This is a genomic window from Chryseobacterium sp. Leaf394, assembly GCF_001424105.1.
GTDB lineage: Bacteria > Bacteroidota > Bacteroidia > Flavobacteriales > Weeksellaceae > Chryseobacterium.
On sequence record NZ_LMQH01000011.1, the window covers coordinates 1554248 to 1611918 of the forward strand.

The following is a 57671-nucleotide window of genomic DNA, read 5'->3' on the forward strand; positions in this document are numbered from 1 at the left end:
GGAAACATGGTTGTTTTTGAATGAGCTTAGAAAACTGCAGAACAGTAAAGTATTCATCAACAATTACACTCTGATGTACGAGGTTACGTCTGTTGAAGCGGGTAACAAAGATAATTTTACAATACGGCTGAATTGCTATTTTGAGGACAAGGAAATAAAAAATTCTGTAGCAAAAATTGAAATCATACTACAGGAAATTAACAGTAAATATCTTGTATCGTCAACAATTAAAAACAATCTGACCCACTGGAAATTAAAAACCATTGAAAACTACAGTTTTTATTCTGAAAAGGAGATTGATGAAAAAAATCTGAGAGATTTTATTGCAAAAAACAATAAACTGAGTTGTAATTTAAAAGAACAGAAAATTCCCACTAAAGTGTATTGTATTGATGATATTTTCAATGCTTACGGGCTCTTGGGAATTGATTATAAGAGAGATGATTCCCCAAATATTTTTTTTCTGGGAGTAGAATTGGCAAGAGATAATAATCAAAGTACCATGATTGTTGCTACAGAGAAGGGAATGCTGGAGGACTTTTCTTTTGGCACCTTATGGAAAGCGAGGATTACTGAGAAATATCCAATAAAGAATCTGTACATGCCTGTTTTAGAAGGCTATTCATATATCAACGATGGAGATCCTTTTTATAAATGGGAACAGATATGGCTTCAGTTTAAAAGCACTTATCTAGTCTCTCAAAAAACAGATTGGCTGTCGCTGTATGGTACAAAAGAAAATTTCAGCCTTCCTTCAACCCCAAAATATACTGAAAATCTTATCAATGCACTGATCATTAAAAAAATTGAAAAAGAAAAAGGCTTCAGTGGTGTTTTGGAACTTTTAAACTGTGGAAAATTCGACGGTGAAAATCAGGACAATTACTTTAAAACACTGGAAAAAGTTTCGGGAATTACAAAAGCGAATTTCAATGAAAATATTGACAAACTGATTACCAGTGAAAATTTAAACAGATAGGATTTTTTTAGCGTAACATTTGCATACGCATTACGTAATTATTCACCTAAAAAAAATTATATGAAACATTTACTTATTTCGTCCATTCTTCTACTCACTTCGTCAACGGTTTTCAGTCAGAATCTTAAAAAAGTTACCTATCAGGACGGTTCACAAAAACTCAACGGTCTGGTCACTTCAAATGCAGGAAAAAAACTACCGGGAGTTCTTATTCTTCCGGCCTGGAAAGGTATTGATGACGAAGCAAAAACCGCCGCTGCAGATTTAGAAAAACAAGGTTATGTAGCATTTATAGCTGACATTTATGGGGAAGGAAATGTGCCGACCGACAATGAATCAGCGGCAAAAACAGCTGGGTTTTATAAAAAAGATTTTGCTGCTTATCAGAAAAGAATTTCCCTGGCTCTGGAACAGTTAAAGAAAAACGGAGCCATTCCTGAAAAAATAGCCGTAATCGGCTACTGTTTCGGAGGTACCGGTGCTTTGGAATCTGCGAGGGGAAAACTGCCGGTGGTAGGAGTTGTTTCCATTCATGGCAGTCTTGGAAAAGATCAGTCGAGACCGAACGAAGCCATTTCAACTAAAATCTTAGTGGAAAATCCTGCGGAAGATAAAGGAGTAACGCCTGAGGACTACAACAATCTGGTTAAAGAAATGAATGATGGGAAAGCGGATTGGCAAATCATTACATACGCCAATTCAAAACATACTTTTACAGATCCAAAATCAGCAGATTACAATCCCGTAATGGCAAAGAGAGCGTGGAATCACACCCTGATGTTTCTGAAGGAAATTTTGAAATAAATTAAAAAGCAGCGTAGTTAACTTCTACACTGCTTTTTTCTATTTTGTCACCAACTCTGCGGTAACAGATTTTGGAGAATATTTGGTTAAAGAACCCGTCGCTGCATCTATTCCCACTCCGATTGCTCCACCGATAAGAATGTTGACCAATGAAACTGCGTTGAAAGTTTTCGTAAGCTTAACTTCCTGAGATACAAAACCTTCTTTTGCGAAAGTTACAGTCTGCCTGCTCAAAGATCTCGGGATTTCTTTTTCGCAAGGCGTTGTACATTTTTCAACACCTTTATGAAAAACTTTTGCCCCTTCCGGTGTTGAAGTAAAAGAAATCTTGTCTTTTGTACCCGTCAGAATCGTTGCGCATGACGTTGTGGAAATTGCCAAAGCCAGCAATAATCCATACGATAAAAATTGTTTCATGTATATTTTTTAGTGCGGCAAACTTAATGAAATAATTCATGAAATTAAGATTTAAATTGAAGCGAAAATTAATTTATTAAATATTTAAAATGATATTTTAAAACATTGATAAACTAGCTATCTCCATCTTTAGATTTTTTATTATTCACTGATTGTATTGCAATTGGAACACCAGCCATATTCATTTTCTTTATCCTGTAATCTTATTTTCGCAATCTCTCCACAATTTTCGCAAGTTTGCTTATCACTCTCAATTTCTTTTGCTTCATAGTCACAATCGAAACAGCTCCATGTTGGTAGAGGGAATTTTCCGCCGATAAACCATGTGAATGACTTTTCCTTACATTTCGGACATATCTGTAATCCCATAATTAATTATTTTCCTGTTCTCTATTCACCAATTCCATCGAAAATGCTGGGAGGCAGATCGCAATGTATTCACATGTCTCCGCAAACGGATTGCTGTACCGTACTCTTGCTCCTTTTTCTATCATAATACTCTGCCCTTTCTCTAAAATAACCTCTTCGCCATCGATTTCGAATTTCTTTTTACCTGAAATAATTACGGTAAATTCATCGAATTCCGGAGTCTGATGCGGCTCGCTCCAGTTCGCCGGCGCTATCATGTGGGCAATAGAAATGTTGGGCGTTTGGGTGGAATTTCCCCACTGTTCTTCGATCAGTTTGCCGTCGTTAGTAGGAACGACAAAAGGAGATTTCTGGATTTTATATTTTTTCATAATTTATTTTTGAACGCAAAGTTCACGAAAGATTTTTAAAATAATTCTGTTTTAAGTTTCATAAAGCCGTTCTACTTCTAAAGCTACAGTTGTTTAACAAAATTATACTTAACAAATTTTTAAATCTGGAGTTTGCTCCATCAGCAAAATCTGCGTGAAATGATTTTAACTAAAATGATTTTCCTTTTTAATTTCGTATACAAAATTAGTTCGTGTAGGTTCTCCGAAATAGGCAATTTCTTCTTCAGCAATTTTCTTTCCCCCCAATCTTTCCAAAGCAATCTGAGACCGGAAATTCTCTTTTCCGATATGAAAATAGACTGTATCAACAAACTGGAAAATGTAATCCATCATCAGTTTTTTAATCTGCGGATTAATGCCTTTTCCCCACGAATAGGTTCCGTAAAAAGTATAGCCAATGAAAATGCTGTTTTTAGCTTCATCAAAATCATAGAAACGCGAACTTCCCAAAATATTTCCGGTTGACTTTTCTACAATTTTAAAAGCGCCCTGACTTTCCATTGCACCTTTAAAAAAGTTTTCAAACATTTCTCTTTTGTAACGGTCTTTATTGGGATGTTGCTCCCAGACTTTCGGATTGGAAGCCACCTCATACAACAACTCAAAATCCCCTTGCTGCAAGGGGATTAATTGGTATTCTCCGTTTTCCAAAACAGGCTGAATAGAAAAATTCATCTTTAGAAATTTTATTCTTAACTTTTTGTTTTGGCAGCGTCAGCTTCTATTTTTTTGATTTCCTTTAATTTCTCAGCAATTTTGGTAACTGCATCAGGTTTTGCCGGCTTCAAAGCGACTTCAGCCTGAGCCATATCCCATTTAATCACGAGATTTCCTGAGTTTTCGTCTGTTGGATTGATGGTAATTTCAAACCACTCCTGTTTGTCAGCCAATTTATTTACAGGTACAGTTACGTCTACCACATCGTTTTTAGCGTCATACGTATAAGCACCCCACTGCTGGAAGTCTTTGTTCAAAATTACTTTCCAGTCTTTTTCTGTTGGTACGATGAACAATCCGTAAGTTCCTGCAGGAACCATTTTTCCGCCGAAATTCACTGCCTGACCGAAGGTGATTTTTGTAGATGAGTTCGCACCCGCTCTCCAAACCTGTCCGTAAGGAACCAGTTCTCCAAAGATTTTTCTTCCTTTCACGCCTGGTCTTCCGTAATCGATGGTGATTTTAGACATTGAAAACTGCTGTTCCACTTTCTGACGCGGACTCGCTGCCGGTACCGAATAATCCTGTGCAAAACTGAAAGCAGACGCTGATATGCAAACTGCGAATAATAATTTTTTCACTTTATTTTAAATTTTGCTAAAATTACAAAATGGATAGGAGAAATTGGTTCTTGAGTCTGATAAAATTTGTTAAAATAAATATTGATTTAAATGAAATTATATTTAAATGAAAATAAAATTTGAGACTGCCAGTTTTTGACAGTCGCGCCACATTACTTTGCAAAATAATTAGAAAAATAAGTTATGAATGATTTTAATTACACTGTAATAGTGCCACCAATGTTACATCTGATGCTTGGTTACGAGACACAAATATTTAAAAATGAAAATTTACTTGTTGCAAGACAGGAGGCCTTACATTATTTATCAAAGATTGTAAATGATGCTTTAGAGAAAAATGTCATTCAGATATTTGACTTTGAAAATGCAAATTCTACCGACCTTAAGCAAATAACGACTTTGGAAGAAAGTTTTTATCATAAAGACAATCAAATTTTAAATTTCAAAAAACTTTCTGAATGTAAAATCACTTATCACTTTAATGATTATATCCGAAAAGATGCAGTCATCAATCAGACAAACGAAAGAAAAGCAGATGAAACACTGAATTTCTACGGTTTTCTTTCTATTCGTCTTAGTTATCACGGCGATATTGATATTCCGCATATGAAAAGATCTTATTCTATTTTTGAATTTAGAAATGCAAATTATTTTATTTCTCTATCTGCTGAGCGAAGACTGCTGAAAACTTTTAACCCTGCAAATCAAATTGTTTATGCTGAACTTGAAGATTTGGTTTCTGAAAAACACTTCAACAAATTAGAAAAAACACATGAAGCCAAAGAAGTATTTTACCGTGACGATAATGCTTTTGAAAAAGAAATTATAACGACAGAAAAATATTTTGAGTTTGAAAGAATCTATCTTTCTCTGGTGAATTCCAAAGGTTTAAAATATGTTTTTTTTCCTTTTAAAAATAAGAAAACAACATGTAAATATCTGCGCTTTTTCGAAAAAATGTATCCTTCTAAAAAGCCGCTAACTTTTTTTACGCGAGTAGAAATTGAAGATAAAATTTACATGGTTTTTGAACAGATTAATAATGACAGAGAAAGCATTATACACGCTAAAACAGGTAAAGTATATTTCCGTTCAAATCTCGGTGTTACTGAAGCGAGTGAAGATACATTGCTTTGTGAGATTTTAGATTACGAATACATTAATCCGGAATTAAGAATCTTATTAGACATTTTATAACAGCAAAAAAATAATCTTATGCACGCACAAAACCCTCTAATCAGTTATGTAGTGACAACCCAATTTGTTGAGAACAGTGTTGGACTAAAGATCTTACACCAGAAAATATTCACTGATCTTGATATTCCTGAAGCCAGAAATAAAGCTTTTGAATATTACGACGCAGCTATAGAAATATTGCACGGTGAAAGTGAAATTATAACTACAGAAAATGGAAAAATTATCTATCAAAATCCTGAGAAATTTAACCGAGGATTGTCAATTCAAATGCGAATTAATGAAGATTTTAAATGTTTTGGAATTGCTGATAAAAAAGATAAACATTATCTGCTTGATGCACATTTTGATTTGTCTAAAACCGATCAGCGTAAACAGCAAATTGGTCGAAGTACAGAGAAAAAATATTATCATCTATTGAAAATTAATTTTAAAAGAAATGAAAAATACAATATAGAAATTCCTTTCAATACTGCGATTGGGAAGAAATTGCTTGAAAGTTTACAAAACCGAAATGTCGAAGAAATTGAGTTTTTAAAATATAATTTAAAAAACAGTGTTGATATAATTTTGGAAACAGTTTGCGCATTTCTCAATTCAGGAAAGGGAACAATTATTTTCGGACAAGACGAAAATTTCAGCATTGAAGACGGAAATGAAAAACTTTTTGAAACCTGCAGTGCCTTAAAAAATCATCTTGAAAAAAACTTTGAGAAACACTTAGATCTGATTAAACTTTCAAAACATAATTATTTTGGGAAGAAGTTTGTAAAATTTGAGATTTCAAAATCTGAAACAGCTGTTCTGTATAAAAAGGAGTTTTATTTCAGAAACCGCTTTGGGAATGTGTTGGATTTGGATAGGAGTTTTCTTTAGTGGGTGAATTGATATATATTTGTAAAAATTGAAATAGCATGAATGGAACTGACAAACTTATTAATATGGTTGAAACTCAAAACAAAGATTTTAAGGAATATTTTGTGGAATCTTGTTTATTTATCAAACCTGAATTTGTGGAGAAACGTGCAGCTGAAATGCTCAACATTATTGAAAAAAAAGAAAAGCTACCAGTACGTTTTTCACGAAAACTTGGTGGGGTTTATTATTCAGATGGTAAAAAAGTTGGCGCAAAAAATAATAAGTATAAAAATAATGCACAAAAACTTATTGAAAATAATTTAATTCATAGAGATACTTCTATTTCAGTGTTTTTTGATGGAACAGGAAATCAGACTTTGGTGAAAAAAATTCACGAATATACATCTCATCTTATAAGTTCTGGAAGTTATAGCCACATAATAAATTATACAATTTCTCACGTTTGGGGAGAAGTTACAAATCCATTATATTTCAGTTCATTGTGGAACATTGTAATTATTCCTGATTATCTCAATTATATTATGGATAAACCCGAACACCAAGATAAACGTAATTCTGAGATTAAAAATTTAATTAAAGCTTTATGCATTGAACTTTATAATCCTAATCATTTATTACCAAAAGGATTAAATATCCAGAATGTTACACAAGAATATCATGACATAGCAAAAAAAATGATTGATGAGAAAAAAATTTCATTTATAGAAGTGAGAAAGGAAATTTTAGCGGAAGAAAAAAAAGAAGAAAAACTGTCAGAAACTGCTATTATTAAAAGCGATGAATTTTTATCAAAAAATAAAGAATTTATCTTTGGGAAATTAGCTGAAATTAAAGAGCTGAATTTGGATATGGTAATTTTACCAATACTTTTAGACAAAGTAATATGTAAGGACTTTTTCGGATTAGATTACGCAGTATTACAAAATAAATCTGAAGAAAAAAAAGAAAGATATTATTCTAAGGACTTTTTTAAGGACTCTAATGGAACTGAATATCAAATTACAAACCATTGGTTTTTTAAACAGCGTGAACTTTTTAGTGAATGGCATAATAAATTAGTAGAGAAATATTCGAATGAAATAATCATCCAATAAATAAAATCACTAAATTAAAATTTCATCCATTCCTCTCCAAAGCCCTTTCCCAGTAACTCCTTATTTTTTCCTTCAGGGAAATCGGTTCAATAATTTTTAGAGACCAAGATCTTTTCATCAATTCCATAAGAAAATCTTCGTTGGGTTTTACAAAAAATTCAAACTGAATGTTTTCTTTGTTTTCAGAAACAATTGTTTGGGATTGATGAATGGGATTGGCTTTCAGGTAATTTCCATCACGTAAATCATATTCCAGAATCATTTTTTCCGGTTCTCCATTTGTAAACATTCCCATAGCATTTTTGTATGGCGTTTCAAAATCAATATTTTGAGGTCGAAATCTTCCAGCTTCTTCTATTTTTCTGATTCTTTCTAATGCATAACTTTTGAAAGGAATTGCAGGATCTTTCTCATCATCAGCTAAAACATACCATTTAAAATCTTTCTGTTTCAATCGGTACGGATTGATAATTTTCTCTTTCTTATTTTGTGAAATATAATCGAAATAAGAAATTTTAAGCTTCTTCTTCGCTTCAATTGCCTCAGAAATCACATGAAAATAATCTATTCCTGTATTTTGTCTTGTTTCTGGAATGACGAATCCTGGAAGTAACATATCAGAATTTAATGAAGCTAAAAATATTGCAGAGTTCATCAAATCATTCTGGAAGATGCTTTCTGAAACATCATGTATGGAATATCTATTATAATTATCGCATTTAATCTCTATTTTCCACAAATCAAAGATTGCCGTTTTGTCTTTCTCAAAAGTCGAGGAACTATATTTTTTCAATTCTAAATTTAAATTGCCGGAATAAACTTCAAACTTTTTTAAGACTATTATGCAAATGTCTTTAAAAGTCAGCTTCCCGTTATTTTCTAAAATAGTTCTAACCAACATTGTGAGTCTCAAAAATCTTCTGTTCATATATTGATGTTGCTAATTGCAAATTTAAAATATTAAAGCAAAAACCTCATAAGAAACTTACAAGTTTAGATTAAAATTATTCCGGTCTTGCTTTCCACTTCAGCAGGATTTTTGTGTAGAAAAACACAAACAGAAATCCGCAAATTAATAAGATGTAGCTCAGTCCGAAACCTAACGTATCGATAATGGTTTCGCAATATCCGTTGATTTCTGTGCATGCTTCCCTCTGATGAAAAGTAATGATTCCGAAAATCAGAAGTACAAAAAGTACAAACCCGTTCAGTGAAATATTAACGAAGATAGATGTGATGAGTTTGTTGAATTTATTCATCGCAAAAATCGGGATCGAAAGTACAAAAATGCCTATCAGTAAACCGACATAAGACACAAAAAACTCTTCTTTTCCTGAAACTGAAACGGCGTATAAAACCGTTATCAGAGTGACTGCCAAAACCAAAAGTCCGGCAGAAATAATGCTGAACAGCAGCGATTTTAAACCTGTAATTCTAAAGCTGAAAACAACGGTCGATAAGAAAAACGCAATCCAGAGATAAATGTGAATATTTTCTGAGAAAAAATCGTAAGATTTTACATCGTCAACGCTGGTGAGAAAGTCCTTCAGGTTGTTCGAGTAATAGTAATATTCGGTTGTGTTTTTCTTAAAATAATCTTCGGGAGAAATTTGTGAACTGATCTCTGGATTGAAATCTCTGACCAGAATGCTGTCGTTGACAATTTCGCCTTCTCTGTTCACAATAGCTGCATCAGCGTCTACAACACTCACCGCGGAATCGGCTGTTACAGCAACTTCATCATAATATTCAGAATTATCAGGATCATATTCCTGTCCTTTCAACGGTCTGTATTTTTTGATAAAGTACCGGACTTTAAAATCTGTCGGTGCATAAACCATTTTAGTCCACTGCTTTGCTTCCAGATTATTTTCAATGGCAAACTGACTCGAAATTTTCAGGAACTGTGACAGTAATTTTTCGATTTCAGCTGCATTGTTTTTATCTAAAAGCTCTGCCGTTTTTCTGTTGATTTCGGCTTTTTTCTTTTTAAGTTCTGTAAATCTATTATCAGCACTATCATCTTCGTAATAGCGGATATTTCTGTAATCGCTGATTCTGTTTTCGTATTCATAAAACAAATCGGAGAAATTGTAGAAACTGATGCCGTCAGATTTGATATAGGAAGACATATCTACAACGTCTTTCTTGAAATAAAATGTTTCAGATTTGCCGCCGTTTCGCTCAGAATAGATTGCTTCTATTTTCTGAGATCTCTCCGGCTCAGGGACAATAAATTCACTGTAACTGTCTTTTTTGTATGAAGTTTTCGAGTAAACCGTATTAAACTGATATACTCGGTTGTAATAGACATGATACTTTTTGGAACGGTCGATTTTCTTGATGTCTGTCTCGCAAAACAAATTCTCAAAAGGTTTAGGCGCGATACGGTTATCCAGTGTATATAATTCCAGATCCTGACTTAAGAAAGCCTTACCAAGGTTGATGGTTTCGATGTTCTTTTTCATCTCGGCATCAGGATATTTATTGTTGATGTACATTCTGAAACCAATCATGTACGGGAAATAAAAAGTGGTGCAGACAAAAATAATTACAAAATACTGGAAGAACTGAGAGAAGAGTTTTCCTTTGGAATTTGGGTAAAAATTCTTGAAAGCATTGTTTTTAAACATCATAATCAGCCATCCGACGATCATCAGAATAGAAATGATAAGATGGATCAGAATAATTCCGTCACGGAAGTAATCGTCTGTAACATTCGATGTCTGCAATGATTTTGGATTGACGTGCGAAACATAACCGATAATAAAAAATAAGATATGAACTATAATACCCGCCGAAAGCATCCAGACAATTTTGGTATTCCAAATGGTCGGATATTTCTCAAGCAGATATTGATTGAATTGATTTATTTTTTGCATTGTAATTTAAATTAATGATGGACTAATTAACGAAAAACCGTCTGGTTGAAGATGAAATATTCCGGATGTAAACAATGTCGGTTTTGGCATTTCCCAAGGCTGACATTACATCATAAAACTCGGTATCTGCCGAGAAATACGCAACATAAACACCACCGTTAAAATTCAGTTTTTCTAAATTAAATGCGTTGAAAACATCCAGCAGATTTTCTCTGGAACTCTGAGTGTCGATTTCTATAATCAAACCATCATTTTCAGCATTATTAAGTTCAGAATTGTCTTTGTACTGACCGTTTTTCAGGAAGATAACCTTGTCTGAAACTTTTTCCACTTCATACAATTGCTGCGAACTCAAAATCAAAGCTATCGGATTGTTGACGGAGTTGGCAATCGATTTTAAATCTTCCAGAATCACCTGTTGCGCCAAAACATCAAGATTCGCCAACGGTTCATCCAAAAGCAGAATTTCGGGTTGTCTGAGCAGTGTTCTTGCAAGTTCGAAACGCATTTTGTAGCCCGACGACAGTTCGCTCCACTTCAAATGTTTGTAATTCCAAAGTCCGAGGCGGGCTATCATCATCAGCGTCCGGATTTCGTTTTCTTCAGGTTTTACGCCGTAGTTGGACAGGACAAATTTCAGATTATCCTTCAGACTACCGTACCATTTTTCCGTTCGTTGGGGGATGTAAACCAGCTTTGTACAAAGATCGAAATCATCTTTCGGTTCGGTATTAAATGAATAATTCAAATCACCTTCATTAAAAGATATTTCTTTAGCTAAAATTCGTAGCAACGTAGTCTTTCCATTTCCGTTTTCTCCCACGAGACCGTAGACCTGCCCTTTATTGATTTCCATAGAAACCGGACCAAGGGAAAATCTGTTGCTGCCGTAGGATTTTAAAATATTTCTCGCCCGAAGCACAGATTTTTCTGTCAAATGCTCCTGCACGGGAATTTTTTCAATTTTAGCGAGGAGAATTTTAGATTTTTCAATCAGTTCGTCGGTGTAGGTTGGGAATTTTTCTTTCCAGTCTGTAAGCTCGATTGCTTCACTGTAAATCTCCATGTTTTGCGTATCCATGGCGCAGTCGAGCAGTTTTCTGAATCCCAAAACGGTATCTTTATTGTCAAAGAAATGCTGAACTTCGTTCACACGCTGTTGATGTCTCGTCATTTGGCTATTTTAATTAAACGAATATAATTAAAATTCAGAAGCAAAATATATCAATTTACAGAGAGAAAATTTAATCAAAATGTTTCAGCACTTAGATACCAATAGTTGACTCAAACGCCCATTCCCGTCATCATAGACATGTAATAGTTGGCGCAGTGCAGAGAAATCAGCAGCAAAATATTTTTTTCTTCAAATGTTTCCAGAATTTCCGAAGTGTAGATTTGATATTCATAATTCAAGCTTCGCCATTGTACATGGGGTTTCATCATTAAAAGTTCGCTTCCTTTTTCATCAGTAAGCACGAATGATTCCCTGAAAAAACCTTTATGACTGAAAGTGTAATTTTTCTCAATATCATCGAAATAAATATTCATTACGATGTTGCCGTCCCAATTCATTGTAAACTGTAAAATAACTTTTTTTCCATCCAGCACTTCTACCGTCGTTCCCCAAAAACCTTTTGGTTCCACCTGATATTTTGAATTTGTAATTTCAATTTCTGCACTGAATTTAAACCAGCTTGTGTAATTCAGCTGTCCGATCGGCTTTCCGTCTTTTGTTACTTTAAAATCGGTGTATTTTTCTGCGATAGCATGATATTCCATACTTGTGTTTTTTGTAATTCTAAGTTAATTATTTTCTGTGATACGATTTATTGACGGTTTAATTTTTGATCTAAATTTTCTAAATATTGTGACCAAGCACCCGTGCAACCAGCATAACACTCAAATTCTGGAATCAGTCCGTCATGCGTGAAAGTGATTTTGGTTTTGTCATTTTCTTTTGATATGCCGAAACTTATTTTTGTTCCTGTCCACTCGTCAGTTTCTTTCAAGAATGTCAGGTTGCTCTCAATTACTTCCCAAATTATTTTTTCATTTAAAATTATTTCTTCTAATTTTTGAACCGAATTGTAAGCTCCATTTCCTGCACTGAAACTGAATTCATCATTTACATTCTCTGATTTTCCTGTAATGATTTCATTATGCAAACCGATCCACCAATTTTTTGGATTAATAAGAATTTCATAAACTTCCTCCGGAGATTTTGAAGTTGAGAATGAATAAGAAAAGTTTTGAGTTGACATATTTTTAATTTAATCTAAATATAAAAAAATGAGTTTAATTATATAAATTAAAATTTAGTATAAAATCATCAACAACTTTCAGTAAACTTCTACTATCTTGTACTATCCTGCCCCATTCATTTTTTATTCGAAAAAATATTATACTTTTAAAAAGTAGAAAGTTTCAGATTTTAAACAGCAAATAAAATTGTTTGATCTAAACATTGTGCAACCGATTACTTTCTGTGATGATTAAACAATAAAAACAAACCCAATCAATGAACAACACCAATTCAGGAAACTCCATTTCTTCTTCCTCAAAAAAGAGAAATTATGGTTTGCCGCTCATTCTGATCACAAGTTTGTTTTTCTTCTGGGGATTTATTCACAACCTCGATCCTATTCTGATTAAACATTTGCGAAGTGCATTTCAGTTAAATCATTTTCAGGCTTCGTTAGTAGATTCTGCAGTTTTTGCCGCATACTTTTTATTGGCAATTCCGGCAGGGATGATCATTCAGAAATATGGTTACAAAACAGGAATTCTGGTCGGATTATTCTTCTTTGCAGCAGGATGTTTTCTGTTTGTTCCTGCGGCCAATACCGTGAGTTACCCGTTTTTTCTTGGAGCTTTATTCGTTCTGTCATGTGGTCTTGCCATTTTAGAGACGGCAGCTAATCCGTACATCACCGTTTTGGGACCGCCTGAAAAAGCCACGCACAGACTGAACTTTGCACAGTCTTTCAACGGTTTGGCGGCTTCAATTGCTCCAATCGTTGGCGGAATTTTTATATTGAGTGAAGAACCAAAATCGCAGGAAGAGCTTGCGACGCTCAGTCAGGCAGCAAAATTAGCTTACATTCAGGCTGAAACTTCGCTGGTAAAAGAACCTTACATTATTTTAGGACTAATTCTTTTATTGGTCATGTTTCTGTTTCTCTTCATCAAACTGCCTGATGTGACGGAAAGCGATGAGAAATCTACAAAGAACTACTTTCAGGTTTTAGGCGTGAAAAATGTGGGATGGGGAGTTTTAGCACAGTTTTTTTACATTGGTGCACAGATTTACATCTTCAGTTTCCTTTTGGTTTTTGCCGAAGATGCTATTGATATGAAAGGTCAGGAAGCTAAATATTACGCTGGCATAGCAGGATTTTTATTTATGGTCGGCCGTTTTGCAGGTACTTTTCTGATGAAATATATTTCGCCACAAAAACTCTTAAGAGTTTACAGTATAATCAGCATTGCTCTTACGGTTTGGGTCATCTTCGGATCAGGAATTTCGACACTGTATGCTCTTGTTGGCTTGACATTCTTTATGTCTATCATGTTCCCGACGATTTTTGCTTTGGGAATTGAAGGTGCAGGATCAGATACAAAACCCGCTTCAAGCTTACTGATTATGTCGATTGTCGGAGGCGCAATCATTCCACCGCTTGCGAGCAAGATTACAGATATTTCAGGGAATATTCATTTTTCTTATGCACTCCCTCTACTCTGTTTTATCATTGTATTTCTGTTTTCATTACGATTCAGAAATAAAAAGTCTTCATAAAAAGATATCTATGATCTTGGTTAAGTGAAACGCCTTTGTGAAACTAAAAAACAGTAATTAGAAAAAAACTTAGAGAACTTTGTGTTCAAAAAACAACACAGCAGACATTCAATTTTAACTAAAAATGAGCAATTTAATTTTAAAAATAAATCCGAAAGACAACGTTTTAGTCGCGCTTCAGGATATCCCTGCGGAAACTGAAATTGTCTTTAAAGGAAATACATACACTACTTTAGAAGCCATCCCTGCCAAACATAAGTTCTTTATGCATGATATGAAACAGGGCGACGAAATCTTTATGTATGGTGTTTTGGTAGGGAAAGTTCAATATGATCTGGCATCAGGAACGAGAATGACGGTGGATAACACAAAGCATGCGGCTGATCCGTTTTACTACCGTGATGTGGATTATCAGTGGACAAAACCTGATGTTTCCAGATTTTTGCATAAAACATTTAAAGGATATTACCGTTCAAATGGTGATGTGGGAACGGCCAATTACTGGCTTTTTATCCCTACCGTTTTCTGTGAAAACCGTAATCTTGATATCATTAAAGAATCTCTGTATGACAGTTTGGGATATGCTGTCGATGCAAAATACAAAGATTACACGCAACAATTGGTAGAGGCAATTTCGGCTGGAGAAAATTTGGATGAAATTGATTTTTCACCATCCAATATTCCCTCGAAAGAAAGAGTTTTTAAAAATGTAGACGGCATCAAATTTCTGAATCACACCGGCGGTTGCGGCGGAACAAGGCAGGATTCGGATTCCCTGAGCAAACTTTTGGCAGCTTACGCAGATCATCCCAATGTGGCAGGAGTAACTTTGTTAAGCCTCGGCTGTCAGCATCTTCAAATAGATAATTTCAAACGGGATTTGTATAACCGCAATCCTGATTTTGATAAACCTTTACTCGTTTTTGAACAGCAGAAAGCGGTCAGTGAAGAAACTATGATCAAAAATACGATTTTTGAAACACTGAAAGGTCTTCAGGAAATTAATACAATCGAGCGTGAAGATGCACCGATCAGCAAACTCTGTGTTGGTGTTAAATGTGGCGGAAGCGATGGTTTCAGTGGCATATCAGCTAATCCGGCGGTCGGACATCTTGCCGATATTCTCTCCGTTTTGGGAGCAAAAGTCTTACTTGCCGAGTTCCCTGAATTGTGTGGAGCCGAACAGGAATTGATTGACAGGGCTGTAGATCAGCCCACCGCAGAAAAATTCATCAGGCTGATGACCGAATATGATGAACTGGCGCACGCTGTCGGTTCAGGATTTTACATGAATCCATCTCCCGGAAATATTAAAGACGGACTTATTACCGATGCCATCAAATCTGCAGGAGCAGCAAAAAAAGGAGGTTCCTCCCCTGTTGTAGATGTTTTAGATTATACTGAGCCAGCAACAAAACCGGGATTAAGTTTAGTCTGCACGCCTGGAAATGATGTGGAAGCAACCACGGGAAAAGCCGCTTCTGGAGCGACTTTGATTCTGTTTACCACAGGACTTGGAACGCCGACTGGAAATCCGGTTTGTCCGGTGATCAAAGTGGCGACCAATACAGTTTTAGCTACGAAAATGTCGGATATTATTGATATTGATACAGGTGCAGTTGTTCGTGGCGAAAAAACCATTCAGGAAATGGGGGAAGATATTTTGGATTTCTGTATTGATGTGGCAAGTGGAAATATTATTCCTAAAGCGGTCGCGTTGAATCAGGATGATTTTATTCCTTGGAAACGAGGGGTAAGCTTGTAAATTTTAAACGCAAAGATTTACTTTCAATGTGAAAATTAAAGGAGCAAAGGGTTGCGACAAGTCGCTTAAGCTTGAAAATATTATATGGTAAATTATCTACAACAACACCTTCAGAATCTTAGCTAAGTGAAACGCCTTTGCGAACTTAAAAGCGGTTAGTAGTTAAGAAAATCTTTGCGCACTTTGCGTTAAAACAAAAACAGAATTTAATAATTAAAATATAAAAATGTTTTCTTTAAAAAATAAAAAAGCCGTTGTAACAGGCGGAGGAAGCGGAATTGGACAGGCGATTGCTGTTCAGCTTGCTGCGAATGGTGCGGAAGTTCATATCCTCGAAATTACAGAACAGAATGGACAGGAAACTTTAGAAAAAATCAAATCAGCGGGGGGCAATGCAAAAGTTTTTGGTTGTGATGTTTCAAAACAGAGAGATGTCTTAGCAGTTTTCGATCAGATCGGAGCGATCAACATTTTGGTCAACAATGCAGGAATTGCACATATTGGTAAAGCAGACACGACCTCAGAAGAAGATTTCGACAGAATTTATAATGTCAACATTAAAGGAGTTTATAACTGTCTGTTTGCTGCGATTCCACAGATTAGAAAATCCGGTGGCGGTGTGATTATCAATATGGCTTCCATTGCTGCATTGGTGGGAATTCCTGACCGATTTGCGTACAGTACAGCAAAAGGTGCGGTAAAAGCAATGACGATGAGTGTTGCCAAAGATTATATCAGTGAAAATATCCGTTGTAATTCGATCTCTCCAGCGCGGGTGCATACGCCTTTTGTGGCTGGATTTTTACAGAAAAATTATCCTGATAATATTGAAGAAATGTTTGAGAAATTATCGAAAACACAACCTATCGGAAGGATGGCTCAGCCTGAAGAAGTTGCCTCGTTGGCGCTGTATTTATGCAGTGACGAAGCATCATTTATTACGGGTGTAGATTATCCTATTGACGGTGGTTTTACTACTTTGAACAATTAAAATTTGTAAATTAAGCTAAACTTTTGATTCGGGCTACACTACCCTAGCCCCGATAGAAACGGCATCCTTTTTTGTCATTGCGGTGGCGAAAAGTTTAACTTATTATCTCAGTTGTCCGCAATGACAAAAAAGATACAGTGGATAGCGGGATTAGCTTCAAATAGAATTATACCTTCTAAAAAAAATAATATGAAATTAATAAAATTCGGAAAACCGGGACAGGAAAAACCGGGAGTCATTATTGATGATAAAAGATATGATGTTTCTCATCTGGTAAAAGATTACGATGAAAACTTCTTTTCCGGTGATGCTATTGAAAATTTGAAATCGGAAATAAATACACAGAATTTACCCGAAATTTCTGCCGATGAAAGATTGGGATCACCTTTGGCCAGACCATCCAAGATCATCTGTGTAGGATTGAACTATAAAGATCACGCAGCAGAGACTAATGCTCCGATTCCGCAGGAGCCTATTTTGTTTTTTAAGGCAACGACTGCAATTGTGGGTCCGAATGACGATCTGATTATTCCAAAAACCAGTACAAAAACCGACTGGGAAGTTGAGCTGGCCATCGTAATTGGAAAAAAAGCAAGTTATGTCTCTGAGGAAAATGCGCTGGGACATGTTGCAGGTTATGTTCTGCACAACGATTACAGCGAAAGAGCCTTTCAGCTGGAAAGAAACGGACAGTGGGTAAAAGGAAAAAGCTGTGATACTTTCGCGCCGATCGGCCCTTTTATTGCGACGCCGGACGAAATTGAAGATGTGCATAATCTGCGTTTGTGGCTGAAGGTGAATGGAGAAATTTTGCAGGACGGGAATACTTCCAATCTGATTTTTGATGTGCCTTTCATTGTGAGCTACATCAGTCAGTTTATGACTTTGCTTCCCGGGGATATTATCAGTACGGGAACGCCTGCCGGTGTCGGTTTGGGACAAAAACCTGAGCCCTGGTATCTGAAACCAGGCGATGTGGTAGAATTGGGAATTGACGGTTTGGGAAGCAGTACCCAGAAAGTAAAAGCATATGGTGAATGAAAAAATTCTGTCTAGCTCTCGACTTAATTGATGACACCGAGATGATTGCTGAATACGAAAATTATCATCAGAATATCTGGCCAGAAGTCAGACAAAGTATTTTGGATTCCGGAATTACAAATATGGAGATTTACCGTATTCAAAATCGGTTATTCATGATTATTGAAGCTGAGGACAGTTTTTCTTTTGAGGCTAAAAATGAGTTAGATCAAAACAATCCGAAAGTTCAGGAATGGGAAGAATTGATGTGGAAATTCCAGCAGCAGTTGCCTCATTCGAAAGAAGGAGAAAAGTGGCGGTTGATGGACAGAATTTTTTCGTTATAAATTAGGTTTGAAATAGATGATCATAGATTCTCACGTACATTTTTGGAATTTTAATCCGGTGCGGGATGCCTGGATTACGGAAGAGATGACGGCAATCCGGAAAGATTTTTTGCCCAAAGATTATTCGTTGCTTTTAAAAGAAAATCAGGTTGATGGATGCGTTGCTGTTCAGGCTGACCAAAGTGATGAAGAGACTGCTTTTCTGGTAGATTTGGCTAAAGATAATCCGATGATCAAAGGTGTTGTCGGCTGGACTGATTTAGCTTATGACAAACTTGAAGAGTCGCTTGAAAATTATCAGTCTGAAAAAATCATCAAAGGTTTCAGACACGTCGCTGAAGGAGAAGAGATCGGTTTTTTACTGCAGAAGAAAATTCTGAATGGCATTTCGAAACTTCAACAGTTTAATTATACTTTTGATATTTTGTTGAGACAGGATCAGCTTTCAGATGCGGTAAAACTTTCGGAGAAACTGCCTGAGCAACCTTTCATTCTGGATCATTGCGGAAAACCGGATTTGAGAACCAATGAATTGAAAGACTGGAAAGAAAATATTTCAGAACTGGCTCAAAACCCAAATGTCTATTGTAAAATTTCGGGACTTTTAACACAGGGAAACTGGAATTTGGCTGACGAAAAACCCATTTTTGAAATTTTTGATTTTGTCTTTTTGAAGTTTGGAATTAAACGGTTGGTTTTCGGAAGCGACTGGCCTGTGATGTTGCTGGGAGGAAATTATGCTTTGTGGCTGAAATTGATTTCAAAATATTTGGGACAATTTTCAAAAGAAGAACAGGAACAATTTTTTTCTGGAAATGCTGTGGAATTTTACAGACTATGATTTTAAAGGCACAAAAGATTTTGACACATGAGTCACATTAGATTTAAGTTTAATGCTTTGAGAATATTTAGAGCACATAAGTTTAAAAATCAAAGATTTTTGTATGGGAATGTAAAAGCTTATGAATTGTTCTGTGCTGATTAAAATCTAAGCTTTGACGTATTCAAACGCCCTTCCGAAAAGAAAAATTTATAAAACAATATTAAAAAAATCTTTACGCTTTTTGCGTTTAAAAAACATAATCCAAAATTATGAACCTACATCTAGACCATAAAGTAATCATCGTAAGTGGTGGTGCGAAGGGCATCGGAAATGCGATTGCGAAAATATTAGCTGAAGAAAATGCATTGCCTATCATTATCGGCAGAAATGAAAATGATAACGGAAAAGCCGTTCAGGAAATCATGGAAAAAGGTGGAAAAGCCGACTTTGTGACCGCTGAACTTTCTCAACCTGAAGAATGCAAAAAAGCCATTGATGAAGTCGTGAAAAAATATGGCAAAATCGATGGGATTGTGAATAATGCTGGTGTGAACGACGGTGTTGGTCTTGAAAATGGTTCTTATGAAGGTTTCATTTCATCTTACCATAAAAATGTGGTGCATTATTATCTTTTGGTGCATCACGCACTTCCCTATCTGAAAGAAAGCAAAGGTTCCATTTTAAATATCGGGAGCAAGACTGCAGAAACCGGACAAGGCGGAACTTCTGGTTATGCTGCATCAAATGGTGCCCGAAATGCCCTGACAAGAGAATGGGCAGTGGAACTTTTGCCCTACAGCATCCGTGTGAACGCAATCATCGTTGCCGAAGCATGGACTCCACTTTACGAATCGTGGATTTCCACTTTTGATAATCCGGAAGAAAAACTGAAAAGTACTACTTCAAAAATCCCTTTGGAAAACCGCATGACGACCTCAGAAGAAATTGCAAATATGGCAGCGTTTCTTTTATCTGAAAAATCTTCGCATACAACGGGACAACTGATTCATGTGGATGGTGGGTATGTGCATTTGGACAGGAGTTTGGGGTAAAGTCGATAATTTTTTTGGTCGACTTTAATCATTAGTGTAAAATTTTACAATTTATTTAAACAAAAATTTGAAAGTAAGAATTATAATCTTCAATAAAATTTTTTATTAACTTTGATAAAAATATGACCAATGAGTTCTAATACGTTACATATAATCAACCAAAAACTGAAAGATGAACCGGAGGAAATTCTCAAACAGGTTTTAGGATATTTGGATGGAATTATTGAAAATAGATCTGAAAAAAATTGGTATGAACATAATTTAAATTACCAATTAACTGATCAGCAGAAACGCGAATTGGATGCAATGGAAAATTTAACGGATGAAGATTTTATGCCTATTGAAGATTTATTTGCTGAAATGAAGGCAAAGTATGGTGTTTAAAATAACCACTACTTCCGAAGCTAACAGAGACATTGCAAATTCTTTCGAATATTACAAAAATGCCGCCGGTAAAAAAGTGGCAGATAGTTTTTTCAAGGATTTTAAATTTACAGTGGGCAAACTAAAAAAAGTTTCTTACTATCAGAAAATCCATAATGATTTCCATCGGTTACCATTTAAAATTTTTCCGTTCATCATTATTTATAAGATTGAAAAAGAAAAACAAATCATCAGAATTTTCAGAGTTTTTCATACCTCACAAAATCCTGAAAAATATCCATAAAAAAAAGCGGAAGAAAAATCTTCCGCTTTTAATTTATCTCGATCCGAAAACTACATCGTCTCCATCTTAAAGCTCATACTCTCAATCACTTTCAGAATAGCTTCAACTGTATCCATTGAGGTTAAACAAGGAACACCGTTTTCAACACTCATTCTTCTGATCTGGAAACCATCTCTTTCAGACTGTTTTCCTTTCGTCATCGTGTTAACAACATACTGAACTTTTCCTTTCTGAATCAGGTCTATTAAGTTTACGCTTTCCTCTCCTATTTTGTATCCAATTTTGCACGGAATACCTTTTTCTTCGAAGAATTTTGCAGTTCCTTCTGTTGCCCAGATTCTGAAACCAACTTCGTGGAATCTTGATGCTAAATCAGCTGCTTCCTGCTTGTGCTTGTCAGCCACTGTGAACAAAATTGAACCGTGCATCGGAACTTTTCTTCCGGCTGCAACCAGTCCTTTGTACAAAGCTTTTTCCAAGGTCGTGTCTTTCCCCATTACTTCTCCTGTAGACTTCATTTCTGGGCCTAAAGAGATATCAACTTTCGTTAATTTTGAGAAAGAGAACACAGGAACTTTTACAAAAACACCTTCTTTATTAGGAACCAATCCGTTTTTGTAGCCTAAATCTTTCAGTTTCTGACCTAAAATCGCTTTCGTAGCAAGATTTGCCATCGGAACATCCGTAATTTTAGATAAGAAAGGAACTGTTCTTGACGAACGTGGATTCACTTCAATCACATACACATTTCCTTCAAAGAGAACGTATTGGATATTCATTAAACCAATCACATTCAATCCTTTAGCTAATCTTTGAGTATAATCAACCAAAGTATCAATTTCTGCCTGAGAAACATTCTGTGGCGGATACACGGCGATTGAGTCACCGGAGTGAACTCCCGCTCTTTCTATGTGCTCCATAATTCCTGGAATAATTACCGTTTCGCCATCGCAAATTGCATCGACTTCCACTTCTCTTCCTGTGATATAACGGTCTACCAAAACCGGCTGATCCGGACTTGCATCTACCGCAAATTCCATGTAGTGCGCCAATTCTGCTTCTGTGTAGACAATTTCCATGGCTCTACCTCCCAAAACGTAGCTCGGACGAACCAATACCGGATAACCAATTTCGTTGGCAATCACAATCGCTTCTTCTTTTGAAGTCGAAGTTTTTCCTAAAGGCTGTGGAATTCCCATTTCCTGAAGGGCTTTTTCGAACTTATCTCTGTTTTCAGCTCTATCCAAATCTTCCAGAGATGTTCCTAAAATCTGAACACCGTAAGCGGCTAATTTATCTGCTAAGTTAATCGCTGTTTGTCCACCAAACTGTACGACAACACCTTTTGGTTTTTCCAGGTCGATGATGCTCATCACATCCTCTTCCGTCAAAGGTTCGAAATATAATTTATCTGAAATCGAGAAGTCTGTAGAAACGGTTTCAGGGTTATTGTTGATGATAATCGCCTCGTAACCCATTTCTTTGATCGCCCAAACCGAGTGAACGGTTGCGTAATCAAACTCAACACCCTGCCCGATTCTGATTGGTCCGGAACCTAAAACGATGATTTTTTCTTTATCAGTAACTACAGATTCGTTTTCCTCTTCATAAGTTCCGTAGAAATATGGAGTTTCAGATTCAAACTCAGCAGCACAGGTGTCTACCATTTTGTAAACCGGCACAATTCCGTTTTCTTTTCTGAAATTGTAAACCTCTCTCTGCGTAGACTCCCATAAATGAGCAATATTCTGATCTGAGAAACCTAATTTTTTAGATTCAATTAAAATATCTTTATCGAATCTGTTAGCTGCAATTGTCTTTTCAAAATCAACTAATTTCTTTAATTTCCAGATGAAAAATTTATCGATTTTACTCCATTCTACGATTTGTTCCCAGTCGTAACCTCTTCTTAAAGCGTCGCAAATGATGAACAGTCTTTCGTCATCACAGACTCTGATTCTTCTTTTGATATCTTCGTCAGTTAAAGCTGCAGCCTGTTTTGTTTTTAAACCTAAATGTCTCAAACCTGTTTCCAGAGAACGTACCGCTTTCTGTAAAGACTCTTCGAAATTTCTTCCGATCGCCATTACTTCTCCAGTCGCTTTCATTTGAGTTGACAGTCTTCTGTCAGCCGTCTCAAATTTATCGAAAGGGAATCTTGGGAATTTAGTTACCACATAATCCAAAGCCGGCTCGAAACATGCGTAAGTTTTTCCTGTAACCGGATTCATAATTTCATCTAAAGTCAATCCCACAGCAATTTTTGCAGCAATTTTGGCAATAGGATAACCAGTTGCTTTTGATGCTAATGCCGATGAACGGGAAACTCTTGGGTTTACTTCAATAATGTAGTAATCGAATGAATGCGGGTCTAAAGCTAACTGCACGTTACATCCACCTTCAATTCCTAAAGCTTTGATGATTTTCAGTGAAGCGTTTCTCAACAGCTGATATTCTCTGTCTGAAAGCGTCTGAGATGGCGCCACAACAATTGAGTCTCCTGTGTGAACTCCCACCGGATCTATATTTTCCATGTTACAAACCACAATCGCGTTGTCGTTTGCATCACGCATTACTTCGTATTCAATTTCTTTGAAACCTGCGATTGATCTTTCGATCAGACACTGCGTCACCGGACTGTATTTCAATCCCAATTCAGCAATTTCCTTCAATTCAGTTTCGTTGGCAGCGATTCCACCACCAGTTCCACCCATTGTAAAGGCAGGACGAACGATCACCGGATAACCGATCTCTTCAGCAAAACGGAGCGCTCCTTCAACTGTTGTTACAATATCAGACTCCGGAACCGGTTCGTTCAATTCTCTCATCAATTCACGGAACAAATCTCTGTCTTCCGCTCTGTTGATTGCTGAAAGTGTAGTTCCCAAAACTTCCACTTTGCACTCTTCAAGAATTCCTGATTTCTCCAATTCTACGGCCATATTCAAACCTGTTTGTCCACCAAGAGTCGGTAAAAGTGCATCCGGACGCTCTTTTCTGATGATGTGACTTACAAACTGAAGTGAAATAGGTTCGATGTACACCTTGTCAGCGATTTCAACATCCGTCATAATCGTTGCAGGGTTTGAATTGATCAAAATCACCTTGTACCCTTCTTCTCTTAATGAAAGACAAGCCTGCGTTCCTGCGTAATCAAATTCCGCCGCCTGACCGATGATAATTGGGCCGGAACCGATTACTAAAATTGTTTTTATGTCGTTTCTTTTCATTTTTAAATTTACCTTTTGTCGTTGTTGAACCCTTTCGGGTTCGGATGATGATTATTTCATCGTTTCCATAGGTTTCACCTACGGCTATTCATGTTGAATCCTTCGGATTCTTTATTTCCACCTTTAATTTGCAGCGAATTACTCGCAGCCCGACTTGAGCGGAAATCCTTTTTTGCCAACCTGAAAGTTCTTTTTTAACTAAATGTCCTGCAAAAAAGATTGGGAGCGGAAGGCGGATTAAGCTGCCCAAATAATTAATTTTCTATTTTTTAAAATCCTCCATCAACGTGATGAAATCATCAAACAAATAATTTGCATCTTCAGGACCAGGACTCGCTTCAGGGTGATACTGAACTGAGAAGCACGGATGAATCTTATGTCTCAAACCTTCGTTTGTTCTGTCATTCAATGCGATATGAGTCTCTATTAAATCTGTTTCTTTAAGGCTATCCTGATCAACAGCGTAACCGTGATTCTGAGAAGTGATTGCTACTTTGTTTTTTTCCAAATCCAAAACAGGGTGATTTCCTCCTCTGTGACCGAATTTTAATTTAAAAGTTTTTGCACCACAAGCCAGGCCAATCAACTGATGTCCAAGGCAAATTCCGAAAATTGGAACTTTACCTAGCAATCCGCGGATCATTTCTAAAGCTTTTTGGTTGTCTTCAGGATCTCCGGGACCGTTGGATAACATAATTCCATCCGGATTCATCAGCAAAATTTCTTCTGCTATAGTATCATGAGAAACAACAATGATATCACAGTTTCTTTGAGATAATTCTCTGATTATTCCTAATTTAGACCCAAAATCAACAAGTATTACTTTAAGTCCTCTTCCCGGATTGGCGTAAGAAGTTTTTGTAGAAACCTGCTCCACCTGATTGGTTGGGAAAGTTGTTGATTTTAATTCTTCAACAGTAGTATTTTCGTCTGCATCTGCATTCACGATTTTTCCTTTCACCACACCTGAGTTGCGGAGAATTCTTGTCAGCCTTCTGGTGTCAATTCCTGAAATTCCTGAAAGATTTTTCTTTTTAAACAGTTCCTGTAAAGTAATCTGAGTTCTGAAATTGGAAGGCAAATCGCAAATTTCCTTTACAATAAGACCTTTAATTGCAGGTTCGATGCTTTCGTAATCATCACGGTTGATCCCGTAATTTCCGATCAGCGGATACGTCATGCAAACAATCTGACCGCAGTATGACGGGTCAGAAATCAATTCCTGATATCCTGTCATTCCGGTATTGAAAACCACCTCTCCTGCTGTCTCCAAATCTGCTCCGAAACCTTCTCCATGAAATACTTCACCGGACTCCAGTATTAATTTTTTCTTCATTTTAACTTTTATCTTTATTTCTATTTTTTACTACTTTAAATCATCTTGTTTTGATGATCTGGCTTTTTTAAACCACCCCGTCAAAAATTCAAGAATTTTTGCCACCCCTCCAGAGGAGGGGAATTTTAGAGCCCATTATTAATTAAAACCTGGCTCTTTTTACTTTTACCTTTTTACTTAAAAGAGAAACCTTTCTCCTCCAAAGCATTTTTCAGAATCGCCATTCTTGCGAAAACACCGTTCTGCATTTGTTTGAAAATTCTTGAGCGTTCACATTCCACCAGGTCGGTATCCATCTCTACGCCTCTGTTGATGGGTGCTGGATGCATGATGATGGCTTCCTTTTTCATTGTTTTTTCTCTGGCTTTTGTCAAACCGTATTTTTTATGATATTCCGAAGCTGAGAAACTCATTTTAGAATCGTGTCTCTCGTGCTGGATTCTCAATAACATCAAAACATCTACATCGTGAATCATCTCATCTACAGAAAGATACGTGCCGTTAATTAAAGCTCCTTCGTCAAACCATTGTTCAGGTCCTGAGAAGTAAACTTTAGCGCCTAATCTTCTCAAAGCTTCTGCATTGGAGTTCGCAACACGGCTGTGTTTTACATCACCAACGATTCCTATTTTCAATCCTTCAAAAGTTCCGAATTCCTGATAAATAGTCAGCAAATCGAGCATACACTGTGAAGGATGATTTCCTGTTCCATCGCCACCGTTGATTACAGGAATGCTAATATTTTTTAATTCATCAAAATAACGGTCTTTCTTATCTCTGATCACGACAAGATTTACCCCAATACTTTCAATGGTCTTCACTGTATCATATAAACTTTCACCTTTGTTGACAGAACTGTTGGATGCATCAAACGGAACGACCTGCAAACCCAATTTTCTTTCGGCAACATCGAAGCTTGTTTTGGTTCTTGTGCTGTCTTCAAAAAACAGATTTGAACAGAAAACTTCGCCTTCAATTTTGGCAGTTTTTCCGTTGGCAAAAGCCAAAGCTTCCGTCAGTATCTTATTGATTTTCTCTGTACTTAGTTCGGTAATCGTAAACATAATATCTTAATTTTTGAACATAAAAAAAGCGAAGAAAATATCTTCGCTTAAAATAAATAAATATCGTAAAGGGCGTCTACGCCCGGTAATTCTAATGATATAAATACTGTGTTATTCATTAGGTGCAAAGATATAACATTTGGGTAACATGACAAAGTGAAACCTTAAAAAAATTAAAAAACTTCAATCACTGGTTATTCTCATTTATTCTTAATATTTTTGTTAGAATTCAAATACAGTTTATGGACGCAAAAGACAGGATGATTCTCAGCATAATTCAGGAAGACTCTACTTTCTCGGTGAAAGAAATTTCTGAGAAAATAGGATTAACCTTTACCCCAACTTATGAGCGCATCAAACAGCTGGAAAAACAGGGAATTATAGAGAAATATGTTGGACTTCTCAACCGTGAGAAGCTGGGTTTGAACATTGTTGTTTACTGCAACGTCCGCCTGAAAGAACAGTCTAAAAAAGTTCTGGAAACTTTCGAGAAAAATATAATGCAACACGATGAAGTTCAGGAGATCATCAGTCTTTCCGGCGAATATGATTATATGCTGAAAATCATTGCGAAAGATATTAATTCTTATAACGATTTTACGGTTAATGTTATTTCAAATATTCCCAGTATTGGGCAATATCACAGTTCGATTGTACTTCATGAGGTGAAAAAGTCGACTAAGTTTAAGATTGATTTGGGATAAATATTTAAAATTGAACCATTAAGAATAGTGACGAAGTTAAGTTTAATTAAGAAAATCTAACGATTTTTAAACCCTGCTTCATTATTCACCTGCGAATCTTAACTATTCTTAATCCCTTAAATTATCTTAATGGTTTAAATCAAACTGTCAACCCAACAATTTATTTTTCAACTTATTAAACTGATATTCAATTTTATCCAAACAAAGATTTCCAATACTTCCCTGATGAGTATGATTTAAATTTTTAATTTCAAAATCAAAGTCGTTATTTTCGATCTCCTGCCCTACCTTTACATAAGCATCACGGAATGAACTACCGTTTTTCACTTCTTCATTAATTTTTTCTACACTGAAAAGATATTGATACTTTTCATCATCCAAAATCCCATCTTTCACCTGAATATTGGGCAAGGTATAGCTTAAAATTTCCAGACATTCTTTCAAAGAATCGATTGCAGGGAAAAGAATTTCCTTTGTCAGTTGCATATCTCGATGGTAGCCTGACGGAAGATTATTCGTCAATAATATAAATTCATTCGGCAACGACTGAATTCTGTTGCAGCGCGCACGAACCAATTCAAAAATATCCGGATTTTTCTTGTGCGGCATAATGCTGCTTCCTGTTGTAAATTCTTTTGGAAAACTTATAAAATCAAAATTCTGACTTAAGTACAGGCAAACATCATACGCGAATTTCCCCAACGTTCCCGCCAAAGTCGCCATTGCCATCGACAACATTTTCTCTGATTTTCCGCGTGTCATCTGCGCATATACCGAGTTATAATTCATCGATTGAAAACCTAAATTATACGTTGTACTCTCACGGTCAATCGGGAAAGATGATCCATATCCTGCCGCCGATCCTAATGGATTTTTATTAATAATACTTTTAACTGAGAAAAGCATTTCCATATCATCCAACAACGCTTCTGCATACGCTCCAAACCATAATCCAAAAGACGAAGGCATTGCGATCTGTAGGTGCGTATAACCTGGAAGCAAAACATTTTTATGCTGATCTGCCAGTTGAATTAATATTTGAAAAAATTCGTTCGTCAATGTTGTGATTTCACGGATTTCATCCAGTAAATACAGTTTTATATCCAATAAAACCTGATCATTCCTAGAACGGGCGGTGTGAATTTTCTTTCCGGTGTCTCCTAATTTTTCAATTAAAATAGATTCAATCTGAGAATGAATATCTTCCGCATTTTTATCAATTTCAAAAGTTCCTTTTTCGATTTCTGCTAAAACTTCTTCCAAAACAGACAACATCTGCACTGATTCTTTATCGGAAATAATTCCAACTTCTGCCAGCATTTTACAGTGTGCCACCGAACCTTTAACATCGTATTTTGCTAAACGCTCATCAAAGTCAAGATCTTTCCCAACTGTAAATTTATTAACTACTATGTTGGTGGCATTATCGTCTTTTTGCCATATTTTTTTCATAATTTTTCTTTTTGTAGATTGTAGACATTAGATATCAGATATTAGACTTTAAAATCTAAAATCTAATGTCTGAAATCTCAAGTCTATAAAACTTTTTCAAGTATCTTAATATAAATCTCAATTCCCTCCGCAATTTCTTCGATAAAAATAAATTCATCTGCAGTATGAGAGCGCCTGCTGTCGCCGGGACCGAGCTTTACCGATGTACATGGAATAATTGCCTGATCGGATGATGTCGGTGAACCGTAAGTTGTTCTCCCGATTTCCAAACCTGCCTTTACAAATGGATGATCCTTGTCGATTTTTGAGGAATTGAGCCTGAAAGATCTTTCAGTCAACTTTGATTTCATCTGTGACTTGATGATTTCAAACGCTTCCTGATTAGAATATTCATCCGTAACTCTCACATCTAATGTGAATTTACACGATTCCGGGACTACATTATGCTGAGCTCCCGCATGAATTCCCGATAAAGTCACTTTAACTTCACCCAAATAATCTGAAACTTTTGGAAATTTGAAATTTAAAATCTGCTGTACATCTTCCATACATTTCACGATTGAGTTATCATCGTTCGGATGAGCGGCGTGAGAAGGAGTTCCTTTCATTTCTCCGTCAATAACCAACAATCCTTTCTCCGCAATGGCCAGATTCATCTGCGTGGGTTCTCCTACAATGGCAAGTTCGATATTCGGAAGCTGCGGAAATAAAGCCTCAATTCCGTCAAATCCCGAAATCTCCTCCTCCGCAGTTAAAGCAATCACTAAATTATATTTTAAATCTTCTTTATCAAAAAAATGCAGAAAAACCTGAGCCATTGATACCAAAGAAGCTCCGGCATCATTGCTTCCCAATCCAAACAGTTTTCCATCTTTTTCAATCGCTAAAAACGGATCTAATGTGTATGCCTTATTTGGTTTTACCGTATCGTGATGGGTATTCAGCAAAATTGACAGCTTGAAAACATCGAAATTTTTATTCACCGCCCAGATGTTGTTTTTAAAACGTTTTGTAGGAATACTGTTCTTTTTAAAAAAGTTTTCAATCTCCACCGACGTATTATATTCATCTTTGCTGAATGACGGAATTTCAATCAGTTTTTTCAGCAAATCCACTGCGTTATTCAGTAATTCTTCTTTACTATAAACAGATTTCAGTTCCTGCATACTGGTTTTCTATATGGTTTTTTAGTTCAGTCTCTTTAATTAAGAACACCTTATTTACATTATTTTGTACGGCTCCAAGAGCATTTTCTAATTTTGGTAAAATTCCTTTGTGCAATTTCCCTTCATTTTTTAAAACAGAAAATTCTCCTTCAGAAATATTTTTAATGACAGATTCAGGATTTTCGACATCTTCCAAAACCCCTGATTTATCAAAGCAATACAATAATTCAACATCATATTTGGAAGATAAAGCCTGAGCAATCACCGAAGCAATCGTATCTGCATTGGTATTGAAAAGATTACCTTTTTTATCGTGTGTGATTGCTGAAAACACCGGAACAAGTTTAAGCTTAATCAATTTTGAGATCAATTTCTTGTTCACACTTTTCTTCTCAATATCACCTACAAATCCGAAATCTATTTCTGCATGTTCTCTTTTTTTAGCTTTAATTAAATTGGCATCAGCTCCCGAAAACCCTATTGCTTTGCACTTTTTCTGCTGAAGTTTTGCCACAATATTTTTATTGATTCCACCCGCATATACCATCGCCACAATATCCAAGGTATCTTTATCGGTAATTCTTCGTCCGTTGATCATTTTCTGTTCAACACCCAGTTTATCAGCCAATGTGGTTGCTAATTTTCCGCCTCCATGAACCAAAATTTTTCGTTCTTTAATTTCAGAAAACTGATCGAGAAATTCGTTCAGTAATTCTTCATCATCGATTAATGCTCCGCCGATTTTTATGATGTATAGTTTTTCTTTCATTATTTAATTCATTTACATAGGATTGCATCCTATTCTGGATTAAGTCGTCCCTTTGAGACTTTGATTGAACTTAATTAATTAAGATGATTTAAAACCTAACGGGTTTTGAAAATCTGTTAGGTTTTATTTTACTTAGAATTCAATCCATCCAAAATTTCAGAGAACACAGCCTGTGCAGAGAAAATTCGGTTTTTTGCCTGTTGGTAAATGATGGAATTTTTACCATCCATTACTTCGTCGCTCAACTCTACATTTCGACGGACCGGAAGACAGTGCATCACTTTTCCATGATTGGTATAAGCTAATTTTTCATTCGTCAGCATCCAGTTTTCTTTTACTTCAGGCATTGCTGCGTAATCCTCAAAAGACAACCAGTTTTTCACGTAAATAAAATCTGCATCTTTCAACGCTTCCTCCTGATTATGAATCACCTTCACATCTTTAGTAAAGTTTTTATCCAAATCATACCCTTCTGGATTGGCGATTACCAATTCAACATCCATTTTCTGCATCCATTCTGCGAAAGAATTTCCTACCGCATGAGCAATCGGCTTGATGTGAGGAGCCCAGGTTAAAACTACCTTTGGCTTGCGCTCTTCTTTCCAGTTTTCTGTAATTGTGATACAGTCTGCCAAACTTTGCAAAGGGTGACGTGTTGCCGACTCCAGAGAAATAACCGGAACTTTTGCATGTTGCTCGAACTGGCTTAAAATGCTTTCGTTAACATCATCTTCCTTGCTTTTCATTCCTGCAAAACAACGAACTGCGATGATGTCACAATATTGATTCAATACTTCAATAGCATCTTTGATATGCTCAACGGTGTCGCCGTTCATTACCGCTCCATCTGCAAATTCCAGATTCCAGGCCTCTTGAGCTGCGTTTAATGTCAGAATATTTAAACCTAAATTCTGTGCTGCAATCTGACTGCTCAAACGCGTTCTCAAACTTGAATTTAAAAATACAAGTCCAATTGTTTTTCCTTTTCCTTTTTCAGTTTCCGAAAGAGGATTTTTTTTAATCTGTAAAGCTTTTTTTATAATTTCCTGTAAGTTGTCAACGTCGCTTACAGAGGTGAATTTTTTCATAATGAATTGGTTGTTTTTACCACAAAAGGCATAAATTTAAACACATGAGTCACATTAGATTTAAGTTTAAAACTTTGAAAATATTTAGAACACATTAGTTGAAAATCAAAGATTTTCATAGACATTAATACCTTTTAAAAAGCATCAAAGATTCTTAAAATGATAAAGCTTTTGTGACTTTGTGGTTAATTAAAAATTATAGATTTTCTAAAACAGTTTTCAGTGCACCAATGAATAGATCGGTTTCTTCTTTTTTAATGTTAAGCGCCGGAAGTATCCTCAACACAGCCTTATCATTGGAGTTTCCTGTAAAAATATGATGATTGTACAACAGGCTGTTCCTCACTTCTGAACAATCCCTGTCGAGTTCAATTCCGATCATCAGGCCTTTCCTTCGAATCATTTTAATATGTGCAAAATCTTTAATTTTATTTTCAATATACTCGCCCATTTCCTGAGCATTTTTGATGAGATTTTCATCTTTTATCACATCTAAAACTGCAATCGCAGCGACACAAGCTAAGTGATTTCCACCGAAAGTAGTTCCCAGCAAACCGTTGCTTGCCTGAAATTTTGGGTGAATCAACACTCCGCCAATTGGGAAACCATTCCCCATTCCTTTTGCTGTTGTGATAATATCCGCTTTAATTCCGAATTCCTGATGAGCGAAAAAATATCCACTTCTTCCGTAACCTGACTGGACTTCATCTAAAATCAAAACCGCATTGTATTTTTCACACAGTTCTTTAATTTTTGTTAAAAATTCAACCGTTGGAATCATAATTCCACCAACTCCCTGAATTCCTTCAATGATTACAGATGAGATTTCACTTCCCTGATTTTCAAAAACGGCTTCAAGCTGTTCGATATTATTCCATTCAGATTTAATGAATCTTTCGTCATAATTTACCGGAGCTACGATTTTTGGATTGTCGGTCACAGAAACTGCCGCCGAAGTTCTGCCGTGAAATGAACCTGAAAAATACAGCACTTTGCTTTTTCCGTTGTGAAATGAAGCCAGTTTTAAAGCATTTTCATTCGCTTCAGCTCCTGAATTACATAAAAAAAGATTGTAATCTTCTAAGCCTGAAAGTTTTCCCAATTTCTCAGCTAACTCTGTTTGTAATTCATTCTGAACCGAGTTTGAATAGAAAGATATTTTATCTAATTGGTTTTTTAACTGAGTTTGATAATGCGGATGGTTGTGCCCGATCGAAATAACCGCGTGACCTCCGTAAAAATCAAGATATTTTTCTCCTTTATCGTCCCAAAGAAATGATCCCTGAGCTTTTACCGGATTGATGTTGAATAATGGATATACTTTGAATAAATTCATTTTTTTTGTTTTAATTAATTTCTTTTGTCTTGAAACAAAGAAACAAAAGTTCAAGACCTGGAAACTCCGGCTAAAATTTTAAATAATTTCCTAAAATTTCTAAACCCGGGCGGAAGGCAAAACTTGTTTCTCAAAGATGTTTTTGGCCGCCACTCAAACAGTAGAATTTTTTTTGACCGAAATTCTTTAAAATTTTATAACGCCTCCGTTTCCTAGGTCGGTTTTGATTCGGGTTTAAAAATTCACGATTGACTTATTGACCATTGACATTAAAACGCCACAGTCTTCAAGTTCAATCCTAAATTTTCTTGCCAACCCATGGCTATATTCATGTTTTGAACTGCCTGTCCGGAAGCTCCTTTCAACAAATTGTCAATCGCTGAGTGAATAACGGCAACATATCCACTCTTTTCTATATGAATCACACAACGATTGGTGTTGACAACCTGTTTTAAATCAATTGCTTTCTCACTTACCTTTACAAAAGGCGCATCTGCGTAAAAATCCTGATACAACTGAATGATATCTGAAAGTTCTAAATCTGTTTTCACCGTGGAACTCGTAAAAATTCCTCTCGCAAAATCTCCCCTCCATGGAACAAAATTCAGACTGATTTCATTCGTATTAAAAGAAACTAACTGCTGTAAAATCTCATCCACATGTTGGTGTGTCAATGTTTTATAAGCCGAAATATTATCGTTTCTCCACGTAAAATGCGTCGTCGGCTGCAAAGACTGACCGGCACCTGTTGAACCTGTAATTCCCGTTGTGTAAACTTCATTCAGCAATCCTTTTTCAGCTAAGGGAAGCAAAGCCAGTTGAATCGCCGTCGCAAAACATCCCGGATTCGCAATACTATTTGCTACCAATAGTTGTTTTTTGTTGATTTCGGGTAATCCGTAGATAAAATTTCTGTTCTCGAAATTACCATCCAAACGAAAATCGTTACCTAAATCGATGACTAGCGTTTCATCTTTTACAGCATTTTGAGTCAGCCAATTTTGACTTTCTTTGTGAGGAAGACATAAGAACAAAATGTCTACATCTTCAGGTTGATCTGTTAAAACCATTTCACAAACCATCGTTAAATCCGGGTACAAATCTGAAATTTTTGTCCCCGAATTCGAACGGCTATATAAAAAACTCAATGATATATTGGGATGAAAAGCCAACAGACGAACTAATTCGCTTCCTGTGTAGCCGTTGGCACCGATAATTCCTGCCGTCTTTTTGATACTAATCATATTATTGGTTTTCACGGATTTCGACCGCAAATATTATTGAACCCTATCGGGTTCTGATTGCTTGTTGATTTAATATTCCATAGGTTCCACCTATGGCTATTCGTATTGAACCCTGTGGGTTCGTCCTTATAATGCAGAATTAATCTGATGATATATATTTAAAGAATTGCTTACAATTTTCGTGTATCCTTTCACATCATCGCCTGTCCAAGCTCTGTTTGCTTCGCCATAGCTTCCGAATTTATCGGACATTAGATCATGCTTAGACTCAATTCCATTTAATATAAATCTGTATGGATGAAGGGTGACAAAAACTTTTCCGCTTACTTTTTTTTGAGAATCATCTAAGAAAGACTCAATATTTCTCATCACAGGATCTAGGAAAAGTGCTTCGTGAAGCCAGTTTCCGTACCAGTCAGCTAGCTGAGATTTCATCATCTGCTGATATTTTGAAAGCGTATGTTTTTCCAACAAATGGTGCGCTTTTATAATCACAGATGCCGCCGCCGCTTCAAAACCTACCCTACCTTTAATTCCGACAATCGTATCTCCAACGTGGATATCGCGACCGATTCCATACGCAGAAGCTAATTTTTCAATTTTTTGAATGGCATAAACCGAATGTTCAAAGTTTTCGCCGTTAACAGCTACAACTTCACCATTCTTGAAGTCAATTTCCATTTCGGAAGGCTGAGTTTCTTTAATCTGAGATGGAAAAGCTTCCTCGGGAAGATAATTTCGTGAAGTCAGGGTTTCTTTACCGCCAACTGAAGTTCCCCAAAGTCCTTTATTAACAGAATATTGTGCTTTTTGGAATTCCATTTCGTAGCCATGGCCTTTCAAAAATTCAATTTCTTCTTCACGAGACAAAGACAGATCACGAATCGGAGTAATAATTTCTACGTTCGAACACATCACCTGAAAAATCAAGTCGAAACGAACCTGGTCATTTCCGGCACCCGTACTTCCGTGAGCAATGGCATCAGCACCAATTTCAATCGCATATTTTGCAATTTCCTGCGCCTGAATCGTACGTTCAGCACTTACAGACAACGGATAGGTATTGTTTTTCAATACATTACCAAAGATCAGATACTTTACACAGGAATTATAGTAATCTTCCTGAGCATCAACGCACCTGTAATCTTTCACCCCAAGTTGAAAGGCTTTTTTCTCCAGTTCTTTTTCCTCTTCTTTAGAAAAACCTCCGGTATTTACAGTCACTGCGTATACTTCATATCCAAGTGTTTCGCTCAGATATTTGGCACAGTAAGAGGTATCGAGACCTCCGCTAAACGCTAAGATTACTTTCTTGCTCATTTTTTTGTCGATTTTCGGGTTGATTATTTTCAACACCATTTACTTTATTATTTTCAGGAACGAAAAGCATTGCTGTACAAAGGCAGTTTTTCCTTTCTTTTTTCATTAAAATTTCATAATTCACGCAACTTTTGCATCCGCTCCAAAACTCATCATCCTGCGTTAATTCAGAATAAATCACCGGTTTATATCCCAAATCACTGTTGATTTTCATCACCGCCAAACCTGTTGTTAAACCAAATATTTTTGCATTGGGAAATTTCTCTCGTGACAAAGCAAACACTCTGTCTTTGATTAAAGTTGCAATACCTCCATGCCTGAATTTTGGAGAAACAATCAACCCAGAATTGGCTACAAACTGACCGTGCGACCAGGTTTCGATATAGCAGAAACCTACCCATTCACCATTTTCAGTAGCGACTACAGCGTTACCTTCCGAAATTTTTTTACTTAAATATTCTATGGAACGTTTTGCGATTCCCGTTCCCCGTCGCTGTGCAGAATCATACATTTCCTGCTGTATTTCACTCACATACATTAAATGTTCGCATGAGGAAATTTGTATTTCCATTTATTTATCTGAATTTTTTGGCAAATTTAAAACATATTATCTTTAAAAAACAAATTAAAAAGATAATTTTATTGTTTAATTAATATTAACAGGTATAATTATCTTATTGTTAAAATTTAATATTGCTAAATTGTTATATATTTGCTAAAATACTATATATGGAAAATGTTTGTCCAAAATGCAAAAGTGAAAAAGTTGTAAAAAGCGGAATCATTAATGAGAAACAAAGATTCCACTGTAAGGATTGTAATTATTACTTTACCGTTAAAAAATTAGGTAAAAAAATCGACGATTACTATGTGACCAAAGCACTACAATTATATCTTGAAGGCTTAAGTTTCCGTGAGATAGAAAGGATTATCGGCGTTTCTCATGTAACTGTCAGTTCCTGGATCAAGAAATATAATATTACAAGACCACCCCACTCTGATTTTCATCCGGTTTATAAAATTTTAAAGCAAAATGAGTTGATCGAATACATTTCCAAAGAAGAAAACATTAAAGATTCAGGTTTAATTATCACTCAATTTGCTGACAAGTATATGTTGATTAAATGGGAAAGATTTAAAAAATAAATTCAAATATTTTTAGCATATTTCTGCTAAAATTAAATTTCAAGAATATCAATTTATTTATTTAATAAGCATCATATTAGATTATTGTAACTAAAATTTTTCTTAAATCTTTAAATTTTCCGACCCATCAATCATCATTTATCATTAATCAACTATACCATCACCACTAATATATACTGAATTTTTATAACTAAATTATTAATTCCAATTTGGCTTTCACAAAATAACAGCCAAAAAATTAATAATTTATGAAGAAAATATTAAGTTTTATTGGATTAGCTTTAATCAGCAGTTCTGTATATGGTCAGGGTTCTCCTGATTATGGAAATGGTTTAAAAATAAATTTAAATCCTGAAGGAGATAAATATGTCAGATTTATTCTTTGGGATCAGTTCTGGATCAGGAACACCGAAATGAACCCCGGAAGTATGGTTGGCGGCGAACCCACTGACAATACCTGGAATTTAGGAAACCGACGGGCACGTATTTTAGCCTACGCTCAAATCACGAAGCGTTACATGATTCTCACCCATTTCGGGATTAACAATCAGACCTTTATCAATGGTGGCGCAACCGGAACAACAGGAACCGGCGGCTACGGAAACGGTAAAAAACCTCAGCTTTTCTTTCATGATGCATGGAATGAATATGCAGTCGTAATGCCTGGCGAAGCAGGAAAATTCAGCTTAACATTAGGTGGCGGTCTTCATTATTACATGGGACTTTCTCGTATGACGATGGCTTCTACACTGAACTTTCTGACTTTGGATTCTCCGGTTTTCAGCTGGCCTTTAATTGACAATTCAGATCAGTTTGCGAGACAAATGGGGCTTTTTGCAAAAGGTAAATATGGAAAATTTGAATACCGGATGAGTTTAAACAAACCTTTCGCAACAGATTTAGTTCCGGCAAATACGCTGATTCCCGGAAATGAAGTCGCTGTCGACAACAACGGAAATCCAAACTGGTCTAAAGCCGGTTATTTTGAATATCAATTCTTAGATACAGAATCAAATCTTCTTCCCTTCAAAGTAGGTTCTTATTTAGGAACCAAAAAAGTTTTCAATCTTGGCGCAGGTTTCTATCATCAAGCCGAAGGAACGAGAACTTCAGTTAATTCCAATATCGAAAAACACGATATTACCCTACTTTCCGTAGATGCTTTTGCTGATATTCCTTTGGGTGAAGCAAAAAATAAAATGGCTGTTTCGGCCTACGCAGGATATTTCAACTATAATTTCGGACCCAATTACGTGAGAAATTTAGGTACAATGAACATCGCTGCTAACGACCCGAATTTTGTCGGACAAAGAGCTTTAGCTGGTCCCGGAAATCTACAACCAATGATCGGAACCGGAAATGTGGTTTATGCTCAGGCAGGTCTGTTATTGCCGAGTCAGGCAGAGAAACCGAAAATCAGAATTCAGCCATTTGCTGCTTATACATATAAAGATTTTGAAGCTTTTGATAAGCCATCGTCGCAGTTTGATGTAGGAGCCAACTGGTTTCTGGACGGTCATCACGCAAAAATCACGACACAGTATTCTACAAGACCTGTTTACACAAGTCCAACAGAAAACCCGAAATCTAAAGGCGAATTTATTGTCCAGCTTCAAATCTACTTATAAAAACCAATTCCATTTAAATTAATTATTAACAAAAAAAATCTATTAATATGAGCGAACAACACCACGATGTTTACGAGAATATGACAGATAAGCAGAAAAACCGCACCATCTGGAGCGTGATCACCGCATCGTCCCTCGGAACCTTGATAGAATGGTATGATTTCTATATTTTCGGAAGTCTGGCAGTCGTTTTGGCGACCAAATTCTTCCCCGCAGACAATCCTACTGCAGCATTTTTATCTACGCTGGCGACTTTTGCGGCTGGATTTGTAGTGAGACCTTTCGGAGCCCTGTTTTTCGGACGACTGGGAGACATCATCGGAAGAAAATATACTTTCTTGGTTACTTTATTGATCATGGGATTTTCGACCTTCCTGATTGGATGTATTCCGGGATATGAAACAATCGGATTTATGGCGCCGGTTTTAGTTTTAATCTTAAGACTTTTACAGGGATTGGCTTTAGGTGGAGAATACGGCGGTGCAGCAACTTATGTTGCGGAATATTCGCAGCCACACAGAAGAGGTTACTGGACTTCATGGATTCAGACTACCGCCACAGCAGGACTTTTCATTTCACTGATCGTTATTTTAATTACTAAAAATACACTTTCAGCAGAAGACTTTGACTCATGGGGATGGAGAGTTCCGTTCTGGATTTCAATCTTAATGGTTGGAGTTTCATATTTCATCAGAAAAAACATGAAGGAATCTCCGCTTTTTGCAAAGGCTAAAAGTGAAGGGAAAACTTCAAAAAATCCTTTAAAAGAAAGTTTCGGGAATAAATTCAATTTTAAATTTGTCTTATTGGCTTTATTCGGAGCTGCGATGGGACAAGGGGTCATCTGGTACACCGGACAGTTTTATGCGATGAGTTTCCTTCAAAAAGTAATGAACATCAATTCGATGCAGGTTGATTATCTGATGGCAACAGCACTTTTGATGGGAACACCGTTCTTCGTATTTTTCGGTTGGCTTTCAGATAAAATCGGGCGAAAAGCGATTATGATGACCGGAATGTTGGTTGCAATTTTAGCCTACAGACCGATTTACGACGCGATGTACAAAAGCGTTAATATAGAAGCAAAAACAGTTGCAAGTGAAGGTATTAAGGAAACGAGAATCGCGGCCATTCACAAAACGATTGCAACAGACAGTTTAGTTACATTTCACAAAGAAACGTCTTACACAGACGGAACTTTAATTAAAAAAGACAGCATCGTTCATTGGTCAGCCGCCGGTCCTGTGATGAAAGACGGAAAAGCGGAAGAGCCAAAAGTTTCAACATCAATTACCTTGAACGACGACACGAGATGGTATTTGGTCTTCCTTGTATTTATTCAGGTGATTTTTGTGACGATGGTTTACGGTCCGATTGCAGCATTTTTGGTTGAAATGTTCCCGGTGAGAATACGTTATACATCGATGTCGTTACCATATCATATTGGAAATGGGGTTTTTGGAGGATTGCTTCCCGCAGTGGCCACTTATCTCGTAACTTCCGGAAAAGATGCAGGACATGCGACGTGGTATCTTGAGGGACTTTGGTATCCGATCGGAGTTGCCGCAGTCTGTTTAGTCATCGGATTAATTTATCTGAAAAACAAGAACAATAATATCCACGATTAATAGGGATAATCACTTAAAAATTATTAATTTTAAATCTACTAAAATGAACGGATTAAAAAAAATATTAGGCATTGTATGGATTTTAGCCGCCCTGATCGTCGCCTATTTTGGAATAACGGTGATGGGCATCCCTAAAATCACATCAGGAAAACAGGAAGACCTTGTGTTCGGCATCATTATACTTTTTGTGTTGGTTCCGATTGTCACTGGTGGATTGGCCATCTTTGGATATTATTCATTGACTGGAGAATATTCTGACGAGAAATAAATTATAAATGATAGATGATAATTGATGAATGATTTCGGTCTGTTCATCAATTATCATTTTTAATAGAAGTTTTCCTCCCTTTAGGGCTGGGGAAAAGAAAACTTTTATTTAAATCTCATTCAAAATCAATAATATTAAAAGATATAAATCATTCACAAATCATCAATAATCACTTATGAAAAAGCGTCACGAGCAAAAACTGATTATTCTTAGCGTAGGTCTTTTGATTGCGTTCAGCATTCCGATTTCATTGCTCTTCAACAGTGAGAGGGAGGTTTTTGGTTACCCGATGATTCTTGTTTATTTTTTTGCAGTCTGGATGATTTCCATCATTATTTCTTTTGTAATCGTAAAAAAATATGATGAGTAGTTTCGCATTATTTATCGTTGTCCTTATTTATCTCGCACTTCTGTTCTTAGTTGCCCATTTGGCAGAGAAGAAAAAGAGTAAGATCTGGATTAATAACCCTTACATCTATGCACTATCGCTTGCTGTGTACTGCACCGCATGGACGTATTATGGAAGTATCGGCGTGGCAGCAACCAGCGGACTCAATTATTTACCGATTTATATTGGCCCGATCATGGTAATTCCGGCCTGGATTTACATAAATACCCGGATTGTCCGCATTTCGAGAGTCAACAAAATCAGCAGTTTGGCCGATTTCATTTCATTAAGATATGGAAACAGCCGGAGTTTCAGTGCAATCATCACTTTGGTTTGTCTGTTTGCAATTATTCCGTACATCGGATTGCAGATCAAAGCGATTTCCGAGACTTTTCATTTGGTTACAGAAACTAAATTTTCTCAAAATATTTTAACCGACAGCGGAACTTTTGTAGTCATTTTAATTGCTGTCTTCTCTTCATATTATGGAACAAAATATGTTGATGCCTCCGAAAAGCGTTTAGGAATTATTTCCGCCATTGCCCTGGAAAGTTTCCTGAAATTATTTTTCATTATAATTTTAGGATTATTCGTCATTTATTATGCATTCGACGGATTTTTAGACCTCTATCAAAAGGCGAGTAAATTTCCTGATTTTAAAGCAAAAAATACATTTAACGGAATTGAAGGCGCGATGAACTGGATGGTTCTCTGCATGATTTCAGGAACAGCCATCTGTATTTTACCGAGACAGTTTCACACCGCAATCGTTGAAAACAGACAGGAAAAACACATCAAAACTGCAATCTGGTTTTTCCCTCTTTATCTTTTGATATTTACGATTTTCATCTTCCCGATTGCCTGGGGCGGAAGATTGATTTTTAATGGACAAAATGTAAATCCTGAGTTCTACTCTATTCTCATCCCGCAACATTTTGACAATACTTTGATTACGGTTTTGGTGTTTCTGGGAGGTTTGAGTTCATGTATTTCAATGATCATTATTTCGGCGATCACTTTATCGATTATGCTTTCCAACAATCTGATTATTCCTTATGGTTTACTTGGAAAATTTAAAGCTGAAAATGAAGTTCAAAACACTCGGAACATTACCAACATCCGTAAATTCTCGATTTTCGGGTTGATTATCGTAGCTTTTGCTTTTTATAAATATTTTATTTTAAAAACCTCTTTAGATTCTGTCGGATTGATTTCCTTTGTAATCATTGCACAATTAGCACCTGCATTTTTTGGAGCGATATTCTGGCGAAGAGGTAGTTATCACGGCGCAGTGGCTGGACTTTTAGCTGGATTAATCATCTGCTATTTCGGATTGATTATTCCACAGTATTATTTTTCTTATAATTCTGAACTGAAAGGAGTTTTAAGAGATTTGTATAATGCTTTTCAATTTTTTGACATTTCATTTTTAACACGAATTCCTGAAATTTTCTTTTGGTCAATTTTGGTAAACACTGCCCTATTTACCATACTTTCCGTGAGTATGAAAGGAAATTACCGTGAAAGAAATTTTGCCGAATTGTATGTTGATATCGATAAATATATTCAAAACCACGAAAACGCATTTATTTGGCGTGGAACTGCTTATGTTTCTGATATTCAAAATATTCTGGAACGTTTTTTAGGCAAGAAAAAAACCGAACAGGCAATGCGGATCTTCAATATTAAATACAATATCGATTCACAAACAGAAACGGCCGATTCCAGATTTATTAAATTTTCGGAAAACCTTTTGGCAGGAAGAATCGGGACGGCTTCGGCAAAAATTCTGATTGAAGGCGTAACCAAGGAAGATAAAATTTCATTGAAGGAAGTTTTAAATATTCTGGAAGAATCAAAAGAAAATATTACGCTAAATAAAAAACTGACTGAGAAATCTGAAGAGCTGAAACAGCTTTCCAACGACCTGAGTGCAGCTAATGAAAATTTGATTGTAAAAGACCGTCAGAAAGATGATTTTCTGGATTCTGTTGCGCATGAACTGAGAACACCGATCACAGCAATCCGTTCGGCTGGAGAAATTTTAGCGGATGACGACGATATTCCGTTAGATATTAAAAGAGAATTTCTAAACAACATCATTACAGAATCTGACCGTTTGAGCGAAATTATTAATGACATTCTTTATCTGGACAATCTTCAACACGGCGAAATTGCATTAAACATTCAGGAAAATAACATTATTGAAACGTATAAAAAGGCTTTAAATCCTATCCTACATTTGATTCAGCAGAAATTTATTCATGTAAGCGAAGTTGATTTATTAAAGCATTACCAGTTTGAATACGATGAAGCGAGATTTATCCAGTTGTTTCAGAATATTTTAGGAAATGCTTTGAAATTCACCGATGAACAGGGAATTATACAGACGAAACTTTCAGAAAAAGACGATAATTTGATCATTAAAATTTTCAATACGGGGAAAAATATTCCCGAAGAAGATCTGGAAATGATTTTCGATAAATTTTATCAGTCTAAAAATCAAAACATTATAAAACCTACCGGAAGTGGCCTTGGATTGGCGATTTCCAAACGAATCATCGAAGCCCACAACGGAACTATAAAAGCAGAAAACAGCGGATTGGGTGTGACGTTTACCATCATTTTGCCAAAGATCAAAATAGCAGATGATGACACGGAACCCGAAGGGTTTAACAGAAGTAGCCCTGGATGAAATCGAGGCATGTGATTCGGCGAAACCAAAGCTGATATTGGAAGCAACTAACATCCAAATTTTAATCTCAGCAGTTTGGTTAAGGATATTAAAGTAGCATCAAACCTGTGGATGAAAGAATCTGGATTATTTGATGAGTTCGAAGGATGGCAGGAAGGCTATGGAGCATTTACAATATCGGTGAGAGAAAAGGTAACTCTTATAAATTATATTAAGAATCAAAAAGAACATCACAAAAAAGAGACGTTCATGGAAGAATTTAAAAGGTTATTGAATGAGAACGGGATTAAATTTGAAGGTGAAATTATTTAAAATTCAACCCTGCCGGGTTGTTTTGATGCGAATGATGATTAATATTCCATAGGATTCACCTACGGCTATTAAAAGTAAACCCTTCGGGTTCCCCAACATAAAAAAACAATGAAGTTGAATCATAAAGAAAATACACAATGAAAAAGATCTTAATCGCCGACGACGAACACAAGATATTAATGTCTCTGGAATACAGTTTCCGGAAAATCGGTTACGAAGTTTTTATTGCCAGAGACGGAACAGAGGTTTTGGAGTTTTTAAAAACCATCGTTCCAGACGTGATTTTACTCGATATTATGATGCCCAATCTTGACGGCTACAGCACTTTAGAAGAAATTAAAAAGAATGAAAATTTAAACAATACTAAAGTTCTGTTCCTCAGTGCCAAAAACAATCCGAAAGATATTGAGAAAGGCCTGGAAATGGGAGCTGACGCGTACGTAACAAAGCCATATTCTATTAAAAAACTGATTTCTCAGATTGAGGAACTGTTGATTAATTAAACACGAATATCATAAATAAAAGTGCTCAAATGATTTAGTGCAATTCGTGAAAAAATTCGTGCAATTCGTGTTTTAAAAACAACAAATTATGAACACAGATAATTTATTTAAACAAAGCATAGAAAACAGAGAGCAGTTCTGGAAAGAACAGGCTCAGGAAATTTCGTGGTTTGATTTTCCAGAAACAATTATTTCAAAGGACGGATATGATTACACCCAATGGTTTGCGGACGGAAAACTCAACATGTCTTATCTCTGCATCGACAAACATATTGAAGACGGTTTTGGAGAAGAAACAGCGATTATCTACGATTCTCCCGTTACCAATCAGAAATTAAAATACACCTTTAATCAGGCTAAAAAAGAAATTTCAAAATTAGCTGGCGGATTGGTTTCTTTAGGCTTAAAAAAAGGCGATACCGCAGTCATTTATATGCCAATGATTCCTCAGACGCTTTTTGCGATGTTGGCCTGTGCGAGAATCGGCGTAATTCACAATGTGGTTTTCGGAGGTTTTGCACCTCATGAACTGGTTGTGAGAATCGATGACTGCAAGCCAAAAGCATTAATTACCGCCACTGCCGGAATTGAAATTGCCAAAAGAATTCCCTATTTGCCATTGGTTGAAAAAGCAATAGAACTGGCGCAGGATAAAGTCGAAAACATCATTGTTTTTAACAGAAGATTAATCGACAATCAGGATGAAATGTTTGAAGGCATCATCGATTACGAAGAGTTGGTTGAAAAGTCTGAGCCTGCAGATTGTGTTTCTGTGGAATCGAATCATCCGCTTTATCTTTTATATACTTCAGGAACTACCGGAAAACCAAAAGGAATCACGAGAGATACCGGCGGTTATGCAACTGCTTTGAAATTTTCCATGAAATATATCTATGGAATTGAACAGGGTGAAACGTTTTGGGCGGCTTCCGATTTTGGTTGGGCAGTCGGTCACAGTTACAGCGTTTACGGACCTTTAATCAACAGAAACACCACGATTATTTTCGAAGGAAAGCCAATTATGACTCCCGATGCAGGAACTTTTTGGAGAATTATTTCTGAGTATAAAGTTTCCGCAATGTTTACCGCTCCTACAGCCATCAGAGCGATTAAAAAAGAAGATCCGAATGGCGAACTGGTAAAAAAATATGATTTAAGCCATTTCAAAAAGCAGTTTTTGGCAGGCGAAAGATGCGATGTTGCAACTTTGGATTGGTTTGAAAAGTATATCGGTGTACCCGCCATCGACCATTGGTGGCAGACAGAATCAGGCTCGCCGATGTTAGGCTTACTCACTTTTGATAATAAATATAAAATTAAAAGAGCTTCCGCGGGAAAACCGATTCCAGGATATGATATCAAAATTTTTGATGAAAATGGATATGAAGTGGATGAGCATAAAGAAGGATATTTAGTTATCAAACTTCCGCTTCCTCCCGGAGCAATGCTGGGAATTTGGAATGATTACGAACGTTTTGAGAAAAGTTATTTATCTCAGTACAACGGTTATTATTTTTCAGGAGACGGTGCCATTAAAGATGAAGACGGATATATTTTCATCACAGGAAGAGTGGACGATGTCATCAACGTAGCCGGCCACCGACTTTCAACTTCGGAAATGGAAGAAATTGTTTCCTCGCATCCCGATGTTGCCGAATGCGCTGTTGTCGGAATTGATGATGAATTACGCGGACAGGTTCCTTTTGCAGCAGTCGTTTTAAAAAATGGCTCAGAAATTTCTGAAAAAGACGTTGAAAAGGAAATTGTTCTGAAAGTCAGAGAAAAAATCGGAGCAGTGGCTTTTCTAAAATCTGTGATGGTCGTAAAAAGACTTCCCAAAACCCGTTCAGGAAAGATTTTAAGAAAACTGATCAGAACGATTATAGATGGTAAAGAATTTCAGATTCCGTCGACGATTGATGATGAAATGATTATTGAGGAATTAAAGGAGAAGATTCTGCAGTACAGAAATTCGTAAAGTAAAGCATTATGACAGAAATTATCAAAGCAAATGCTGATGACAACAGGATTTTAACCGAGATTACAAAAAGATCAAAGGCTTACTGGGGATATTCGGATGAACAAATAAATGAATGGTCAGATTTGTTAACCATCACTTCAGAATATATCCAAAGCAATGAAGTTTATAAATTAGTTATCAACCAATCTGCTGTTGCTTATTATTCTTATTTCGAAATTGAAAATAACAGCGTGAGACTGGACAATCTTTTTGTTTTACCTGAAAATATGCGTAAAGGTTATGGTAAATTATTAATGAATGATTTCATCTTAAAAATAAAACAAAGCAAAAGATCAAGAATAATTCTTGACGCCGACCCAAATGCACAGAAATTTTATGAAAGTTTCGGATTTGTAAAATCAGGTCAGATAGAAACATCAATTAAAGACAGATTTTTACCAATCATGGAGCTCAATATTGATTAAATTGTTGAAAATTCATTTAAAATAGACACCACTTTGCTTATGTAAGTGAAACGGCTTCGTGAGACTAAATGCAGCATGAATAAAAAAAACTCTTTGACCTTCGTGTTCAAATTAAAACACAACAAAACAATTTAAATAAAAAAATTAAATAATAAATAATTCTAAAAAGAAAAAGTATGAGAAATTACGTGATAGAAGATTTACCGCACTACTTTGAAGAGTACAAAAAATCAATCAAAAACCCGAAAAAATTCTGGGATAAAGTGGCTGACCAAAATTTTGTATGGTACCAAAGATGGAGCAAAGTGGTAAAATATGATATGAATGAGGCAAAAATCACATGGTTTAAAGATGCTAAATTAAATATCACTAAAAACTGCCTCGACAGACACCTTTCCGTACGTGGCGAAAAAACAGCAATCATCTGGGAACCCAACGATCCGAAAGAAGAAGCTCAGCATATTTCCTACAACGAACTGTATGAAAGAGTCAACAAAACAGCCAATGTTTTGAAAGACATGGGCATCGAGAAAGGCGACAGAGTCTGCATCTATCTTCCGATGATTCCAGAATTGGCGGTTACAATGTTGGCCTGTGCGAAAATCGGAGCAGTACATTCAGTTATTTTCGCCGGATTTTCAGCTTCGGCAGTCGTTTCTAGAGTGAATGACTGCGGCGCAAAAATGCTGATCACTTCAGACGGAAGTTACAGAGGCAACAAAGTTTTAGATTTAAAATCAATCATCGACGAAGCCTTGGAAAAATGTCCTACCGTAGAAAAAACTCTGGTGGTCAAAAGAACCAACAACGAAATAAAAATAAAGGAAGGCAGAGATTTCTGGATGGCTGACCTGTACGAAAAAGCCTCTGCCGATTTCGTAACGATCATTATGGATGCCGAAGATCCTCTGTTTATTCTGTACACATCAGGTTCTACTGGAAAACCAAAAGGAATGCTTCACACATCGGCAGGTTACATGGTTTATTCAGCGTACACGTTTAAAAATGTTTTCAATTATCAGGAAAATGACATTTATTGGTGTACTGCAGATATCGGATGGATCACAGGGCACTCTTACATTTTATACGGACCACTTTTAAATGGTGCAACCACTGTTATTTTCGAAGGAGTTCCAACCTATCCTGAGCCTGACAGATTCTGGGAAGTTATTGAAAAGCATAAAGTCACTCAATTTTACACTGCACCAACCGCCATCCGTTCTTTGGCTAAAGAAAGCGCTGAGTGGGTTGATAAACATGATTTAAGCTCATTGAGAGTGATCGGATCTGTGGGAGAACCTATTAACGATGAAGCCTGGCATTGGTTCAACGATCACGTAGGAAGAAAAAAATGTCCGATCGTCGATACGTGGTGGCAGACTGAAACCGGCGGAATTATGATTTCTCCTATCCCATTTGTTACGCCGACCAAACCGACGTATGCTACACTTCCATTACCGGGAATTCAGCCGGTTCTGATGGATGACAAACGCAATGAAATCACAGGAAATCAGGTGACAGGAAATCTCTGCATCCGTTTTCCATGGCCGGGAATTGCGAGAACGATTTGGGGCGACCATCAAAGATATAAGGAAACTTATTTCTCAGCATTTCCAGGGAAATATTTCACGGGTGATGGTGCTTTGAGAGACGAAGTGGGTTATTACAGAATTACAGGCCGTGTGGACGATGTGGTAATTGTTTCCGGACATAATTTAGGAACCGCACCAATTGAAGACAGCATCAACGAACATCCAGCGGTTGCAGAATCTGCGATTGTTGGTTTCCCGCATGATATAAAAGGAAGTGCTTTGTATGGTTTCGTAATTTTAAAAGACAGTGGCGCCGGCCGTCAGAAAGAAAATCTGAAAAAAGAAATTAATCAACTGATCTCAGATCAGATCGGTCCAATTGCAAAGCTTGATAAAATTCAGTTTGTTTCCGGGCTGCCGAAAACACGTTCAGGAAAGATTATGCGAAGAATTTTGAGAAAGATTGCGGAAGGAGACTTCTCGAATTTCGGGGATACTTCTACTCTTCTTAATCCTGAAATTGTGGAGGAAATTAAAAACGAGAGAATTTAATTTTATTTAAATAATTTACAGCCTGTTTAATTTTTAGACAGGCTTTTTAATTTAAAATTTACTTGATGAAACTAATCTATTTATTAATCGGAATTTTTCTTTTGCAATCCTGCGGGAGAAAAAAACTTAATGAAGATGAAATTTTAGAAATCATACATTCAAATGAAAGTTATGAAAATATGAATCTTAAAAAGGATTTTTTAACGGGTAACGAATTTATAGATTCAACAACAGCTTTTAAAAAAATTCTTAATCAAGAAAATTTTAAACCTATCTATGAAGCTGATTTTAACAATGACGGTAAGAAAGACTATCTGTTAAATCTTGCTGATCCAAGGGCTTTAGATAACAATAACGTTGTCAAACCTCACATAAGCGAACACAATTATAATTCTGCACTGTTAATTAGTGGTAATAAAAGTTATCGACTTTTAAATCCGGGAAAAGGAAGAATCTATGAAGTTATTGCGTCGAAAATAATCCAGTTTAACAACCAACCTTTAATTAAACTGATCTCTTATCATCAAGGTTTTGATAATTCTTTTCATTTATTTGATATTGATACTTTGATGATTAAAAACAATGAATTGATGGAATATTATTCTGACAGTAAAAAGCATACAGTCGAAAAAATAATTTTCACCAAAAATGAACATTTTCCACCCGTAAGATTATACCAATTAACATTAACAAAAGATTCTTTAATTCTACATTCTGACCATTATAAAAATTTAAAAGGAAATTTTTCAGGTGACGGCTACTATAGTTTCGAAAAGATGGTGAACGGTCTTAATCAAGTTAATTTCATAAAAATAAATGAAAAATATCCATTTTCAAACGATGATTTTTCAGAGTCAACCGAAATTATTTTCGATAATGGAAAATCAAAAAAATTTTACGATTATAATGGAAAGAGATATTTGTTTCTAATGAATTTTTATGAAAAAATAGACACCCTCATAAGTAATCAAAAATGGACTGAAATAATACATTCGTCCAAACGAAATAATAGATAAAGTCTTAATATTTTTTAAATTATTATCGATAAAATAAAAAATTTAATATTTATTTAAATTTTTCACAATGATGTTAAAATATTTTGTACCTTTAAGTCAAATCCAAAACCAATTATTATGTCCACAATTATTACCGGTGTCTTCCAAAGACACAGCGACTATAAAAGACTCGAAATCGAGCTGGAAATGGCAGGTTTTGATAATGCAGACTACATCGTATATATCACAGACGAGCATCACCAATCTCCCTACATGACGAGCGTTCAGATCTCAGATCAGATTCAGGAGAACACTGTAAGGAAGGTTTTTGCTGAAAATTCTGTGCTGAAGACTTACCACTTTGAAAACATGAGCATCAGTGAGGCATCCTATTCCACCATAAAAAAGTATATAGATGCCAAAAACAAAACCGAGATTCACGCTACTCCAGATTTAAAGTTCAAAGGTGCCACTAACGGCATGGACTCTGAGGTGAAATTTTAAAAAAAAACTAATACTGAAATAAAACTGATAACCGGAATCCGCAGCTAAAAACTGCGGATTTTTTTTGCTCGTATAAATTGATAACTGCATTTATTTTTCGTATTTTCGTCTACGTAAAGCCTTCGCAAATGAGTTATGACCTGGAACAGGAGAATAAAGAAATTCTCGCAAGATATAAAGATCTGATTTCTAATACGTACCGTACTTTAGATGAAGAACACAACAAACTGATAAGAAAGGCTTTTGATATCGCTTTGGACGCTCACAAAGACCAAAGAAGAAAATCCGGAGAACCCTATATTTATCATCCTATCGCTGTGGCCAAAATTGTTGCCACAGAAATCGGTCTTGGAGCTACCTCCATTGCCTGCGCACTGCTGCACGATGTGATTGAAGATTCAGATTACACTTTTGAAGATCTGCAGAAAATATTCGGGTCGAAAATTGCCGAGATCGTAAATGGTCTTACCAAAATTTCGATCATGAACCATCAGAATATTTCGGTTCAGTCTGAAAATTACAGAAAACTGTTGCTCACACTTTCCGAAGATTTCAGAGTGATTCTGATCAAAATTGCAGACCGTCTTCACAACATGCGGACTCTTGAAAGTATGGCACCCGACAAGCAGAAGAAAATTGCTTCCGAAACGGTCTACATTTACGCTCCGATGGCGCACCGATTAGGATTATACTACATTAAATCTGAGCTTGAAGATCTCTCATTAAAGTACAATAATCCGGAAGTTTATAATGAAATCACTTCCAAACTCGAACTCGCCAAAGAATCGAGGGAAAAATATATTGAAGAGTTTAAAAACGAAGTTTCAGACCGTCTGCAGGATGAAGGTTTGAATTTCAGCATCAAAGGAAGGGCAAAAGCAATTTCTTCAATTTACAGGAAAATGCTTAAACAAGGCGTTTCCTTCGAGGAAGTTTATGATAATTATGCCATCAGAATTACCTACAAATCCGATGCAAAAAACGAGAAATTTCTTGCGTGGAAAATCTATTCAATCGTAACGGATGTTTACCATTCCAATCCATCAAGGATGAGAGACTGGATTACGCAGCCCCGTTCCACAGGGTACGAAAGTTTGCACCTAACCGTTTTGGGACCAGACAGAAAGTGGATTGAAGTACAGATCCGTTCTGAAAGAATGGATGACATTGCTGAAAAGGGTGTTGCAGCTCATTATAAATACAAAGAAGGCTATAAACAAAGCACTGAAGACCGTAATTTTGAAAAATGGGTTACAGAGATCAGGGATGTTCTGGAACAGCAGCAAAATCTTTCCACATCTGAACTTTTAGATAATATTAAACTTAATCTATATTCAAAAGAAGTCTTCGTATTTACTCCAAAGGGTGAAATTAAAATTCTTCCAACCAATGCTTCTGCTCTGGATTTTGCATTTTCGGTGCATTCAGATTTGGGAATGAAATGTTTGGGCGCGAAAATTAATGGTAAACTGGTTCCGATTTCCTACAAACTTCAAAATGGAGATCAGATTGATATTCTTTCTTCGCAAAACCAAAAACCAAAATCCGACTGGCTCGAATTTGTAGTTACATCTAAAGCTAAGTCTAAAATCAAAGGATTCCTTAATTCACAGAAAAACTCTTTGGTAGAAGAAGGTAAAGAAATACTGCAGAGAAAACTCCGTCATGCTAAAATCAATTTTAATGATGAAGAAGTCAACAAACTTCAGAAATTCTTTAATCTTAAAACTTCTCAGGAATTATTTTTAAAATTCCAAAGCAACGAACTTGATGTCAGCAGCTTAAGAAAGTATATTGAAAGTAAAAATGTTTTCAATAACCTGCTTTCAAGATTCAGAAAATCACCGACCAAGAACGTTCATTACGAGGAGCCGAAAGAGCAGAATCTCGACATGATCGTGTTTGGTAAAGATGAAGAGAAATTAAATTATTCTTATGCTAAATGCTGTACCGTAATTCCGGGAGATAAAATTTTTGGTTTTATCACCATTTCTGAAGGAATAAAAGTTCACAGCGACACCTGTCCGAATGCCATCAACCTCCGTGCACAGTACGATTACCGTGTGATTCCTGCCAAATGGGTGAATGAAGAAAGCTTTAAAAACAGAGTGAAAATTGAGATCGAAGGTCTCGACAGAATGGGTATGATCAACGATATTACCACCGTAATCAGTGGCGCAATGGGCATGGACATGAAAAGCATGTCGATAGAATCCAACGACGGAATTTTTACAGGAAACATCAATCTTGAGGTGAAACACACAGGACAGCTCGAAGAAACCTTTAAAAAACTCAAAAATATTAACGGGGTTTCGAGGGTGAGAAGACTGTAAAAGATGAAGTTAAGTGTTTATTTTAAGAAATTTTTTCAAAGCAGTCAATCCTCGGGAATTTTATTGATTTTCTGTGTTGCTGTGGCATTAACCATTGCAAATTCCCCGCTGGGAAAAGGTTTTCAGGATTTTCTGGATTTTGAAATGGGTTTTGACAAAATACATTTAAAATATTCTGTAAGCAGCTGGATCAATGATGGACTGATGGCCATTTTCTTTCTTCTGGTCGGACTTGAAATTAAAAGAGAGTTGATGGAAGGTGAACTTTCGTCTTTCAAAAACGCATCATTACCTGTGTTTGCAGCGATTGGAGGAATGCTGGTTCCTGCATTGATATTTGCCGGGCTAAATCCAGAAAATAAGTACAGCAACGGCTGGGGAATCCCGATGGCTACTGATATTGCATTTTCTTTAGCCGTAATTGCTCTTTTAGGTAAAAGAGTACCCGCGTCTCTCAAAATTTTTCTTGCAGCACTGGCAATTGTTGATGATTTGGGAGCTATTTTGGTGATTGCCATATTTTACACTGAACAAATTCACTGGATTTATCTTCTCCTGTCATTCGGGGTTACTGCAGCTTTATTTATTTTAAATTTTCTGAAAATTAAAAAATTTATTTTCTATCTCATTCCCGGAATATTTCTATGGTATTTTCTACATCATTCCGGAATTCACGCAACCATTGCAGGAGTGATTGTAGCATTAAGTATTTCGACCAATACATCTGAAACAAAAATTTCACCTTTAGAAAAGCTGGAACATTCGCTTCACATTCCGGTAGGTTTTTTCATAATGCCTCTCTTTGCTTTAACCAACACCAATATTGAATTTAAAAGCGGAATGACAGATGTTTTAACCAGTGGTTTAGGTGCAGGAATTATCGGTGGACTTGTTGTAGGAAAACTAATTGGAATTAATTTATTTTCTCTGATTGCGATTAAACTGAAAATCAGTTCGCTTCCTCAAAATTCCTCATGGAGTCAGATGACAGGTGTCGGTTTACTTGCAGGAATAGGATTCACAATGTCGATATTTATTGCACTGCTTTCATTTAAAAATGATGTGCAGATTCAGAATGAAGCCAAGTTTGCCGTCCTGATTGCTTCTGTCATTGCTGCAGTTTCAGGTGCTTTGGTCTTAAGAATAAGTCCTGCAAAAATCAAAGAAGATTTTCAGGATTAGTTTTTGGTAAGGCTCCACGTTCCTTTTGCACTTCCCATTTCCCACGTTCCGCTTTTGTTCTGCAGATTTCCATAAATAATAAAGCCCTGAGGCGATTTTACTGTCGTATTGAAAGAAGACCCGATAAGACTGGTCCAGTAAAAATCCGTTCCACCATTTGCACTTCGTGTCACTCCCGCGGAAGCATCTTTGGCAACATTCACTGTAAGGCTGCCGCTGAGATCGCCGGAATAAGTTCCCGTCCATTTTCCCATAAATTCTGAAGTGAAATTTCCCTGAGCTCTCTTTTCTTCAGCCTGATCGAGAATGTGCTCACAAGACTGCAGACTTATTAATGCACAGATTATAAATAATTTAATTGCCGGTTTTTTCATCAACGTTTTTCTTTGGTTTTAATTCTTCTTTAGCTGCCTCCTTTTCATCACTGTCAGAAACGGGTTCGAAAGTTGTTGAAATAACCGGGCTGTTTTCGTTTTTTAACTCATCAGCAAGTAATTTTTCTACCCTGAGTTTTCTCAATGCCATATTCAGTTCATTTCCAAAAAGCAGTAGATATACATTGACGTTAATCCATACCATTAAAAGGATCATACTTCCGATTGAACCGTATAAAACATTATATCTGGCAATATTTTTAACGTAAAGCGTAAAGAAATAAGTGGTAATGATGAATAAAACAGTGGTAAGAATAGCTCCCGGAACAGCCTGCCTGAAACGTACAATCTTCACAGTTCCCAACCAATAAAATAATGTTAAAAGCAAAAAGAAAAATACCGGAAATGAAACAAAACCAATAATTGCGGAAAGGTTTTTTGTCAGCCATGTAATATTATCGCTGGGCGTAAAAAGTTTCATTACAACTTCCACATAATAAACGCCGAAAAGAGCAAGGAAAACAATGGTTACAAAACCAATTGTGATAAAAAATGAAAGGATGAACTCCTTAACATCGGTCAGTTTTTCATCAGACTTTTCATTGAAGCCGCTGATAAGGGCGAAAGTTCCGTTGGTGGCAAAAATCAGGGCTATAAGAATGGTTAAATTGCTTATTCCCTTCATATTGGGAATAATATTATCTTCAATATAGGATCTTACATCTCCTTCAATATTGCTCGGGAAAATATTGTGCATCAACACCTCAAAAATATAAAACTGGAGTTTGTCGTAATGAGGCATGTATGGTAAAACCGAAAGCAGGAACAGTATAAACGGAAAGAGACTTAAGGTAAAGTTCCAGGAAATTCCGGCAGCTTTTCTGCCGATTCTGTCTTTGAAAACCCCTGCAAAATAGATCTGAAACATTTCCCAAAGAGAAATTCCCAGAACAGGTAGGTGAATATCTTCGAAAAATTTCTGAATCTTCAGGAAAACTTTGGGAGTTTTAATAGCCATTTTAGTCTAATCTTTTAAAATTGAAATTCCGTCAGTCAGAATTTCAAATTGCAAAATATTTTCAAATCTTGTAAAAGTAAACAATTAAAATGATTTTCAAAAATCAAGCCTTTCCCAAGTCTGATTCAAAATAAATATCTTTGCAGTCTAAAAATCTAAAAATGCGTATTTCACTCCTCTGCATCGGTAAAACGGATGACAAAGAAATCAACTCTCTTATTCAGTATTACCTAACCCGGCTTCCGAGACACTGGAATTTTGAAGTTACTGAAATTCCCGACGTGAGAAACGCAAAAAATTTAACGCCGGAACTTTTAAAAAAGGAGGAATCTAAATTATTTTTAAATCAAATCGATAAAACTGATCTGGTTATACTTTTAGACGAAAAGGGAAAGCAGTTTACCAGCCGTGAATTTGCTCAGAAAATAGATGTCTGGATGAATTCTTCGGTAAAAAAAATACATATTCTGATCGGCGGAGCTTATGGTTTTTCAGATGAAATCTACAGCAGAGCCAACGAAAAAATGTCACTATCTAAAATGACATTTACTCATCAAATGATTCGGTTATTTATTGTTGAACAGATTTACCGTGCAGATCAGATTCTTCAGGGTAAACCTTATCACAACGATTAAATTAAACTTTCAGGTTGATCTGTCTTTTGGCTTCTCCCACCACGAATGCAACAGAATTGGCAATATTAAAACTTCTTATAAGCTTAGACATCGGAATGGTTAAATGATTTTCAAAACGGTCTAAAACATCTTTGGCCAAACCCTTACTTTCTTTCCCGAAAACGAGCCAGTCGCCATCCTGAAAATCTATTTCAAGATAAGATTTTTCAGCATGGGAACTCATCAGAAATACTCTGGACAGATCCGGGATATTTTTCATCCACTCATCAACATTTTCGTATTCGGTAACGTCCAGATGCACCCAGTAATCGAGGCCCGAACGTTTGAGATTTTTATCATCGATCAGAAATCCCAAAGGATGAATAAGGTGTAATCTGCTTTCGGTTCCTACGCAAAGTCTTCCTATATTTCCTGTATTGTTGGGTATTTCAGGTTCTACGAGAACGATATTTAACATGAATGGATAAAATTTTTGAAAATAAATCAGAGTTTTACTGAGTTTTTTTGATGCATTTTACTGCGTAGTCAGGCAGAAGAGATTTCTCGTGTCCCAGTGCTATGGCTTTGTCTAAGTTTTCGCAGGCTTCTTTTGGTTTTGCTGTTTCAAAAAGAATTGCAGCTTTTGTGACGTAGGACTGAGAAAATTTTGAATCTATTGAAATCGATTTGTTGACATCTGCCAAAGCTTCTTTATATTTTTTCATCTGAACATAGACCTCTGCCCTTCCGTTGTACAGAAGAGATTCCGGCCGCTCAGCAAGAAGTTTATTGTAGTCGGCAAGCGAACCTTCAAGATCTCCCGAACGTCTTTTTAAAGTGGCTAAGCCTGTCTTTGCAAATAAATTGTCCGGTGCAAAAGTAAGGATGTAATTGAGGTCTTTCAGGGCAAGATCTTTTTTGCCCATATTGTCATACACTTTAGACCTCAAAAGATAAAGATTAGCATTCTGTTCTTCCACTTTAAGTCCGGAATTGATGTATTCCAACGCTTTCGGTCGGCTGCCTTTGGTGTTGTGAAGTGCGGCAAGGTTTTCATACACAGAAACTGAAAGAGGATTAGTAATTAAAGCAGATTCGAAAGATTTGAATGCTGCGGATGTTTTCCCTAATCTTCGCTGTGCCGTCCCCAGGTGAACGTAATAATCGGATTTAAATTTCTGTATCAGTTCTTTATCTGCAAGAATCTGATATTGTTTTTCTGCACATACATAATCATTTTTGCGCATACATTCTTCTGCCAGTTTTTTATCCTGAGCATCGATGCAGGTCATTGAAAATAATGCTGCACCTAAAAAAAATAGTTTTGTCTTCATTGAGATATGGTTTGTCTGTTGATCACTTTTTTTGCGAGTAAAGCAAATACCACTCCCACCAAAGATCCTGCAAACGCCCCAACCAAAATATCTCCCGGGAAATGTACGCCTAAATAAATTCTGCTGTATGATACGACTGCTGCCCAAAAGAAAACGAAATATGGCAGCCATTTGATTTTTTTTCCTAATAAAACACTCAGATAAGATGCTAAAAAGAAGGTGTTGGATGCATGTGCAGAATAAAATCCGTGCTCTCCGCCACATTTTACAATTCTCATCAAGCCCTGTAAAGATGGGTCATGACAAGGTCTCAGTCTTTGAATACCGTGTTTGAAAACACCGGCCATCTGATCTGAAACCGTAGTTCCCAAGGCTACAAAAATGAGTATGAATATGAAAGATTTAAGTTTAAAATTTTTGTAAAGAAAATAACAGAAAATCGCGTAAAGCGGTATCCAGATAAAGGTTTTAGAAATCAAAATCCAGAACTGGTCAAAAGGCTGACTTCCGAGCGTATTCAGATATAGAAATATCTCTTTGTCTTCTAAAACAATCTCTTCCATTATCTGCTTACAGGTCCTTCGTAAGTATCATCTTCAGAAGGTTTTATTACAGGTTTATTGTCAGTGAGTTCTTTCGGTGATGTACTGTTGAAATCATCATCCATATTGTTCAGAGGATTATATTCTTTGGCGGCATCTTTAATTTTATCAATTTCTTTCTTGATGTCTGAAACAGGATT

At 36.3% G+C, this 57671-nt stretch carries 57 protein-coding genes and 1 pseudogene (1 of these 58 cut by a window edge); 31 read left to right on the forward strand and 27 right to left on the reverse strand.

Features of this window, described 5'->3' with window-relative positions:
* Together ASG21_RS11660 and ASG21_RS11665 are read left to right on the forward strand one after the other, a co-directional pair.
* Positions 1 to 979: hypothetical protein (locus ASG21_RS11660; RefSeq protein WP_185113727.1), on the forward strand; the 979-nt coding region annotated here is incomplete at its 5' end.
* Positions 980 to 1039: 60 nt separating this feature from the next.
* On the forward strand, positions 1040 to 1783 hold the full coding sequence (locus ASG21_RS11665; protein ID WP_056080054.1) for a dienelactone hydrolase family protein: 744 nt from the start codon (positions 1040 to 1042) through the stop codon (positions 1781 to 1783).
* 39 nt (positions 1784 to 1822) lie between these two features.
* On the opposite strand, the gene ASG21_RS11670 is transcribed toward ASG21_RS11665, so the two are convergent.
* The 5 genes from ASG21_RS11670 to ASG21_RS11690 form a co-directional block, all read right to left on the reverse strand.
* On the reverse strand, positions 1823 to 2200 hold the full coding sequence (locus ASG21_RS11670; RefSeq protein WP_056080056.1) for a PEGA domain-containing protein: 378 nt from the start codon (positions 2198 to 2200) through the stop codon (positions 1823 to 1825).
* 141 nt (positions 2201 to 2341) lie between these two features.
* Entirely contained in the window at positions 2342 to 2569 is a 228-nt protein-coding gene (locus ASG21_RS11675) for a hypothetical protein (protein ID WP_056080059.1), read from the reverse strand.
* Between the two features lie 2 nt (positions 2570 to 2571).
* The gene (locus tag ASG21_RS11680) at positions 2572 to 2940 is read right to left on the reverse strand and encodes a cupin domain-containing protein (protein WP_056080062.1); all 369 of its coding nucleotides are present in this window, start codon (positions 2938 to 2940) and stop codon (positions 2572 to 2574) included.
* Positions 2941 to 3105: 165 nt separating this feature from the next.
* Positions 3106 to 3636: a GNAT family N-acetyltransferase gene (locus tag ASG21_RS11685; protein WP_056080065.1), complete on the reverse strand. Its 531-nt coding sequence runs from the start codon at positions 3634 to 3636 to the stop codon at positions 3106 to 3108.
* Positions 3637 to 3653: 17 nt separating this feature from the next.
* On the reverse strand, positions 3654 to 4259 hold the full coding sequence (locus tag ASG21_RS11690) for a DUF2911 domain-containing protein (RefSeq protein WP_056080068.1): 606 nt from the start codon (positions 4257 to 4259) through the stop codon (positions 3654 to 3656).
* Positions 4260 to 4442: 183 nt separating this feature from the next.
* Here ASG21_RS11690 and ASG21_RS11695 point away from each other — a divergent pair, with 183 nt between their 5' ends.
* Genes ASG21_RS11695 through ASG21_RS11705 form a run of 3 tightly spaced genes read left to right on the forward strand, consistent with a single transcriptional unit; the run spans position 4443 to position 7426 of the window.
* A complete protein-coding gene (locus ASG21_RS11695) occupies positions 4443 to 5456 on the forward strand; it encodes a hypothetical protein (protein WP_056080071.1) in 1014 nt (337 codons plus the stop codon).
* An 18-nt stretch (positions 5457 to 5474) separates the two neighbouring features.
* The gene (locus ASG21_RS20440; RefSeq protein WP_056080074.1) at positions 5475 to 6329 is read left to right on the forward strand and encodes an ATP-binding protein; all 855 of its coding nucleotides are present in this window, start codon (positions 5475 to 5477) and stop codon (positions 6327 to 6329) included.
* 38 nt (positions 6330 to 6367) lie between these two features.
* Positions 6368 to 7426, forward strand: coding sequence for a hypothetical protein (locus ASG21_RS11705; RefSeq protein WP_056080077.1), 1059 nt, complete (start codon positions 6368 to 6370; stop codon positions 7424 to 7426).
* A gap of 22 nt (positions 7427 to 7448) precedes the next feature.
* Here the strand turns inward: ASG21_RS11705 and ASG21_RS11710 are convergent, their stop codons facing one another.
* From ASG21_RS11710 to ASG21_RS11730, 5 genes are all read right to left on the reverse strand, one after another.
* Positions 7449 to 8354, reverse strand: coding sequence for a WYL domain-containing protein (locus ASG21_RS11710; protein ID WP_056080080.1), 906 nt, complete (start codon positions 8352 to 8354; stop codon positions 7449 to 7451).
* 76 nt (positions 8355 to 8430) lie between these two features.
* On the reverse strand, positions 8431 to 10308 hold the full coding sequence (locus ASG21_RS11715; RefSeq protein ID WP_056080083.1) for a hypothetical protein: 1878 nt from the start codon (positions 10306 to 10308) through the stop codon (positions 8431 to 8433).
* Positions 10309 to 10330: 22 nt separating this feature from the next.
* A complete protein-coding gene (locus tag ASG21_RS11720) occupies positions 10331 to 11482 on the reverse strand; it encodes an ABC transporter ATP-binding protein (RefSeq protein WP_056080086.1) in 1152 nt (383 codons plus the stop codon).
* Positions 11483 to 11592: 110 nt separating this feature from the next.
* Positions 11593 to 12087, reverse strand: coding sequence for a hypothetical protein (locus ASG21_RS11725; RefSeq protein WP_056080088.1), 495 nt, complete (start codon positions 12085 to 12087; stop codon positions 11593 to 11595).
* A gap of 47 nt (positions 12088 to 12134) precedes the next feature.
* On the reverse strand, positions 12135 to 12569 hold the full coding sequence (locus ASG21_RS11730; protein WP_056080091.1) for an SRPBCC domain-containing protein: 435 nt from the start codon (positions 12567 to 12569) through the stop codon (positions 12135 to 12137).
* 257 nt (positions 12570 to 12826) lie between these two features.
* Between ASG21_RS11730 and fucP the strand changes: the two genes are divergently transcribed.
* The 9 genes from fucP to ASG21_RS11775 all read left to right on the forward strand — a co-directional run bounded on the left by fucP (position 12827) and on the right by ASG21_RS11775 (position 20769).
* A complete protein-coding gene (gene fucP / locus ASG21_RS11735) occupies positions 12827 to 14104 on the forward strand; it encodes an L-fucose:H+ symporter permease (protein WP_056080094.1) in 1278 nt (425 codons plus the stop codon).
* A 124-nt stretch (positions 14105 to 14228) separates the two neighbouring features.
* Positions 14229 to 15869, forward strand: a complete 1641-nt coding sequence (locus tag ASG21_RS11740; RefSeq protein ID WP_056080096.1) for an altronate dehydratase family protein — start codon at positions 14229 to 14231, stop codon at positions 15867 to 15869.
* A gap of 226 nt (positions 15870 to 16095) precedes the next feature.
* Complete coding sequence (locus ASG21_RS11745) at positions 16096 to 16860, forward strand: SDR family oxidoreductase (RefSeq protein ID WP_056080099.1); 765 nt, start codon at positions 16096 to 16098, stop codon at positions 16858 to 16860.
* A gap of 189 nt (positions 16861 to 17049) precedes the next feature.
* Positions 17050 to 17901, forward strand: a complete 852-nt coding sequence (locus ASG21_RS11750) for a fumarylacetoacetate hydrolase family protein (RefSeq protein ID WP_056082365.1) — start codon at positions 17050 to 17052, stop codon at positions 17899 to 17901.
* Complete coding sequence (locus ASG21_RS11755; RefSeq protein WP_056080102.1) at positions 17898 to 18227, forward strand: L-rhamnose mutarotase; 330 nt, start codon at positions 17898 to 17900, stop codon at positions 18225 to 18227. Before ASG21_RS11750 ends, ASG21_RS11755 begins: the two co-directional genes overlap by 4 nt.
* A gap of 16 nt (positions 18228 to 18243) precedes the next feature.
* Complete coding sequence (locus ASG21_RS11760) at positions 18244 to 19068, forward strand: amidohydrolase family protein (protein WP_241773489.1); 825 nt, start codon at positions 18244 to 18246, stop codon at positions 19066 to 19068.
* Positions 19069 to 19319: 251 nt separating this feature from the next.
* On the forward strand, positions 19320 to 20102 hold the full coding sequence (locus ASG21_RS11765) for an SDR family oxidoreductase (protein WP_056080105.1): 783 nt from the start codon (positions 19320 to 19322) through the stop codon (positions 20100 to 20102).
* 129 nt (positions 20103 to 20231) lie between these two features.
* Positions 20232 to 20486 carry a hypothetical protein gene (locus ASG21_RS11770; RefSeq protein WP_056080108.1) on the forward strand — a complete coding sequence of 85 codons (255 nt, stop codon included), beginning with the start codon at positions 20232 to 20234 and terminating at the stop codon, positions 20484 to 20486.
* A complete protein-coding gene (locus tag ASG21_RS11775) occupies positions 20476 to 20769 on the forward strand; it encodes a type II toxin-antitoxin system RelE/ParE family toxin (RefSeq protein WP_056080111.1) in 294 nt (97 codons plus the stop codon). Before ASG21_RS11770 ends, ASG21_RS11775 begins: the two co-directional genes overlap by 11 nt.
* A gap of 50 nt (positions 20770 to 20819) precedes the next feature.
* On the opposite strand, the gene carB is transcribed toward ASG21_RS11775, so the two are convergent.
* The 3 genes from carB to ASG21_RS11790 form a co-directional block, all read right to left on the reverse strand.
* Positions 20820 to 23999: a carbamoyl-phosphate synthase large subunit gene (gene carB / locus ASG21_RS11780; protein ID WP_056080114.1), complete on the reverse strand. Its 3180-nt coding sequence runs from the start codon at positions 23997 to 23999 to the stop codon at positions 20820 to 20822.
* Positions 24000 to 24261: 262 nt separating this feature from the next.
* Positions 24262 to 25335 (reverse strand): carbamoyl phosphate synthase small subunit, encoded by a 1074-nt coding sequence (locus ASG21_RS11785; RefSeq protein ID WP_056080116.1) that lies wholly within the window; start codon positions 25333 to 25335, stop codon positions 24262 to 24264.
* A gap of 173 nt (positions 25336 to 25508) precedes the next feature.
* A complete protein-coding gene (locus ASG21_RS11790; RefSeq protein WP_056080119.1) occupies positions 25509 to 26399 on the reverse strand; it encodes an aspartate carbamoyltransferase catalytic subunit in 891 nt (296 codons plus the stop codon).
* A gap of 242 nt (positions 26400 to 26641) precedes the next feature.
* Here ASG21_RS11790 and ASG21_RS11795 point away from each other — a divergent pair, with 242 nt between their 5' ends.
* Entirely contained in the window at positions 26642 to 27103 is a 462-nt protein-coding gene (locus ASG21_RS11795; RefSeq protein ID WP_047442942.1) for an Lrp/AsnC family transcriptional regulator, read from the forward strand.
* A 147-nt stretch (positions 27104 to 27250) separates the two neighbouring features.
* Here the strand turns inward: ASG21_RS11795 and argH are convergent, their stop codons facing one another.
* The 8 genes from argH to ASG21_RS11835 form a co-directional block, all read right to left on the reverse strand.
* A complete protein-coding gene (gene argH / locus ASG21_RS11800) occupies positions 27251 to 28555 on the reverse strand; it encodes an argininosuccinate lyase (RefSeq protein WP_056080120.1) in 1305 nt (434 codons plus the stop codon).
* An 83-nt stretch (positions 28556 to 28638) separates the two neighbouring features.
* Entirely contained in the window at positions 28639 to 29721 is a 1083-nt protein-coding gene (locus ASG21_RS11805) for a M20 family metallo-hydrolase (RefSeq protein ID WP_056080123.1), read from the reverse strand.
* Positions 29696 to 30490, reverse strand: coding sequence for an acetylglutamate kinase (gene argB, locus ASG21_RS11810; protein WP_056080128.1), 795 nt, complete (start codon positions 30488 to 30490; stop codon positions 29696 to 29698). The genes ASG21_RS11805 and argB overlap by 26 nt, the downstream gene beginning before the upstream one ends.
* A 128-nt stretch (positions 30491 to 30618) precedes the next feature.
* On the reverse strand, positions 30619 to 31578 hold the full coding sequence (locus ASG21_RS11815) for an N-acetylornithine carbamoyltransferase (RefSeq protein ID WP_056080129.1): 960 nt from the start codon (positions 31576 to 31578) through the stop codon (positions 30619 to 30621).
* Between the two features lie 196 nt (positions 31579 to 31774).
* A complete protein-coding gene (locus tag ASG21_RS11820; protein ID WP_056080136.1) occupies positions 31775 to 32914 on the reverse strand; it encodes an aminotransferase class III-fold pyridoxal phosphate-dependent enzyme in 1140 nt (379 codons plus the stop codon).
* A 269-nt stretch (positions 32915 to 33183) separates the two neighbouring features.
* The gene (gene argC, locus ASG21_RS11825; RefSeq protein ID WP_056080138.1) at positions 33184 to 34158 is read right to left on the reverse strand and encodes an N-acetyl-gamma-glutamyl-phosphate reductase; all 975 of its coding nucleotides are present in this window, start codon (positions 34156 to 34158) and stop codon (positions 33184 to 33186) included.
* A gap of 126 nt (positions 34159 to 34284) precedes the next feature.
* Entirely contained in the window at positions 34285 to 35478 is a 1194-nt protein-coding gene (locus ASG21_RS11830) for an argininosuccinate synthase domain-containing protein (protein ID WP_056082371.1), read from the reverse strand.
* Complete coding sequence (locus ASG21_RS11835) at positions 35450 to 36049, reverse strand: GNAT family N-acetyltransferase (protein ID WP_082482419.1); 600 nt, start codon at positions 36047 to 36049, stop codon at positions 35450 to 35452. The genes ASG21_RS11830 and ASG21_RS11835 overlap by 29 nt, the downstream gene beginning before the upstream one ends.
* 158 nt (positions 36050 to 36207) lie before the next feature.
* Here ASG21_RS11835 and ASG21_RS11840 point away from each other — a divergent pair, with 158 nt between their 5' ends.
* The 15 genes and pseudogenes from ASG21_RS11840 (at position 36208) to nhaA (ending at position 53589) form a co-directional block, all read left to right on the forward strand.
* Positions 36208 to 36624, forward strand: a complete 417-nt coding sequence (locus ASG21_RS11840) for a helix-turn-helix domain-containing protein (protein WP_056080141.1) — start codon at positions 36208 to 36210, stop codon at positions 36622 to 36624.
* 248 nt (positions 36625 to 36872) lie between these two features.
* Positions 36873 to 38252 carry a hypothetical protein gene (locus tag ASG21_RS11845; RefSeq protein ID WP_056080144.1) on the forward strand — a complete coding sequence of 460 codons (1380 nt, stop codon included), beginning with the start codon at positions 36873 to 36875 and terminating at the stop codon, positions 38250 to 38252.
* A gap of 47 nt (positions 38253 to 38299) precedes the next feature.
* The gene (locus ASG21_RS11850) at positions 38300 to 39880 is read left to right on the forward strand and encodes an MFS transporter (RefSeq protein ID WP_056080146.1); all 1581 of its coding nucleotides are present in this window, start codon (positions 38300 to 38302) and stop codon (positions 39878 to 39880) included.
* Positions 39881 to 39923: 43 nt separating this feature from the next.
* A complete protein-coding gene (locus tag ASG21_RS11855) occupies positions 39924 to 40148 on the forward strand; it encodes a DUF6814 family protein (protein WP_056080148.1) in 225 nt (74 codons plus the stop codon).
* 175 nt (positions 40149 to 40323) lie between these two features.
* Complete coding sequence (locus tag ASG21_RS11860; RefSeq protein WP_047442934.1) at positions 40324 to 40518, forward strand: hypothetical protein; 195 nt, start codon at positions 40324 to 40326, stop codon at positions 40516 to 40518.
* Positions 40508 to 43231, forward strand: a complete 2724-nt coding sequence (locus ASG21_RS11865; RefSeq protein WP_128414290.1) for an ATP-binding protein — start codon at positions 40508 to 40510, stop codon at positions 43229 to 43231. The genes ASG21_RS11860 and ASG21_RS11865 overlap by 11 nt, the downstream gene beginning before the upstream one ends.
* Positions 43232 to 43294: 63 nt before the next feature.
* Positions 43295 to 43543: pseudogene (locus ASG21_RS11870) on the forward strand (transposase); the annotation flags it as partial.
* A 137-nt stretch (positions 43544 to 43680) separates the two neighbouring features.
* Positions 43681 to 44046 (forward strand): response regulator, encoded by a 366-nt coding sequence (locus ASG21_RS11875; RefSeq protein ID WP_056080159.1) that lies wholly within the window; start codon positions 43681 to 43683, stop codon positions 44044 to 44046.
* A gap of 88 nt (positions 44047 to 44134) precedes the next feature.
* Entirely contained in the window at positions 44135 to 46024 is a 1890-nt protein-coding gene (locus ASG21_RS11880) for an AMP-binding protein (protein ID WP_056080161.1), read from the forward strand.
* An 11-nt stretch (positions 46025 to 46035) separates the two neighbouring features.
* Positions 46036 to 46491 carry a GNAT family N-acetyltransferase gene (locus tag ASG21_RS11885; protein WP_056080164.1) on the forward strand — a complete coding sequence of 152 codons (456 nt, stop codon included), beginning with the start codon at positions 46036 to 46038 and terminating at the stop codon, positions 46489 to 46491.
* Between the two features lie 176 nt (positions 46492 to 46667).
* Entirely contained in the window at positions 46668 to 48575 is a 1908-nt protein-coding gene (acs, locus tag ASG21_RS11890) for an acetate--CoA ligase (RefSeq protein WP_056080167.1), read from the forward strand.
* 65 nt (positions 48576 to 48640) lie between these two features.
* The gene (locus ASG21_RS11895) at positions 48641 to 49591 is read left to right on the forward strand and encodes a hypothetical protein (RefSeq protein WP_056080170.1); all 951 of its coding nucleotides are present in this window, start codon (positions 48641 to 48643) and stop codon (positions 49589 to 49591) included.
* A 117-nt stretch (positions 49592 to 49708) separates the two neighbouring features.
* On the forward strand, positions 49709 to 50074 hold the full coding sequence (locus ASG21_RS11900) for a hypothetical protein (protein WP_056080173.1): 366 nt from the start codon (positions 49709 to 49711) through the stop codon (positions 50072 to 50074).
* A 128-nt stretch (positions 50075 to 50202) separates the two neighbouring features.
* The gene (locus ASG21_RS11905; RefSeq protein ID WP_056080175.1) at positions 50203 to 52407 is read left to right on the forward strand and encodes a RelA/SpoT family protein; all 2205 of its coding nucleotides are present in this window, start codon (positions 50203 to 50205) and stop codon (positions 52405 to 52407) included.
* A 3-nt stretch (positions 52408 to 52410) separates the two neighbouring features.
* On the forward strand, positions 52411 to 53589 hold the full coding sequence (nhaA, locus tag ASG21_RS11910) for a Na+/H+ antiporter NhaA (RefSeq protein ID WP_056080178.1): 1179 nt from the start codon (positions 52411 to 52413) through the stop codon (positions 53587 to 53589).
* On the opposite strand, the gene ASG21_RS11915 is transcribed toward nhaA, so the two are convergent.
* Together ASG21_RS11915 and ASG21_RS11920 are read right to left on the reverse strand one after the other, a co-directional pair.
* Complete coding sequence (locus ASG21_RS11915; protein ID WP_056080183.1) at positions 53586 to 53963, reverse strand: hypothetical protein; 378 nt, start codon at positions 53961 to 53963, stop codon at positions 53586 to 53588. The two genes, nhaA and ASG21_RS11915, sit on opposite strands and share 4 nt — an antisense overlap.
* Positions 53944 to 54981, reverse strand: a complete 1038-nt coding sequence (locus ASG21_RS11920) for a YihY/virulence factor BrkB family protein (protein ID WP_056080186.1) — start codon at positions 54979 to 54981, stop codon at positions 53944 to 53946. Before ASG21_RS11920 ends, ASG21_RS11915 begins: the two co-directional genes overlap by 20 nt.
* Before the next feature lie 161 nt (positions 54982 to 55142).
* Here ASG21_RS11920 and ASG21_RS11925 point away from each other — a divergent pair, with 161 nt between their 5' ends.
* Positions 55143 to 55616: a 23S rRNA (pseudouridine(1915)-N(3))-methyltransferase RlmH gene (locus ASG21_RS11925; RefSeq protein WP_056080189.1), complete on the forward strand. Its 474-nt coding sequence runs from the start codon at positions 55143 to 55145 to the stop codon at positions 55614 to 55616.
* A 1-nt stretch (position 55617) separates the two neighbouring features.
* On the opposite strand, the gene ASG21_RS11930 is transcribed toward ASG21_RS11925, so the two are convergent.
* The 4 genes in view from ASG21_RS11930 to ASG21_RS11945 are tightly spaced (at most 34 nt apart) and all read right to left on the reverse strand, a layout consistent with a single transcriptional unit that may run on beyond the window.
* Entirely contained in the window at positions 55618 to 56073 is a 456-nt protein-coding gene (locus ASG21_RS11930) for a tRNA (cytidine(34)-2'-O)-methyltransferase (RefSeq protein WP_056080193.1), read from the reverse strand.
* 34 nt (positions 56074 to 56107) lie between these two features.
* Positions 56108 to 56929 carry a tetratricopeptide repeat protein gene (locus ASG21_RS11935; protein ID WP_056080195.1) on the reverse strand — a complete coding sequence of 274 codons (822 nt, stop codon included), beginning with the start codon at positions 56927 to 56929 and terminating at the stop codon, positions 56108 to 56110.
* Complete coding sequence (locus tag ASG21_RS11940; protein ID WP_056080198.1) at positions 56926 to 57492, reverse strand: phosphatase PAP2 family protein; 567 nt, start codon at positions 57490 to 57492, stop codon at positions 56926 to 56928. The genes ASG21_RS11935 and ASG21_RS11940 overlap by 4 nt, the downstream gene beginning before the upstream one ends.
* Positions 57492 to 57671 carry the 3' portion of a twin-arginine translocase TatA/TatE family subunit gene (locus tag ASG21_RS11945; RefSeq protein WP_056080201.1) on the reverse strand. Its footprint extends 162 nt past the window's final position, so only the last 180 of its 342 coding nucleotides appear in the window; its start codon lies off the right edge, out of view; the stop codon is at positions 57492 to 57494. Before ASG21_RS11945 ends, ASG21_RS11940 begins: the two co-directional genes overlap by 1 nt.

Excerpts from the sequence above, each read along its gene's own strand:
- ASG21_RS11665 (WP_056080054.1), top strand. The coding sequence starts at position 1,040 with ATGAAACATTTACTTATTTCGTCCATTCTTCTACTCACTTCGTCAACG.
- ASG21_RS11670 (WP_056080056.1), bottom strand. The coding sequence starts at position 2,200 with ATGAAACAATTTTTATCGTATGGATTATTGCTGGCTTTGGCAATTTCC.
- ASG21_RS11675 (WP_056080059.1), bottom strand. The coding sequence starts at position 2,569 with ATGGGATTACAGATATGTCCGAAATGTAAGGAAAAGTCATTCACATGG.
- ASG21_RS11680 (WP_056080062.1), bottom strand. The coding sequence starts at position 2,940 with ATGAAAAAATATAAAATCCAGAAATCTCCTTTTGTCGTTCCTACTAAC.
- ASG21_RS11685 (WP_056080065.1), bottom strand. The coding sequence starts at position 3,636 with ATGAATTTTTCTATTCAGCCTGTTTTGGAAAACGGAGAATACCAATTA.
- ASG21_RS11695 (WP_056080071.1), top strand. The coding sequence starts at position 4,443 with ATGAATGATTTTAATTACACTGTAATAGTGCCACCAATGTTACATCTG.
- ASG21_RS20440 (WP_056080074.1), top strand. The coding sequence starts at position 5,475 with ATGCACGCACAAAACCCTCTAATCAGTTATGTAGTGACAACCCAATTT.
- ASG21_RS11705 (WP_056080077.1), top strand. The coding sequence starts at position 6,368 with ATGAATGGAACTGACAAACTTATTAATATGGTTGAAACTCAAAACAAA.
- ASG21_RS11710 (WP_056080080.1), bottom strand. The coding sequence starts at position 8,354 with ATGAACAGAAGATTTTTGAGACTCACAATGTTGGTTAGAACTATTTTA.
- ASG21_RS11715 (WP_056080083.1), bottom strand. The coding sequence starts at position 10,308 with ATGCAAAAAATAAATCAATTCAATCAATATCTGCTTGAGAAATATCCG.
- ASG21_RS11720 (WP_056080086.1), bottom strand. The coding sequence starts at position 11,482 with ATGACGAGACATCAACAGCGTGTGAACGAAGTTCAGCATTTCTTTGAC.
- ASG21_RS11725 (WP_056080088.1), bottom strand. The coding sequence starts at position 12,087 with ATGGAATATCATGCTATCGCAGAAAAATACACCGATTTTAAAGTAACA.
- ASG21_RS11730 (WP_056080091.1), bottom strand. The coding sequence starts at position 12,569 with ATGTCAACTCAAAACTTTTCTTATTCATTCTCAACTTCAAAATCTCCG.
- fucP (WP_056080094.1), top strand. The coding sequence starts at position 12,827 with ATGAACAACACCAATTCAGGAAACTCCATTTCTTCTTCCTCAAAAAAG.
- ASG21_RS11740 (WP_056080096.1), top strand. The coding sequence starts at position 14,229 with ATGAGCAATTTAATTTTAAAAATAAATCCGAAAGACAACGTTTTAGTC.
- ASG21_RS11745 (WP_056080099.1), top strand. The coding sequence starts at position 16,096 with ATGTTTTCTTTAAAAAATAAAAAAGCCGTTGTAACAGGCGGAGGAAGC.
- ASG21_RS11750 (WP_056082365.1), top strand. The coding sequence starts at position 17,050 with ATGAAATTAATAAAATTCGGAAAACCGGGACAGGAAAAACCGGGAGTC.
- ASG21_RS11755 (WP_056080102.1), top strand. The coding sequence starts at position 17,898 with ATGAAAAAATTCTGTCTAGCTCTCGACTTAATTGATGACACCGAGATG.
- ASG21_RS11760 (WP_241773489.1), top strand. The coding sequence starts at position 18,244 with ATGATCATAGATTCTCACGTACATTTTTGGAATTTTAATCCGGTGCGG.
- ASG21_RS11765 (WP_056080105.1), top strand. The coding sequence starts at position 19,320 with ATGAACCTACATCTAGACCATAAAGTAATCATCGTAAGTGGTGGTGCG.
- ASG21_RS11770 (WP_056080108.1), top strand. The coding sequence starts at position 20,232 with ATGAGTTCTAATACGTTACATATAATCAACCAAAAACTGAAAGATGAA.
- ASG21_RS11775 (WP_056080111.1), top strand. The coding sequence starts at position 20,476 with ATGGTGTTTAAAATAACCACTACTTCCGAAGCTAACAGAGACATTGCA.
- carB (WP_056080114.1), bottom strand. The coding sequence starts at position 23,999 with ATGAAAAGAAACGACATAAAAACAATTTTAGTAATCGGTTCCGGCCCA.
- ASG21_RS11785 (WP_056080116.1), bottom strand. The coding sequence starts at position 25,335 with ATGAAGAAAAAATTAATACTGGAGTCCGGTGAAGTATTTCATGGAGAA.
- ASG21_RS11790 (WP_056080119.1), bottom strand. The coding sequence starts at position 26,399 with ATGTTTACGATTACCGAACTAAGTACAGAGAAAATCAATAAGATACTG.
- ASG21_RS11795 (WP_047442942.1), top strand. The coding sequence starts at position 26,642 with ATGGACGCAAAAGACAGGATGATTCTCAGCATAATTCAGGAAGACTCT.
- argH (WP_056080120.1), bottom strand. The coding sequence starts at position 28,555 with ATGAAAAAAATATGGCAAAAAGACGATAATGCCACCAACATAGTAGTT.
- ASG21_RS11805 (WP_056080123.1), bottom strand. The coding sequence starts at position 29,721 with ATGCAGGAACTGAAATCTGTTTATAGTAAAGAAGAATTACTGAATAAC.
- argB (WP_056080128.1), bottom strand. The coding sequence starts at position 30,490 with ATGAAAGAAAAACTATACATCATAAAAATCGGCGGAGCATTAATCGAT.
- ASG21_RS11815 (WP_056080129.1), bottom strand. The coding sequence starts at position 31,578 with ATGAAAAAATTCACCTCTGTAAGCGACGTTGACAACTTACAGGAAATT.
- ASG21_RS11820 (WP_056080136.1), bottom strand. The coding sequence starts at position 32,914 with ATGAATTTATTCAAAGTATATCCATTATTCAACATCAATCCGGTAAAA.
- argC (WP_056080138.1), bottom strand. The coding sequence starts at position 34,158 with ATGATTAGTATCAAAAAGACGGCAGGAATTATCGGTGCCAACGGCTAC.
- ASG21_RS11830 (WP_056082371.1), bottom strand. The coding sequence starts at position 35,478 with ATGAGCAAGAAAGTAATCTTAGCGTTTAGCGGAGGTCTCGATACCTCT.
- ASG21_RS11835 (WP_082482419.1), bottom strand. The coding sequence starts at position 36,049 with ATGGAAATACAAATTTCCTCATGCGAACATTTAATGTATGTGAGTGAA.
- ASG21_RS11840 (WP_056080141.1), top strand. The coding sequence starts at position 36,208 with ATGGAAAATGTTTGTCCAAAATGCAAAAGTGAAAAAGTTGTAAAAAGC.
- ASG21_RS11845 (WP_056080144.1), top strand. The coding sequence starts at position 36,873 with ATGAAGAAAATATTAAGTTTTATTGGATTAGCTTTAATCAGCAGTTCT.
- ASG21_RS11850 (WP_056080146.1), top strand. The coding sequence starts at position 38,300 with ATGAGCGAACAACACCACGATGTTTACGAGAATATGACAGATAAGCAG.
- ASG21_RS11855 (WP_056080148.1), top strand. The coding sequence starts at position 39,924 with ATGAACGGATTAAAAAAAATATTAGGCATTGTATGGATTTTAGCCGCC.
- ASG21_RS11860 (WP_047442934.1), top strand. The coding sequence starts at position 40,324 with ATGAAAAAGCGTCACGAGCAAAAACTGATTATTCTTAGCGTAGGTCTT.
- ASG21_RS11865 (WP_128414290.1), top strand. The coding sequence starts at position 40,508 with ATGATGAGTAGTTTCGCATTATTTATCGTTGTCCTTATTTATCTCGCA.
- ASG21_RS11875 (WP_056080159.1), top strand. The coding sequence starts at position 43,681 with ATGAAAAAGATCTTAATCGCCGACGACGAACACAAGATATTAATGTCT.
- ASG21_RS11880 (WP_056080161.1), top strand. The coding sequence starts at position 44,135 with ATGAACACAGATAATTTATTTAAACAAAGCATAGAAAACAGAGAGCAG.
- ASG21_RS11885 (WP_056080164.1), top strand. The coding sequence starts at position 46,036 with ATGACAGAAATTATCAAAGCAAATGCTGATGACAACAGGATTTTAACC.
- acs (WP_056080167.1), top strand. The coding sequence starts at position 46,668 with ATGAGAAATTACGTGATAGAAGATTTACCGCACTACTTTGAAGAGTAC.
- ASG21_RS11895 (WP_056080170.1), top strand. The coding sequence starts at position 48,641 with ATGAAACTAATCTATTTATTAATCGGAATTTTTCTTTTGCAATCCTGC.
- ASG21_RS11900 (WP_056080173.1), top strand. The coding sequence starts at position 49,709 with ATGTCCACAATTATTACCGGTGTCTTCCAAAGACACAGCGACTATAAA.
- ASG21_RS11905 (WP_056080175.1), top strand. The coding sequence starts at position 50,203 with ATGAGTTATGACCTGGAACAGGAGAATAAAGAAATTCTCGCAAGATAT.
- nhaA (WP_056080178.1), top strand. The coding sequence starts at position 52,411 with ATGAAGTTAAGTGTTTATTTTAAGAAATTTTTTCAAAGCAGTCAATCC.
- ASG21_RS11915 (WP_056080183.1), bottom strand. The coding sequence starts at position 53,963 with ATGAAAAAACCGGCAATTAAATTATTTATAATCTGTGCATTAATAAGT.
- ASG21_RS11920 (WP_056080186.1), bottom strand. The coding sequence starts at position 54,981 with ATGGCTATTAAAACTCCCAAAGTTTTCCTGAAGATTCAGAAATTTTTC.
- ASG21_RS11925 (WP_056080189.1), top strand. The coding sequence starts at position 55,143 with ATGCGTATTTCACTCCTCTGCATCGGTAAAACGGATGACAAAGAAATC.
- ASG21_RS11930 (WP_056080193.1), bottom strand. The coding sequence starts at position 56,073 with ATGTTAAATATCGTTCTCGTAGAACCTGAAATACCCAACAATACAGGA.
- ASG21_RS11935 (WP_056080195.1), bottom strand. The coding sequence starts at position 56,929 with ATGAAGACAAAACTATTTTTTTTAGGTGCAGCATTATTTTCAATGACC.
- ASG21_RS11940 (WP_056080198.1), bottom strand. The coding sequence starts at position 57,492 with ATGGAAGAGATTGTTTTAGAAGACAAAGAGATATTTCTATATCTGAAT.